The following is a 57,671-nucleotide window of genomic DNA, read 5'->3' as shown; positions in this document are numbered from 1 at the left end:
CGCTGTGCACTCCTGACGGTGGCGTGTACCGTGCGCTGCGGATGCCGCGCTGCATCAACCATGCCCACTGGTGGGCGGGCCTATCGACGACGAACGAACATGACCTCATATGGCGACAGTGGTAGGTCGTAGGAATGAACCCGGCTCTGGATGACGCGCTCAAAGCGGCACGCGACCGCTACGTCGCCGAGCATCCACGCAGCGCGGCGCTGGCCGACCGCGCGCGACGGGTGCTGCCGGGCGGCAACACCCGGTCGGTGCTCCACATCGATCCGTTCGCGTTCCGGGTCGCCGTGGCCGACGGGGCGTACTTGCACGACGTCGACGGCCACCGCTACCTGGACATGCTCGGCGACTATTCGGCGGGTCTGCTCGGGCACGACCCCACGCCGGTCGCGGTCACCGTCCGTGCCCGACTCGACGAGGGCTGGGCCCTCGGCGCGATGGCCGAACCGGAGGTCGCGTTCGCCGAGACGGTCGCGTCACGCTTCGCGTCGATCGAGCAGGTGCGCTTCACGAACTCGGGCACCGAGGCCAACCTGATGGCGATCATGACGGCGCGCCATGCGACCGGACGCGACCGGGTCGTGGTGTTCGACGACGGTTACCACGGAGGCCTGCTCTACTTCGGACCGAGCGGTGCGGGCGTGCGCGTCCCCTTCGACTACGCCATCCTGCCCTACAACGACGCCGATGCGCTCGCGCGTGAGCTGGCGGCCAACGGCGACCGCATCGCCTGTGTGCTGGTCGAGCCGATGCTCGGCGCGAGCGGATGCATCCCGGCCACCCGCGACTTCCTTACGACGGCGCGCACGGTCACCCGGGACGCCGGTGCGGTGCTGGTGTTCGACGAGGTGATGACCTCGCGCCTGTCGCTCGGCGGGGCCCAGGACCTGCTGGGCCTCACGCCCGACATGACCACCCTGGGCAAGTACCTCGCCGGCGGCCTGACATTCGGCGCGTTCGGCGGGTCCCGCGAGCTGATGGCGGCCTTCGACCCGGCTGCCGGGGGCCTGGCGCACGGCGGCACCTTCAACAACAACGCCTTCACGATGGCGGCGGGCGTCGCCGTGCACGAGATCGTGGCCGCCGACGGCTGGCTCGACGCGCTGAACGCCCGCGGCGACCGCTTGCGGGAGCGCCTCACCACGGTCTTCCACGCGTCGGCGCTGCCGTTCTCGGTCACCGGCTGGGGGTCGCTGTGCGCCGTCCACCCCGTCGCGGGGCCGGTCACGGCGCCCGTCGACCTGCACGGCGCCGATGACCGGTGGCGCCAGCTGTTCTTCCACGATCTCCTCCACGCGGGGTTCTACCTGGCGCCGCGGGGCTACCTGGCGCTGAGCGCTGCGGTCACCGATGACGATCTCGACCGGTTCGTCGACGCGGTGGCAGAGTTCTGCGACCGGCGCCGCGCCATCGGGTGAGCCCCGGTCCCGCTACTGCTGATAGCGCTCGACCGTCTCGACGCCCCGCACCTGCGCGGCGTCCGGGTCGCTGTCGAACTCGCGGCGCGCACGCCGCTGGCGGAGTAGGTCCCAGCACTGGTCGAGCGCGATCTCGATCTGCTCGACCCGCGCACGGTCCGCCTCCTCGAGTGGTTCGTCGGCATGGCGATGGCGCAGTGCGTCCTCCTCCTCAACCAGTGCGGTGATCTGCGACAGGATCTTCTGGTCGTCCACGTCGAGTGCTCCCGGGAGGCGATTGCGGTCACCATAGCGCCGCCCGTACGCTGCGGAGCCTTGTTCACGAACGTGTTCGGACGGATGCCTCCGCTGCTGCTGCTGTGTCTGCCCGCCGTTCTCGTCGCCGCCTGCTCGGCATTTGACCGGTGACGGTGGTCGTGCAGCAGGCGGCGCGTCAGAGGGCGTGGTCGGCGTCGGGGCGCAGGTCCGCGTCGACCGGCTGGTGTCCGGACTGGAGGGCCCGACGCAGATGATCGTCGGTCCCGACGACCGCCTGTGGGTCGCGCAGCTCGTCGGCGGCGAGAACGCCGGCACCGGCCAGGTGGTGGCCGTCGACCGGGACTCGGGTGAGCTGGACGTCCTCGTCGACGGGCTCGACAAGCCGACCGGCATCGCCTGGCTCGACGGCGGTCTGTGGATCGCGACGCCCACGAGCGTGCTGCGTGCCGAAGACGACGACCGTCGCACTCGTCGACCGCCGTCGAGGGCCTACCGAACAACGGCCGTTCGCAGGGAACCCTGACCGCACCCCCGACGGCCGGCTGCTGTACGAGACCAGTGGTCGCGAGCGCGACGCGGCGCGGTCGAGGGTTCCGGCGCGCTGTGGATCCTCGACCCCGCCGACCCGGCCGCGCCCGAGCGGTTGGCATCGGGCCTGAAGAACGCCTACGCCCCACACCTTCACCGCGGGCGGGCAGCGGTGGACGACCGAGGTCGCCGAGCCCACCGGCGGATCGTCCGCGCCCGACGAGATCAACCGCGTGACCGCCGGCGCCGACTACGGCTGGCCAGCGTGCGTCGGCGATCGGGAACCGGTCGCGGCGTTCGGCGGTGACGAGGCACGCTGTCACGACACCTCGAGCCACCGCACGTCATGTTCGAACCCATCGGTGCGACGCCGACGTCGATCGTCGTCAACCCGTTCGATGCCGACCAGCTCGTGGTCGCGCTGTGGCACGTCGGCCGTGTCGTGACCGCGCCGATCTCCGGCGAGGGCGAGGTCGTCGACCTGTTGACGGGTATCGAGCGGCCGCAGCATCTGCTGGTCGACGGCGCTGCGCTGCTGGTGTCCGACCACGCCGCTGGGACGATCTGGCGGCGTGCGCGCCGACGACTGAACACCGAGCGGCCAGGCGCGGCCCGTGCGCACGGCCGACTGCGCGAGATCCGCGCCTGAGGGGATCCGGGCCTGCTCCCGTCCGGGCGCGTGCGTTCGTGTGCCCGTTCAGTCGTACGCGATGGGACGCCCCTGACTGACGGCCCCCGGCAGCCACCGTGCGAGGTGCCCCACGACGGGGCCGAGGTCGGCGCCCGCGCTCCGGTAGGCGACGTGGCCGTCCGGCCGGACCAGGTACTGCGCACTCGGGCGCGCGCCCAGCTGGTGCAGCAGCTCACCGCTCGGGTCGTGTAGCGCGTCGACGCCGGCCTCGGCGCCGATCTCGTGGACGTCCACGACGCCGTCGAACCGCTGGCGCATCGCGGAGATCTGCGAGCGGCTCCAGCACTTCGGTGGCCCGCACAGCAGCAGGTGGAATCGCGGCGTCGCCAACGCATCGTGCAGTCGGCAGGGCGTGCGACCACGGATCAACCGCGCGTCGGGCATCCGGGACCCGGCGCGCGGACCGTCACGCGGCCTCGGCCGCCCTTCGATCGCCAGCGCGCCGCGGGGGTACCGGACGCGGAGTTGGCCGATCGTGTGCAATGCGTACCGCCGCGGCCACGACAGCCGGACCGCCGCGGGAACGATGAGTGGTGCGAGCGCGGCGCGGGCGCGCTCGAGGACGGGATGGTCGGCTGCCTCCCCGAAGAAGATCAGATGGGTCAGGAGCATCGACATGCGTGCCGCGGGGCGGCGTTCGGCGTCGTACGTGTCGAGCAGAGCCTCGTCGCCTCGGCCACCGATGACCAGCCCGAGCTTCCAGCCGAGGTTGCACGCGTCCTGGATCCCCGTGTTCATGCCCCGCGCGCCCGCCGGGCTGTGCACGTGGGCGGCGTCGCCGGCGAGGACGACCCGTCCCGACCGGAAGGTGCTGGCCAGCCGGTGCTGCTGCGGGATGTCGGTGATCCATGCGACGTCCCGCACCACCACTCGGCCCGCGGTGACCGTCGCGACCTGTGAGCGCAGACCGTCGGCGTCGAGCGCGCCGGCCTCGCGCGATCGTCGGCCGCGGATCAGGACGACCCGCCACGGTGCGTGCTCCCCGCCGGCGAACAGCACGAGTCCGCCATGGGGACTGACGAATGCGTGCACTGGTTCGGCCGAGAGCTTGGCATCGATCACCACGTCCGCGAGCACCACCGACTGGCGGTACGCCGCGCCCACGAAGTCGATGCCGACGCCGCGCCGCACGGCGCTGTCCGCGCCGTCGCAACCTGCGACGAAGCCGACGTCCACGTGCTCCTCGACGCCGTCGCTGTGGCGCAGCACGGCCTCGACGCCCGAGTGTTCCATCCGGCTGGACAGGTACTCCGTCCCCCAGTCGACGATGAGTGCGCGGTCTCGCAGGTGGTCGCGCAGGACGGCCTCCGTCTCGGCCTGGCGCAGGATGAGCAGGAACGGGTACGGCGTGTCGCGCAGACCTGCGTCGTGCATGGCGACCGTCACCTCGCGGCCGCCGAGGTGCAGGCGCGCGGCTGCCGTCGTCTCTCCCCGCGCGACGAGTGCGGGGGTGACGCCGATGGGACGGAGCATCTCCAGCGTGCGCGGCTGTACGACGAGTGCCCGTGAGGGCCGGGACGGTGTCGGACGGCGGTCGACGATCCGCACGGTCGCGCCGAACGCGACGAGCTGGGCGGCCAGTGCGAGACCTGTGGGGCCTGCGCCCACGATCAGCACGTCGGCTGAGCCGCCCATCATGCGCTCTGCGCCTGCGTCGGCTCGGGAGGGATCAGGCGCGACCACGCGGGGCCATCAGTGACCAGCGTCGGGTCACGTAGCAGCGCATCGCGCCGGACGCCGGCCACGACGTGGTGGCTGACCGACCGCTGCACGGATACGACTCGGAGCAGTTGTGCAAGCGTCTCGGCGTAGTCGGAGGCCAGGTCGGCCCTGTTCCACTCGTACAGCCCGCGGTACACGCCGGTCTGCAGGTCCGTCAGCCACAGCTTCGACCGGAACCCGGGAAAGCCGGCGAACAACGGCGTGTGCAGCACGCACTCCCGCCGGAACGCCGCGTGCAACCACGGGCTGGTGCCGACCATGCGGAGGCTGAACCGCACGACGAGCACGGCTGGATCGGCCGTGGCGACGCCGTCGGCAGCGGTCTCCCGGAACACGTACGACATCGTGCCGTCGGCGAAGCGGAGTGGACGCGCGAGGTGGGTGGTCGGCTGGGACAGCTGGCCGGCGGCCACCAACTGCGCCGTTGTCACCGCCGATCTGACGAAGTGGCCGACGGTGGTCGTCGGTTGCCGATCGCCGAGCATCGTCGCCTCCTCGATGCCGAGGTGTCACCACCGGACAGGCTCCCCAGTGTGGTTCGTGTGGCGGATGGTCAAGTGCGTCGCAGGGCCCCGCGGTGCCGGGTCCTCTGTCCCGTTGCGTCCCATCCCGCCATGGCCGTGCGCTCGCGCTCCGGAGTGTCGAACGGCTCATCCACAGGGCGCGGAGGCGTGGGCAGCTGTCCGGTCCGAACCGGGCCGTTCGCCCTTGGAGACACACCACGCCTGCCCCCACACTTGCGACACCGCGAGACGAAAGGTGCACCGGTGCGTACACGCGTCGCCAAGGTCGCGCCGGATGTGTACTGCGCTGGACCGTGGGGGCGCACCCAGACCAACGTGTACCTCGTGCGCTCGGGCGCCCTGGGCATGACGATCGCGGCTACGTCGGACCCGTCGTGTTCGACAACACGGTTGGCCATCGGACCTGCCGAGGTCGGGGAGCACGTCATCCTCCTCGGCGGAGTCGCACCTTCGCACTACTCGATCATGGGATTCCTGCTGCAGGCTGCCGAGCTGGTCGAGGCGACCGCGCCGGCGATCGCACGGTCGATGGTTGCGGAGGGCGTCGACGTCGCCGTCCTCGTCCCCGTGTGACCGTTCTGCTGCCGGTCCGTGGGGCTGGCCGCGCTGGTGATCGAAGCGGCGGGGATCGCCACCGTGTCATTGTCGATGGTGCCGGACTTCACGGCCGCGGCCGGTGCGCCACGCGTCGCGGCGATCGAGTACCCGTGTGGCGTTCCGCTCGGTATGCCCGGCGACCGTGCCGGACAGATGGCCGTGCTCCGGGCCGCGCTCGATGTCCTCCGTACCGCCACGCGTCCTGGCCAGGTCGTCGATCTGCCGTTCGTGTGGCCCGACCCGCCACGTGCGTCCCGGTTCGAGCCGCCCGAACCCCCGCCCATCGCCCAGCTGCTCAAGCGCCAGCCTTGGCTGCTGCGCAGGCTGCTGTCGGGCGACATCCCATCCCACGACGCTGCGTGACCGGCGGCGTCGACGGTCTCGCCAACCTGCCGGCCTCACGATCGGTCAGATCCCGACCACCGACGGTCGGCGGTGGCGGATCAGGAGGTTCAGCCGTCGCGCGACGTGTCGATCACGGTCGCGGTCACCCCGCGATCGCCGTCACCGCGGTACCAGGCGCCGAGCACGTGGTTCCGCTCGCTGAGCGGATAGGGGATGTGCATCACGGCCGACCGGCCGTCGTCGGCAACCGTCGGGTGGAAGTGGAAGCCGTCGACGACCAGCTCGACGTCGCGCGCCTTCGGCGTGATGATCGTGATCTGGCGCCGCCGCGCGACGCTGATGCGCATCTGCGAGGGCACGGGAGGCGACAGCTCGACGGTTGCGTCGTCACCGCAGCGGACGACCTCGACGGCAATCGGCTCCTGGGTTTCGGCGTCGCCGAGCACGACCAGGTGCGTGGCGCTGTCAGGCGTCTGGGCAACGATCACGTCGTCGAACGGCGTGTCCTCGGTGGTCAGCGGGGTCAGCAGGGCGTCGAGGTCGGCCAGACCGTCGTGCGATCCGATCGCCGCTCGGGTCCGCGGACCGAGCAGCGCCCAGGCGGCGTCACGATCATCGGTGGCGATAGCCCGTGCGAGCGCACGGACGGTGGTGATGCCGACGTCGGGCGTCTCGATGGTCACCTGCGCCGACGACGTGCTCGGCGTCTGCCGGTCCGTCGCATCTGCCGTCGTCGTCGTGGCCAACGCGGTCGGTGCGGGTGCAGCCCGCTCGGCGGTCGAGCAGGCCAGCCCCGTCACCGCGATGACGAGGACGAGCGTGAGGGTCCGTGGGATTCCCACGCGCGGCAGTCTACGCCCGCCGCTCAGCCGGTGTTCTGCAACCCCGCCGCGACGCCGTTGACGGTCAGCTGGACCAGCCTGGACCAGCGCTCGGCGTCATCGCCGTCGCCTCGCGCGCCGCGCAGGGCACGCTGCTGCAGGAACGACAGCGCGTCGACATAGGGGTTGCGCAGGTCGACGGCCAGGCGCAGCACCGGGCGGTCTTCGAGCAGGCGGCGCTGGCCCAGCAGCTCGCGGACCAGCTCCTCTGTGCGCTCGTACTCGCGGGTGATCCGTGACGCGAGGTCCGGGCGGTCGGCCAGGTCGAGGTAGCCCTGGGCGATCAGCATGTCGGCCTTGACGAGGCTGAGCGCGGCGTTGTCGATCGCGGTGCGCAGGAACGGCCACCGCGCCATCAGGTCGCGCAGTGGCTGCATGCCACCCACGTAGGCTCGCCCCGCGGCGAGCCCTGCGCCCAGCCCGTACCAGCCCGGCAGGTTGATGCGCGCCTGCGCCCACGCGAAGCTCCACGGGATCGCTCGCAGCGACGCGAGCCCACCGCCGTTTCCGCCGCGCCGGGCGGGTCGTGAGCCGAGCTGTAGGGCGCCGAGCTCCTCGCTTGGTGTGACCGCCGCGAAGAACTCGGCGAAGCCGTCGCTCTCGACCAGCTCCCGGTAGACCGCCTCACTGGCCCGGGCCATCGTCCGGATGAGGTCCCAGTCGAGGGCAGCGGGATCCGGCTGATCGTGCGCGTGCAGCGACGCGCGGATGGTCGCGTTGGTGATCTGCTCCAGGTGGCGCTGCGCGAGCGGCAGCGTGCGGTACCGCGAGAACACCACCTCGCCCTGCTCTGTGATCTTGAACCGGCCGTTGACCGAACCGGGAGCCTGCCCGAGGATCGCGCGGTTCGCCGGTCCACCGCCACGGCCGACGGCGCCGCCGCGGCCGTGGAACAGTGTCAGCGCCACGTCGTTGCGGCCCGCCCACTCCGTCAGCGCGGCCTGCGCCTCGAACAGCGCGATGTTGGCCGCGAGGAACCCGGCGTCCTTGGTCGAGTCCGAGTAGCCGAGCATGACCTCGAACTGCCGCCCTTTCGCGTCGAGCCGTGCCTGCTCGCTGGGTAGCGACAGCAGGGTGTCGAGCTCCTTGGGTGCCCTGCGGAGGTCCTCGCGGCTCTCGAACAGCGGGACGACGTCGATCGTCAACGATCCGTCGGGGACCGCGAGCCGGGCCAGCGCCCGCACCGTCATCACATCGACCGCCTCGCGGCTCCAGCTGACGGCGTAGCGCCGGCACGCCTCGACGCCGTAGGTCGCCTGCAGCTCGGCCATCGTCTGGATGGTCCCGATGACCTCGCGTGCCAGGTCCGACGACGGTTCGACCCCCTCGGGCCAGCCGTCGGTGGCCAGCCGGTCCAGGGCGTGCAGGTCGCGCTCCGCTTCGGGTGTCAGCTCGCGGATGACCGCGTCGTGGGTGCCCGAGTCCTGTCGGATCTCCAACGACGCGAAGTGGAAACCGAACGTCTCCGCCTGCCAGCGCAGGTGCTGCAGCTCGCCGTAGGCGAGCCGCCGCGCGCCGCCGCTGTCGAGTGACCGCTGGACGAGCGCGATGTCGTCGATGAAGGCCTCCGCCGACGGGTAGCCGTGCGGTGTGCGCTCCCGCGTCGCCTCGAGGCGGTCGGCCATCGCGATCATGTGCATGCGGTGCGGCTGGTCAGCGGCACGCTTCACGATCGACTCCCACCGGGCCGGCCACCGTTCGGCGTCATCCTCGAGCGCCCGGCGCAGGTGCCTGCTCGGCGGCGTCGACGCGGACGTTGCCGTGAGGGTGCGGCCGATGCGCCGCGTCGCCCGCTCGAGGCCGCGCAGGACGTGCTCGGTCTGGATGGCCACGGTCCGGCTGGTAACCTCGGCGGTGACGTACGGGTTGCCGTCGCGGTCGGCGCCGACCCAGCTGCCCCAGCGCAGGAACGTCGGGAACTCCGGAGGGCGCGCCCCCACCGTCTCGGGCCCGAGCGCGCGGTCGAGCTCGCGGTAGATCCGCGGGAGTACCAGGAACAGGGTGTCGTCGAACACCGCGAGGTTGCGACGGACCTCGTCGAGCGGCGTGGGCTGCTGGTCGCGGATCTGCGCGGTGCGCCACAGGATGGCGATCTCCTCGCGGAGGCTGCGCGCGATGTCCGCCCGGGCGGTGCGGGGCAGGTGCACGACGTCGAAGCGGTCGAGCTGCTCGCCGATGCGGCGCAGGGCCTCCGTCACGACGCGGCGCCGGGCCTCGGTCGGGTGCGCGGTGAACACCGGGTGGATCCGCAGCCGACCGAGCAGTGCGGTCAGCGCCTCCCGTCCGTCACGCGCCACCGCCTCGTTGACGGCCGCCGCGAGCGAGTCGGCGATCGCCTCGCGCTGCTCGCCACGCTGGCGCAGCGTGCGCATGCGCTGGCGCTCCTCGGCGAGGTTGATCAGCTGGAAGTAGCAGGTGAACGCGCGGGCGACCGCCTCGGCGCGGCTCAGGTCCATCGCGTCGATCTGCTCATGGATCTCGTCGAGTGCCGCGGGGGTCGCGTCGCGACGGAATGCGATGGTCGCCATGCGCAACTCCTCGACCGCGCGGAGCAGGTCGGTCCCGCCGGCCTCGGCGATGATCTGCCCGAGCGCGTCCCCGAGGATGCGCACGTCGCGTCGCAGCTCCGACGGCATGCTGATCTGGCGCTCTTGTCGCATGCCACCACGCTACGCGGCGCGCGTGACGGCCACGTTTCGTGTCGGTGCCACCTTCTGGGGACGCGCCCCAACGCAGGCTCGCCGCGGTGTCCCCGGACCTGGGCCGATCGGCGGCGGTGGGGACGCGCCCCAACGCCGGCTCGCCGCGGTGTCCCCAGAAACCGGTGGGCACGGGCCGGCGTCCCCTCACGCGTCGGCGAACGTCCTGCCGTCCATGGCCAGCTCGCGCAGCAGGGGTGCCGGCTCCCAGCGGTGGCCGTGACGCTGGTGGAGCCGGTCCGTGGTGGCGAGCACCTCGTCGAGGCCGACGAGACCGGCGTGGAACATCGGCCCACCGCGGTGTGCGGGGAATCCGTAGCCGTGGACGTAGATGACGTCGATGTCGCTCGCCCGCTGGGCGATGCCCTCCTCAAGGATGCGTGCGCCCTCGTTGATCAGCTGGCCGAGCAGGCGGTCGCGGATCTCCTGGTCGTCGATGTCACGCCGCTCGATGTCGTGCTCCTTGGCGTGCGCGACGATCAGCTCCTCGATCTCCGGATCGGGCACGGGGGTGCGGCTGCCCTCGTCGTAGCGGTAGAAGCCCGCGCCGGTCTTCTGGCCCAGCCGGTCGCGTTCGACGATCGTGTCGGCGATCGTGCGCTCGCGCGCGTCAGGGTTGATGCCACGGGCGACGGCCTGCTGGTTGCGGATCCGGTAGCCCACGTCGAGCCCGGCCAGGTCCTGCACTGCGAACGGGCCCATCTTGAAGCCGAAGTCCGTCATGACCCGGTCGACGTCTTGCGGCAGGGCGCCCTCCTCGATGAGGGCCGTCGCCTCGTCGACGTACACGTGGAACATGCGGTTGCCGACGAAGCCGTCGCACACGCCCACGACCACCGGCACCTTGCCCATCTTCTTCCCGAGCGTCACCGCCGTCAGCAGCGCCTCGTCGGACGTGGCCTCGCCCCGCACGACCTCGAGCAGCCGCATCACGTTCGCCGGGCTGAAGAAGTGCATGCCGACGACGGATGCCGGGCGGTTCGTCGCCCGGGCGATCTCGTTGACGTCCAGCGTCGAGGTGTTGGTCGCCAGCACCGCGTGGTCCGCGGCGGTGCCGTCGAGGCGTCCGAACACCTCGCGCTTGAGGTCCATGTCCTCGAACACCGCCTCGATGACCACGTCGGCGTCGGCCACCCCTTCGAAGTCCGTCGTGCCGGCGATGCGGTCCAGCCGGCGCCGCTTCTCGTCGGGCTCCAGCCGCCCCTTGTCGACCGTGCGCTGGTAGTTGCCCTCGACCCTGGCCAGGCCCCGGTCGAGGCTGTCCCGGTCCACCTCGACGACCGTGACGGGGATGCCGGCGTTCGCGAAGTTCATCGCGATGCCGCCACCCATGGTCCCAGCACCGATCACGGCGCCCTGCCGTATCGTGCGTGGTTCGACGTCGTCGCCGATGTCGTCGATCTTGGCTGCGCGACGCTCGGCGAAGAAGACGTGGCGCAGGCTCCTGGACTGGTCCGACTCCATCAGCTCTTCGAACAGCTCACGCTCGCGCCGGACGCCCTCGCCGAACGGCAGCTCGACGGCGGCCGCAACCGCGTCGATGCAGCGCTGCGGTGCGATCAGCCCTGGTGCGCGCCGCTCGGCCTCGGCGCGGGCGCCGTCGACAATCTCTCTGGCATCGCCGTCGACCGCCACCTCGAGCTCGTGGGTGCGCCGCAGCGGGTCGTCCTCGCTCGTCATGCGCTGGGTGAAGGCGACGGCGGTGGCGACCACGTCGTCCTCGGCGAGCGCGTCGACCAGGCCGAGCTCGTGGGCGCGACGGCCGTCGACGGGGGAGCCGGTCGTGATCATGCGCAACGCGGTGGTCAGACCGACCAGCCGTGGCAGGCGCTGGGTCCCGCCCGCACCGGGCAACAGGCCGAGCTTGACCTCGGGGAGGCCCAGGTTGGCGTCGGGCGTGGCGATGCGCCAGTGGCATGCCATCGCCATCTCGAGCCCGCCACCGAACGCGGTGCCGCGGATCGCCGCGACGACCGGCTTGGATGCCTCGGCGAGCGTGTGGATCAGCCCGGGCAGGTCGGGGGCCTCATCGCGGGGCATGCCGAAGGTCGTGATGTCCGCGCCGGCGACGAAGTGGCTTCCGGCACCGGTGATCACGATGGCGCGGACCCCGTCGTCGGCCTCGGCATCGCGTACGTGCGCCGCGATCCCCTCGGGGACGCTGGGGCTGAACACGTTGAGCGGTGGGTTGTCGATGGTGATCACGGCGACGGCGCCGTGACGGTCTGCAGTGACGCGATCAGTCATGCCGTGCATCCTGCCCGCCCGCGCCGGTGGCAGACATCGACGTGGCGGATCACCGGGGATGTCCGCGCCTCCGGGCGCGGCCTCCCGGTCAGAGGTGGGCCTGGTCGTTCCAGGTCGTCAGCACCCAGCCGGACAGGTCGAGGCCATCCATCACGCGGCGGTCGTGGCGTTCGAACACCGTGATGCCGGTGTTGGCATGCCCCATGCGGTACAGCGCGGGCAGGTGAGCGGGCACGAAGTCCTCGCCGAACAGCGTGACCCCGAGGAACCAGTGCAGGAAGCCGAAGTGGCTGACGGCCACGACACGCCCGTGGTCGGCGTCACCGTGCAGGCGCTGCTGGACCCTGTGGACCCGAGCGACGACGTCGGCGAAGGACTCAGCGCCCGGCTCGGCGTAGGTCGGGTCGGCAGCGGGCATCCATGCCAGCGTCGCGTACCGGTGCTGCTGATCGGGGCGGGCGGCGTAGAACGCGTCGCACTGCCGGACCTCGAACAGGTCCGGATCGGTCGACAGCGGCAGGTCGAGGGTCTCGGCAATGCCTGCGGCAGTCTCCTGCGCACGCCTCATCGGGCTGGCGACGATCGCCTCGAGCCCTTTGTCGCGCAGGCGACGTCCCAGCTCCCGGGCCTGCGCCCACCCGCGATCAGACAGCCGGTCGCTGTCGTCCGGACGGTCGCGACGGGCTCGGTCGGCAACGTTGGCGACCGACTCGCCATGGCGCACGAAGTGGATCGCTGGGCGGGTCCCGTGGTTCACCTGTGCTTGCGCAGCTCGAGTCTGGCGACGGCCTCGGCGTGGACCTCGTCAGGCCCGTCCGCAAGCCGCAGGGTCCGTGCGTTTGCCCACGCCTCCGCCAGGAACGTGTCACCCGACACGCCCGCGCCACCGTGCACCTGGATGGCCCGGTCGATGACCCGCTGCGCCATCGCGGGTGCGACCACCTTGATCATGGCGATCTCGGCACGGGCTGCTTTGTTGCCCACCGTGTCCATCTTGTGGGCGGCGTCGAGCACGAGCAGCCGTGCCTGGTCGATCTCGATGCGGGACCGTGCGATGTCGGCGCGGACGGTCCCGTGCTCGGCGAGCGGGCGGCCGAAGGCCTCCCGGTCCAGCGCACGGCGGCACATCGCATCGAGCGCGCGCTCGGCCTGGCCGATCAGGCGCATGCAGTGGTGGATCCGTCCGGGCCCCAGCCGGCCCTGGGCGATCTCGAACCCGCGCCCTTCGCCGAGCAGCATGTTGGCCGCCGGCACGCGCACGTCGTCGAAGGTGATCTCGGCATGACCGTGGGGTGCCTCGTCGTAGCCGAACACCGTCAGCGTCCGCTCGACCGTCACGCCCGCAGTGTCCATCGGCACCAGCATCATCGACTGCTGCCGGTAGGTCTCGGCGTCGGGGTCGGTCCTGCCCATCACGATCGCGATCTCGCACCGCGGGTTGCCGGCACCGGTCGTCCACCACTTGCGGCCGTTGATCAAGCAGTCGTCACGGTCACGCACGATGCTGGCGCTAATGTTGGTGGCGTCCGACGACGCGACGTCGGGTTCGGTCATCGCGAAGCACGACCGGATCTCACCGTCGAGCAGCGGTCGCAGCCAGCGGTCCTGTTGCTCGGCCGTGCCGTAGCGGGTCAGGACCTCCATGTTGCCGGTGTCGGGAGCGTTGCAGTTGAAGACCTCCGGCGCCCACAGGACCCGTCCCATCACCTCGCACAGCGGTGCGTACTCGAGGTTGCTCAGGCCCGCACCGAGGTCGCTGTCGGGCAGGAAGAGGTTCCACAGCCCTGCGGCGCGGGCGCGGCTCTTGAGCTCGTCGATGATCGCCGGCGACTTCCAGCGGTCGCCCTCGGCGACCTGCTGCGCGTAGGTCTCCTCGTTGGGATGGATGCGGTCGTCAATGAACGCCACGAGGCGCTCGTGGAGGTCGCGTGCGCGGTCTGACATCTCGAGCTGCATCTGGGCCCCAGGCACGGTCGACGGCATCGGCTCGCCGACAGCATTCCGCCGCCATCCATCACGCACACCAGGCATCACTGGGCGGGGCTGCCGAAGCACCGGATGCGCGACGCTCCGACGACCACGTCGCGTTCGTGGCCGCGAACGCGACGTGGGGGCCAGTGGGCTACTCGAACAGGTTGCCGAGTTGGCCGAGCATCGAGCTCTCGCCGTCGTTGCGACGCACCGTGACGTTGGCGGCAACGCGGGCGGCCAGGCGGGCGAACGGCAGCGACTGGATCCACACGCGGCCCCTGCCGCGGATCGTCGCCAGGAAGATCCCCTCGCCACCGAAGACCATGGTCTTGAGGCTGCCGGCACGCTCGATCGAGTACTCCAGGGTCGGTTCGAGCGCGACTAGGCACCCGGTGTCGAGCCGCAGCGTCTCGTTCTGCAGCTCGCGAACGACCACGGTGCCGCCGGCGTGCAGGAAGCACTTCCCGTCGCCCTGCAGGTCCTGCAGGATGAACCCATCGCCGCCGAACAGACCCGCCCCGAGCTTGCGGTTGAACGCCACGCCGACCCGGGTCCCCATGGCGGCGCACAGGAACGCATCCTTCTGTGCGATCAGCCTGTTGCCGACGTCGTCGAGGTCGATCGGGACGATCTTGCCGGGGTACGGCGCGGCGAAGCTGACCTTCGCCGCGCCCGAGCCCTGGTTGGTGAAGTGGGTCAGAAACAGCGACTCTCCGGTGATCGCGCGGCGTCCCGCGCCCAGCAGCTTGCTGACCACCCCCCGGCCTGGTTCGGTCCCGTCACCCATGCGCGTCTCGAATGCCACGCCCTCGGACATGGCCAGCATCGTGCCGGCCTCACCAATGATCGTCTCGCCCGGGTCCAGCTCGACCTCGACGAACTGCAGATCGTCGCCGAAGATCTCGTAGTCGATCTCGTGGCTGTCCACCGCTGCCCTCGGCGCACCACCGGGGCCGAACTGGCCGGTGGGTTCGGGTGCGACCGGAGGCGGCGCTGTCACCGAGCGGGTCTGGGTCGTCCACGCCTGGCCGTCCCAGTAGCGCTCGATGTCGGGTGGATCGCCCTGCGCGGGGTACCAGCCCGCGGGTGGCAGTGCGTCGCTCACAGTCCGTCCTCTCGCCCCTGTGTGGTCCGTCCGGGGCGTGGACCCCATCATCTCACACCGCGGTGATGCCGCCGTCGACCGCGATCGTCTGGCCCGTGATGTAGGCCGAGGCGTCCGAGGCCAGCAGCACCGCGACGCCCTTGAGGTCCTCGGGTCCACCAGTCCGCCCCAGCGGTGTGGCGTCCTCGATGATCTCCTGCGCGTACTCGAGGGTTCCGCGCGTCATCTTCGTCGGGAAGTAGCCCGGGGCGATCGCGTTGACGGTGATGCCGTGCCGCGCCCACTCGGCGGCCAGCGCCCGGGTCATCGCGATGACCCCACCCTTGGATGTGTTGTACGCGACGGTCCCCACCATCCGGGGGTTGTTGCCCTGCAGGCCCGCGATCGAGGCGATGTTGACGATGCGCCCAGCGCCGCGCGGGATCATCGAGGCGGCCGCGACCCGCTGGGTGAGCAGGAACGTGGCGGTCAGGTTCAGGTCGACGACCTTGTGCCACGCGTCACGTGGGTGTTGCTCGGCGGGGGCGCCCCAACGTCGCGCCGGCGTTGTTGACCAGGATGTCGATCGCGTCCTGGCGCTCGAGCACCCCGTCGACGAAGGCGTCGACGGCGTCGGGCTGCGACAGGTCGCTGGCCGTCGCGGTCACGGTCACGCCCTGCCCGCGCAGTCTGGCCGCGGCCTGGTCGAGCTGCTCCTGCCGTCGGGCGGTCAGCACGAGCCGCGCGCCCTGCTCGCCGAGCGCCTCCGCGATCTGCAGGCCGAGCCCGCGGGACCCGCCCGTGATCACCGCGGTGCGGCCCGACAGGTCGAACAGCTGCGCGACGCCCACATGTGCTCCGTTCAGGCTCGTCCGTCGCGGGCACGCTACCGGGTCGGCGCACGGCTGACACGTCGCCCTCGTGGTGCGTCGGCAGACCATTGTCAAGCGGCGCGACCACGGTGAGACTCGTTTGGTCACCAGGGCAGCCGAAAGGTTCGGAGCCGATGATCCACCGCAGCCCGTTCCCCGATGTCGAGGTGCCGGACGTGTCGCTGCCGGCCTACGTGCTGCGCGACGTCGAGGCGCACGCGGACAAGGTCGCGCTGATCGATGGCCCGTCGGGACGCACGCTGCGCTACGGCCAGCTCGGGGGCGCCGTCGCCCGCGTCGCGTCGGGGCTGGCGGCACGCGGCCTCGGCAAGGGCGATGTGCTCGCGATCGTGAGCCCGAACCTGCCGGAGTACGCGGTGGTGTTCCTCGCCGTGACCAGCCTCGGCGGCGTCGTCACGACGGCCAACCCGCTGTCCACACCCGACGAGCTGCACCATCAGCTGGTCGATTCCGGCGCGACGATGCTGGTGACCGTCCCCCCGCTGGTCGGGCCGGCGCGGCAGGCGATCGAGCGCACCGTCGTCCGCGAGCTCATCGTGCTCGGCGAGGCCGAGCAGACGACGTCGTTGGCGGCGCTGCTCGACGACGGCGTTACCGTTGACCCGGCGCCGATCGACCCGGGCACCGATCTCGCGGTGCTTCCGTACTCCAGCGGCACGACCGGGACGTCGAAGGGCGTGATGCTGACCCATGGCAACATCGTCGCCAACCTCGTCCAGATCGATGCGATGGCGCCCCACGTCGCGGTGCCGATCAGCGGCCACGACGTGGTGCTGGGCCTGCTGCCGTTCTTCCACATCTATGGCATGACCGTGATCATGTGCTACGGGCTGTTCAAAGGCGCCACGATCGTGACGATGCCGCGGTTCGACCTCGAGCGGTTCCTCGACCTGATCCAGACACACGACGTGTCCTACGTCAACGTCGTGCCACCGATCGTCCACGCGCTCGCCAAGCACCCCGTCGTCGACAGCTTCGACCTCCGCTCGGTGCGCGGCCTGATGTCGGGCGCGGCGCCTCTCGGCGGTGACGTGGCCCGCATGACCGCCGAGCGCATCGGCTGCACCGTCATGCAGGGCTACGGCATGACCGAGCTGAGCCCTGTCAGCCACAGCAACCCCGACGACGCCGGGACCATCGATCCCTCCCTGGTCGGTCCGCCGATCCCGGGCACCGAGTGCCGGCTGGTCGACGTCGACACAGGCGAGGACGTCGGCGTGGGCGAGCCCGGCGAGCTGCTGGTGCGCGGACCGCAGGTCATGCGCGGCTACCTCAACAACCCGGAGGCGACGGCAGCAGCCATCGACGAGGACGGCTGGCTGCGGACGGGCGACATCGCCACCGTCGACGACGCCGGCTACTTCGCGATCGTCGATCGCGTCAAGGAGTTGATCAAGTACAAGGGCTTCCAGGTCGCGCCCGCCGAGCTCGAGGCGCTGCTGCTGACCCACGCCGAGGTCGCCGACGCCGCGGTGGTCGCCAGCCCCGACGAGGAGGCCGGCGAGGTGCCAAAGGCCTACGTCGTGTCCCGGGGCGAGCTGGACCCCGACGACCTGATCGGGTTCGTGGCCGAGCGGGTCGCACCGCACAAGCGGGTGCGACGCGTCGAGTTCGTCGAGCAGATCCCGAAGTCGGCGTCGGGCAAGATCCTTCGTCGTGAGCTGATCGAACGCGAGTGCGCCGCCGCCGGGTAGCGGCCTGCCGAAACCGCACCCGGGTGCGGTCAGGGTCACGGGCGCCATCTGACGCGGGTGCTGGCCCGGCGAGCCCTCCGCATCAGATCAGGCCGCTCGCCGCAACCGCGATCCCGATTGCCGCGCCACCCAGGACCAGCCAGGCCGAGTTCAGGCTGGTCCGCCACAGCAGCAGAGCCGTCACCAGCGCGAGAACGACGGTCAGAGGATCAACGAGGGCGTCGCCGGTCAGTTCGAGCAGCACGCCTGCCATCAGACCGACGGCGGCCGCGTTGACGCCGTCGAGCAGCGCGGCCGTCCACGTGCGCAGGCGCAGGCGTTCGACGTACGGCCCGATCGCCGCGACGAAGCAGAACGCGGGCAGGAAGATCCCGACCGTGGCGACCACCGCGCCCGGCACTCCCGCGATCAGGTAGCCGATGAACGTCGCGGTGGTGAACAACGGCCCCGGCGTGAACTGGCCGATGGCGACGGCGTCGAGCAGTTGCTGGTTGGTCAGCACGTCCAGGCGGACGACAAGGTCGCTCCGCAGGAAGGCGAGCAGGACGTAGCCGGAGCCGTAGAGCACAGCGCCGATCTTGAGGAACACGGCCAGGACGCGACCGAGCCCGAGCGATCCCGACTGCTCGGTCGCCAGCAGCAGCGCGACCACGCCTGTCGGTCCCGTGGCTGGCCCGACCGTGCGCCACGCCAGCACGACCAACGCCCCGACGAGCAGGATGGCGATCTCGTTGCCGCGGAGCACATAGGCGACGACCGCCGCGACGCCCACCACCCACTGCAGCCGGCCGGCCAGCGCCGTGCGTCCCAGCTTGACAAGCGCCTGGCCGATGATCGCCAGTACGACTGGCTTGACACCGTAGAGCAGCGCCTGGCCGTTGGGCGTCTGGCCGTAGCGGACATAGGCCACGGCGCAGGCCAGGACGATCGCGGCTGCCGGCAGTATGAAGCTGGCACCCGCGACGATCAGGCCCCGCCAGCCGGCGCGCACCCGGCCGACGTGCATCGTCATCTCGGTCGAGTTCGGTCCGGGGATCAGGTTCGTCACGCCGATGAGGTCGACGAACGCGCCGTCGGACAGCCATCGGCGCCGCGTCACGACCTCGTCGTGCATCATCGCGATGTGTGCCGCCGGCCCGCCGAACCCGACGACGCCGAGACGGCCGAACAACCGTGCGAGCTCGCCGAGTCGACCGCGCCTCTCTGCTTCGGGCGCGGTCACCGCCGACCCCACCGGTGGCGGCGAACCCGAAGCCGTCGCGTACGCGGAGCGCCCTGCGGTCGATGGTGTCGCGTGGGGGACCACTGCACCGGGCTGTGAGGGCTCGAAGCCACTGTGAACGCTCGTTGTGTCATCGGCATCGGTTGTGACGACCACGGCGACCAGATCGCCGGACTCCTGGTCGCGGTGCCCGCCGGCGTCTGATCCCGCACGCTCACCCCTGCCGACGCAGCTGAGCCCGCAGGTGGTGACCGTCGACGACCCCGCCGTAGCTCATCCACAGATCGACGACCAGGTCGTCGCCGCGCAGCTCCCAGCGCCGTCGTACCGTGTCGACCCGCAGTGCCGAAGCGGTGCGTCCGAACGCCGTCAGCCCGAGCTCGTAGACGCCGCCGGCGCTGGGGCCGTGGTGGATCTCCGTGAAGCCGGTCGGCTGCGCGATGACCAGCTCGACCCGGTCGCGGTCGACCCGGACGTAGCCGCACTCCGCATGCAGTGGTGTGTCCGTGCCGGCACGCAAGGTCTGCTGGGTGTAGCTCAGGATCGGCTTGTCGCCGAGCCGCGAGAACGTCAGCTGCTCGCGGTAGGCGAACGGCTCCATGGTGGGATAGTGGCCTTCGCCGGGCCCCTCCCACACGCCCTCCAGCGCATCAAGAAGCCCCCTCACCACGTTGATCCCCGCCCGCCGGGCTCGCTGCGCTCGCCCCTCACCCGTGAGAGTCCCCGCCCGCCGGGCTCGCTGCGCTCGCCCCTCACCCGAGCCGCCAGGCATATGAGGGGATGGCGACGATGACGATGACCAGACTCACGGTTACAGCGATAAGGCCGGTCATCGCACTGCGGGTCCGTCGCGCCCGGGCGACTCCAGCCGAAGCGACGCCGGTCGCAAGCAGCATCATCACCGGGTGGATGAACGACAGGAACACGTTCGCGCCGCTCCAGCGCCCCTGGAGCACCCACGGCACGACGCCGAGCAACAGCTGGATCCCGATCACCGCGGCGTACAGCGAGCCGAGCCGCTCCGTGAGGGCGTCAAAGCCGTTGCGGCCGCGCGCGCGTCCATAGCCCACGATGGCGGCGATCGCCGCCAGCAGGACCAGCCAGCGCATGAGGCTGTGCAACAGCACCATCGAGCAGCGTCCTCCTGTGACGGGGTCGGGTCGCCAGTCTGACAGCTCGGCGGACCGTTTCGATCGACCGGTGCCCCCTGTGCGGTCCGCGACCGCAGCCGCGTCTCAGTCGGCGCTGCGGCTGCGGGGCAGCTGCGCGATCGGTGTGATCCGCCCGCTGTCGGTGTTCTGGATGCCGACCTCGACGATGTCGGCGTCGATGGGCCGCAGCCGCTTGACGGCGTGCACCGCCGTCGTGACCTGGTCGTGGGTCAGGCCTTGTGCCAGCGTGCAATGGGGGACCCACGCGTCGGGCAGGTAGTGCCGACCCGACTCGACGCCCACGGCCGCCAGGCGGGCATGCAGCTCGTGGTGGAGGCTCAGCAACCGCCGGGTCGGCGTGACGCCGAGGTAGACCACACCGGCGCGGCCCGGAAACACAGCGATGGATCCGAGGCGCAGGATCACGTCAGTCGCCTCGGTCAGGGGCTCAACTGCCGCACGGGCCTGGTCGAACGTGAGACGCTCGGCGACGAGCAGCGACACGTGGGGACGGTGCTGGCAGTGGCCGGCAGTGGCCATGCTTCGCAGGCCGCGGGCCTCCAGGTTCGCCCACATCGTGCGAACCGCGGACTCGGCGTGCGGATCGAAGAAGAGCTCGAGTGCGTATGCCACAGCGCCCGAGTATGCGGGCGCGAAGCGCGGAGCGCGCAAGATTTCTGTCCGGCGGAGCCGGTCGTCCAGTCGTTTGCGGAACGAGGCCCTGCGGTTCTGTTTGGCGGAGCCGGTCGTCCAGTCGCTTGCGGAACCAGGCCCCGCACTATCCGGGTTGGCCGCGGCCGGCATCGCCGATGGCTGCACGCCGTGCAGCTTCTGTCCGGCCGACGCGGTCACCCGGGGGCAGATCGCGACGTTCCTCGACCGGACGACGGCCCTACCTGACGGCACGGCGACGTCCGTCGGTGTCGTCGCCTACTGGGCGAGCCCGCCGATGCGCTCGGTGAGCTGGTCGGGCGTGGTCTCACCGCTCCAGCGCTGCACGACCTTGCCGTCGCCGTCGACGAGCACCCAGTAGGGATAGTTCGTCAGGCCGTAGGCACGTGCCGCGCTGTTGTCGCCGTCGACGAGAGTCTCGGCCGGGAACTCCTCGCGCTCGAGCCAGTCCTGCGGCGGGTAGTTCGGGCGGTTGCGGTCGATGCCCGTGGTCACACCCACCAGCTCGACCCCCTCGGGCAGGTTGCCTTCCTCGACCCACTGGGTGACAGTCGGCACCTCCCGCTGGCAGTGGGGGCACCAGTGCGCGAGGAACACGATCGCCTTGGACGTGCCGTCACCCGGCTCGATCGTCATCGGCTCACCGGTGACCGACGTGCCCGAGAGCTCAGGCGCCTGGCGGCCGACCGCCCCGTCGAGCCCGGTGTTGTACGGTGCAAGCGCGTCGCCCGAAACGCTGGCGTCGGTGATCTCGGCGGCCGGCCCCGTGGAGCGGGACACGAACGCGAGCACGCCGAAGAGCACGACGAGCCCGCCCAGGAACACCCACACGAAGGTGTTGCTGCGCCGCGCGGACCGGCGCCCGCGTGACCGGTTGCGCGACTTCGCCGACGGGCGGTTCTTCTTCGAGCGGCTGGACGTCGTCGTCATCTCAGATCACCTGTCGCTGTCATGGCCTGCATCGATCCTGTCACGCCACGCCGGCCTGAGCCGGCTCGCGGTCATCGTTGTCGATCGCTGTCGCGATTGTCGCCGCCCACAGCATGGCACTGATCGCCAGGAAGCCCGACAGGGCCATGAACGGGATCGACACGAACCCGAACTCGCGGACGAAGACCGCGGTGCACGGGTTGTCGACCGCGCACGCGGTCGCGTCGAGGTCGGGTACCCACTGGATCACGTAGTGGTACAGCGAAATCACCGCGCCGCTGCCGGCCAGGACCCACGCGTACACGCGGATCCCGAGATCGCGGCGCACCGCAGCGATCCCGAGGATCGGAGCGAGCGGGTACATCGCGATCCGCTGGTACCAGCACAGCGTGCACGGCGGGTAGCCCAGCACCTCCGAGAAGACCAGGCTGCCCACCATGGAGGTGGTGGCCACCACCGCTGCCAGGGGCAGCGCCGCAGGCGCCAGGTCCGCGAGCAGGCCGGCGGCGGGACCGTCGGGATCCCGCCGAGCTGCGATCGTCGTTACCACGATCGCAGCCGCACCGACCAGTGCGGTCAGCGCGAGCGACGAGAAGAAGAACGCTGCCATTCGGTATGCTCTCGACTGCGTCGTGACGGGCGCCAGCGTCGTCGTACGACCGCAGATGGTACGTCGAGGCGGCCGACGGCACCGGAGTGGTGGGTCGCCACAGCGTACGGGACGTGATCGCGGATCGCCGCCCGCCGTCTGCCGATGGCCGCCAGCCGCTACACTCCGCGGTCACCACACCGCGCACCACGACGTCACAGCAGCGGAGGAGCACATGACTGCGCACGACATGGACACGGCGCCGTCGCGCCCTTTGCGGCGGCTGCTCGCGCTCGTGCTCGTGGTGCTCGCCGTGGCCGCCGTGTCCGCTCCCGCGGCGCGGGCGACCGAGGAGGCCTCAGCGCCGGCCGACGAGGAGGGCCTGACCTACGAGCAGCTGCAGCAGGGGTCGTCCCAGCAGGCGCAGGAGTTCTTCCCGGAGGCCTACGAGGAACCGTCGTTCTTCCAGTGGATCTCGGTGCCGGTGATGCTCGGCGGACTCGTGATCGCAGTGGCGCTGCTCTTCGCCTACCTGTGGTGGCAGCCGAAGTTCGCCGCGGAGCGTCGCGAGAAGCAACGACGGTAGGGGCGTTCATGGATGTCGCAGCGGGGCAGGCATGACGCAGCTGCCTTCGCGCCTGTCAGGTGGTCCGGCGGGGCCGCTGGCCGACTGGGCGCTGGCGGAGCGTGTCGCGAAGCTGATCGCGCTGCGCGTCCAGCCCGACGTCACCCGCGGCGAGGTCGACCGGCTGCGCGCCGAGCTGCGCGACACCGCCGTGCGCGCCGACGGGTTGGCGCGCGAGGTCACGGGCCTTGGAGGCGACCTGCCGCCGGCCTCGGTCCGCGTCGTGGGACGGATCGCCTGGCTGCGCAGCAACCTGGCCAGCATCGCGTGGCTGGTCGACCCGCTGGCCGAGCAGCTGATGGACCGCAGCGACGTCAACCGTGCGATCGCCAGGAAGGCGCTCGGCGCCCAACTCGGGATCGTGTTCGGGTTCCTCTCCACCAAGGTGCTGGGGCAGTATGAGGTGCTGTTGCCCAACGACGAGCGGCCCGGCCGCCTGACGCTGATCGGACCCAACCTCGTTGAGCTCGAGCGCGGGTTCCTGCCCAGCGCCAACGTCACGCCGGCGGCGTTCCGCATGGGCGTAGTGCTGCACGAGCTGGCCCACAGGCTGCAGTTCGAGGCCGTCGAGTGGATGCGGCCGACGCTGCGGGACATCGTCGACGCGTACCTGTCGGAGACCCGGCTGGATGCCGACCGGCTGCGCACCGTCGTCGACCGGCTCGGCGACCTGCTGCGGTCGGCCCGCGAGGGACTCAACATGCAGCAGTTCCTCGAGGCGGTCCTCACGCCGGCGCAGCGCCAGCTGATGGATCGCGCGCAGGGTATGATGTCGCTGCTCGAGGGCCACGGCAACGTCGTCATGGACTGGGGTGCGCAGGTCCTGGAGGAGCGCGATCCCACCGGCATCAGCGTGGCGGGCGTCCGGCAGGCCCTCAACGAGCGTCGCAGGCGTGGGGCGGACCGGATGCTGTTCCGGCTGCTGGGCCTGTCGATGAAGGCCAAGCAGTATTCGCGGGGCGAGGAGTTCATCCTGCAGATCGAGCGTGACCACGGTCGCGATGTGTTCAACCGTGTGTGGCAGGACCCGGGCAACCTGCCGACGCACGCTGAGCTCGACCATCCCGACCAGTGGGTCCAGCGCGTGTCCGGCTAGCACATGAGCGCCGCCCCGGAATCCGGTCGTAGGGCGCTGGCGAGCGCCAGCGAGCCGGAGGGTGGGGATCGAGCGGCGCTGGTCGCAGCGAAGCGTCCCACGGCGTCCAGCGCGGCGTCACGGCAGCAGGCTGCCCGCCGGGTCGGCGCGCTGCCGGCCGGGCTGTCGCGCGACGCGATGGTCGACGAGGTCGTAAGGGCCTGCGCGCCGGTGCCGAAGGGCGCGACCGCGCTAATGGCCGTGTCCGGCGGCCCCGACTCGACCGCGATGGCGCACCTGGTCAGCATCGGACGTCCAGACCTCGATCTCGAGCTGGTCCACGTGCGCCACGGGCTGCGCGACGACGCGTCCGACGCGGCGACCGCGGCCGCGCACGCCGCCGCGCTCGAGGCGAGGTACCACGAGGACCGGGTGGAGGTCCTCGCAGGCCGCCTCGGCCCGGAGGCAGCAGCGCGGGAGGCCCGCTACGACGCGCTGTTCACTCGTGCGGCGGCGGCCTCCGTGCGCTGGGTCATGATCGGCCACACGGCCGACGACCAGGCCGAGACCGTGCTGATGAACCTCGTGCGTGGCGCCGGCCTGCGCGGCATCGGCGGCATGCGCCCGCTGCGCTCCCAGCACGGTGTGCGCCTGCTGCGGCCGCTTCTGCGCATCCGCCGGGACGACGTGGCGTCGTTCATCGTCGGCGAGGGTCTGCCGGCGGTCGCCGATCCGACGAACCGGGACCCCGACCAGAGGCGTGCGCGCGCTCGCCACGACGTGCTGCCGGTCCTCGAGCGCCTCGCCGGTGGCCCCGGTGACGTCGTCGGAGCGTTGAACCGCATGGCGGAGCTGGCCCGCATCGACACCGACGCGCTCGATGCGCTGGCGGCGCAGCACACCGCGCAGCTGACCGTGGCGTGGGGGGTCACCCGCGCGGTCCGCCTCGACCTCATGCGGCGGCTGCCGCGTGCCCTGTCGACCCGCGTGCTCCGGACGACCGCCGCCGCCGTGGGTGCCGGTGACCTGCCGGCAGACGCGGTCGCGCGCATCATCGCGCTGCGGCCCGGCGAGGCGCTGCACCTGACGACCGGCGCCCTGGTGTCGTGCGGTGGCGGTTGGCTGGGCTTCGCACCAGGAGCAGTGCAGCCGCTGCGGCCGGAGGTGCTGACCGTGCCCGGGACCACGACACTGCCCCAGCTCGGGCTCGACGTCCACGTCGAGTGGCCGTGGCCGCTCGCGCCGTCGGCCGATCCGGCACAGCTCGACCTGGGTCCGCCCGCGCCCGCCACGGTCGACGAGGTCGAGGACGAGGAGCCACCCGGCGTGCTCGCCCAGGCGCCACCCGGGCCCGGCCCGCGCGCCCGCATGTGGGCAGTGTTCCCAGACGACGTCAGCGGTGCGCTCGCCCACGGGGTCGACGTCTCGGTGCGCGCCCGGCGGGACGGCGACAGGCTGCGGTGCGGGGGCGGGGTGCGCAAGCTGCAGGACCTGCTGGTCGACGCACACGTCCCCCGCGCCTGTCGTGACCTGGTGCCGATCGTCGTCGACGAGCGCGACGAGCCGCTGTGGGTGCCTGGCGTCGCGCAGCGCGCGTGCGACGGTGAGGCCGCAGCGGGCATGAGAATGTGGGTGGCTCCGACGACGACGGGACTGACATGACCTCGGGTAGCGCAGCGATGGGCGAAGCGTGGGCCGCTCCCAGCGCAGTGGCGGGCCGCGTCGGATGAGCTCGGGCCGCGACGTCGCACGGTCCGTGTTCGCCGGTGACATCGAGGACGTCCTTATCGAAGGTGCGCGCCTCCAGGAGCGGCTGCGAGAGCTCGCGGCCGAGATCGGGCGGGACTACGCCGGCCAGCGCCTGCTGCTGGTCGGGGTGCTCAAGGGCGCGTTCATGGTGATGGCGGACCTCGCGCGCTACCTCGATCTGCCGGTCGAGGTCGACTTCATGGCAGTCTCCAGCTACGGGTCGGCGACCAAGACGTCCGGCGTCGTGCGGATCCTGAAGGACCTCGAGCGCGACATCGCCGACTACCACGTGCTCGTGGTCGAAGACATCGTCGACTCGGGACTCACCCTGAAGTACCTGCTGCGCAACCTCGCGGCCCGCAACCCGCGGTCGCTCGAGGTCCTCGCACTGCTCGCAAAGCCCGATTCGACGCAGCCCGAGCTGCGCGTGCGCTACCTCGGCTTCGAGGTGCCTGACGTGTTCGTGGTCGGCTACGGGCTCGACTACTCCGAGCGGTACCGCAACCTCGACTGCATCGCCACGCTCGCACCGCGGGTCTACTCGAGCTGATCCGCGCGCATCGCCGAACCGGCGCAGAGGCGGCGGACCACCGCCTGAGGCCACCTTCGAAGGCCGACGGGCAGGCACATTGCTACGATGAAGCGATAGCCATGGCTGCGCCACCTGTTCGGTGGGCCGCGACGGCAGGACAGCGAACGTGCGGCGGTCGCGCAGGAGGGCCACGGCGGACGAGGCCGGTGAAGGGGACGATGAACGTTCAGAAGTTCGCGCGAGCACCGTTCGTCTGGATCCCGGTGCTGTTCATCGCGGCCTACGCGCTGGTCGCGGTGTTCGGTCGCCCCGGTGCGCCGGAGCCCATCGCCTACAACGAGTTCCTGGAACAGGCTGAGGCCGGCAATGTCGCGAACTACACGGACTACGTCCGCGACGGCCGCCTCGAGGGCGAGCTGGCCAACGGCGAACGCTACACGACCGCCTACAACCCCGAGCTGAACCGCGAGGAGCTCGCGGACGTCCTCGCCGACGTGCGGGGCAGGGAGTCCTTCGAGACCGCCGAGGTCGACAACCAGAGCGGCAGCGTGCTCGTCTCGATCCTCATCAACCTGCTGCCGCTGGTGTTGATCTTCGGGCTGTTCTTCTTCCTGATGAACCAGATGCAGGGCGGGAGCCGGCTGACGAGCTTCGGCAAGTCCAAGGCCAAGCTGGTCAACAAGGACGCGCCGAAGGTCACGTTCGACGACGTCGCCGGTGCCGGTGAGGCAGTCGAGGAGCTGCGTGAGATCAAGGAGTTCCTCGAGGATCCGTCGAAGTTCCAGCAGATGGGCGCGCGCATCCCCAAGGGCGTCCTGCTGTTCGGTCCCCCCGGGACCGGCAAGACACTGCTGGCGCGTGCGGTCGCCGGCGAGGCCGGCGTGCCCTTCTTCTCGATCTCCGGCTCGGACTTCGTCGAGATGTTCGTAGGCGTCGGAGCCAGCCGCGTGCGCGACCTGTTCGAGCAGGCGAAGGCGAACGCGCCCGCCATCATCTTCATGGACGAGATCGACGCCGTCGGCCGTCACCGCGGCGCCGGCATGGGCGGCGGGCACGACGAGCGCGAGCAGACGCTCAACCAGTTGCTCGTCGAGATGGACGGGTTCGACCTCAAGACCGGTGTCATCCTGATCGCGGCGACCAACCGCCCCGACATCCTCGACCCGGCGCTGCTTCGCCCCGGCCGCTTCGACCGCCAGATCGTCGTTGACAGGCCCGACCTGGTCGGGCGCACGGCGATATTGGAGGTGCACGCCCGCGGCAAGCCGCTGTCCGGCGACGCCGACCTCGGGATCATCGCCCGCCGTACCCCTGGCTTCACGGGTGCCGACCTGTCGAACCTGATCAACGAGGCGGCCCTGCTGTCCGCGCGCAGCGGCAGCAAGGAGATCTCGATGGCCTCACTCGAGGACGCGATCGATCGCGTGATCGGCGGGCCCGAGCGCAAGACCCGCCTGATGGGCGACGAGGAGAAGCGTACGATCGCCTACCACGAGGGCGGCCACACGATCGTGGGCCACGCGCTCCCGCACGCCGACCCGGTGCACAAGGTCTCGATCATCCCGCGTGGGCAGGCCCTCGGGTGGACGCTGTCGCTACCGACCGAGGACAAGTACCTGGTCAGCCGCGGCGAGCTGATTGACCAGCTGGCGATGATGCTGGGCGGTCGCGTCGCCGAGGAGCTGACGATCGGCGACTTCACCACGGGTGCGTCCAACGACATCGCCAAGGCCACCGCGACGGCGCGCGACATGGTCACGCAGTACGGCATGAGCCCAACGCTCGGCCCGATCAAGCTCGGACAGCACGACGGGCAGCCGTTCCTGGGACGCGACTTCGGGCACCAGCCGGACTACTCGACCGAGATCGCCGTCGAGATCGACCGTGAGATCCGGGCGTTGATCGATGAGGCTCACGACGAGGCGCTCGAGATCCTCGTGCACAACCGCGACGTACTCGAGGAGCTCGCGGACGCCCTGATCGAGCAGGAGACCGTCGAGAAGGACGAGCTGGTCGCGATCCTCGACAAGGTGCGCGCACGACCGTCCCGTGCGATCAAGCCGCTGATGAACGGCGACTCCGGGACCGTGCCGCAGTCGACGGTCGTGACCCGCCTGAGCAGGATGGAGCGTTCCGCGGTCACCGACACCCAGGCCACGCGTGACTGAGGTCCGTGTGCACAACGACGGACGGCCGTCGCCGGTCGCACAGGACGGTCAGGCGGTGACCACCGCCGACCGGTACCCTTTCGACCACGACAAGATCACCGCCGGCGTCCGGCTGCTGCTCGAGGGGCTGGGCGTCGACCCCTCCGACCCGCGTGTGGCCGACACGCCCGACCGGGTCGCCCGGATGTACGATGAGATCTTCTCGGGCCTGCTGGTCGAGCCGGCAACCGTCATCGACAAGGTCTTCGACGCCGGGCATGGCGAGCTCGTCCTTGTGCGCGACATCGCGCTCGCCAGCGTCTGCGAGCACCACCTGGTGCCGTTCATCGGCAGGGCGCACGTCGGTTACATCCCGAACCAGCAGGGCCAGGTCACCGGGCTGTCCAAGGTCGCGCGGCTCGTCGACGTGGTCGCGCGCCGACCCAACATGCAGGAGCGGCTGACCAGCACCATCGCCGACACCCTCGTCGCGGCGCTCGAGCCGCGCGGTGTCGTCGTGGTGGTCGAGGCCGAGCACCTGTGCATGACGATGCGCGGCGTCCGCAAGCCCGGCGCCACCACCGTCACGAGCGCCGTCCGTGGCATCATCCGTGACAACCCGGCCACCCGTGCCGAGGCGATGGCACTGGCGTTCGGGTCACGACCGAGGTCCGTGTAGGTCCACGCCGTCGAGCCTAGTCCGCCTGCACACGCGGGTGCGTCGCTGACGGTCGTGTCGAGAGGGGTGGTTCGTGACGCCGTTGGTGCGCATCGTGGACGCATCGCTGGGACGCGATGCGCAGGTCCGCCTGGTCGTGTCCGGGCTCGAGGATCCCGACCGCCTGCGGACCACGTGGGCGTCGTCGGGGGCCACCGTCGAACGCATCGGTGACCGCCTGCACGCCACGTCGACGGTCGTCGCACTGGTGCGTGCCGCGGGCCGCAGCATGGACCGACCGCGTGCCGAGCGCCTGCGCGATCGTGCGATCCAGGCGGTCAACGCGTGGCTCGACCCCGAGCCGACGGTCGTGATGGGCGCCGAGGTCGTCCGCTACGGACCCCGGTGCCAGATCATGGGGATCATCAACGTCACGCCCGACTCGTTCTCCGACGGAGGCCTGCTGTACCCGGACGACCACCCGAGGCGCGCGATCGCGATGGCGCGGCGGCTGCACGAGGAGGGCGCAGCGATCATCGACGTGGGGGGCGAGTCCAGCCGTCCGGGTGCGGCGCCCGTGGCGGTCGACGACGAGCTGGCACGCGCGGTCCCGGTCGTGGCGGCCTGCGTCGAGCAGGGCATGACGGTCAGCATCGACACGGTCAAGGCCGAGGTCGCTGAGGCTGCGATCGGCGTCGGCGCGAGAATCGTCAACGACGTGTCCGGTGCCCGATACCCCGAGCTCCTCGACGTCGTCGCAGGGACGGACGTCGCATACGTGCTGATGCACACGCGGTCGACGCCGGCGGAGATGCAGCGCCACACCCACTACGACGACGTGGTCGCCGAGACCTACGAGTTCCTGGCCGAAGGCCTCGACCGCCTCCAAGCGGCAGGCATCCTGCGGGAACGCGTGGTCGTCGACCCGGGGATCGGGTTCGCCAAGGAGCTCGACCACAACCTCGCGCTGCTGCGCGAGCTGCGCCAGTTCCGTAGCCTGGCCCGCCCGGTGCTCATGGGTGCGTCACGCAAGTCGTTCATCGGGGTGCTCAACGACGCCGAACCGGACGACCGCCTCGAGGGCAGCCTCGCGACGGCGGTCCTGGCAGCCACGGCTGGTGCGGGCATCGTGCGCGTCCATGACGTCGCCGAGACCCGCCGTGCCCTGGACGTCGCGACCGCGATCGCCCACCCACGTGTGCCAGGCTGACCCGGCTGCAGCGGACCGGCGATCGGCGGTACGTTTGCACGGTGAGCGACATCGGACGGTCCCAGCGGAGGCTGGTCGACGACCGGCGGAGGTCGCGACCCCATGACCAGATCGAGATCCGCGGCCTGCGGGTGCACGGGCACCACGGTGTCCACGAGCACGAGGCCCGGGACGGCCAGCCGTTCGTGCTCGACGTCGTGCTGGACATGGACTCCCAGATCGCCGCGCGCACGGACGATCTGGACGACACGATCGACTACACCGAGCTCGTCGACCACGTCGCCGACATGGTCCGGTCCACGCGGTTCAACCTCATCGAGGCGCTCGGTGCGCACATCGCCGAGGAGCTCCTCTCGGCTCGCCGGGTCGCGGCCGTGAGCGTCACGGTGACCAAGCCGGAGGTCGAGTTCGACGAGGACGTCGACGCCGTCTCGGTGACCGTGTACCGCGCACGTCCCGTGCACGTCAGATGAGTGCGAGGAGCAACGGTCCCATCCGCGGCGTGTGCCCGTATCTTCGACCGACCCACCGCGGACGGGACCGCTGCTGCTCGCATGTCGAGCCAGGCCATGCATAGCGCGTGGGCGCCACCTGGGCGTGAGGTCTTCACCTTCCTTGGCCTGGGCAGCAACATGGGAGACCGCATGGGCCACCTCCAGGGTGGCGTCGATCTGCTGCACGCGACGCGGGGCGTCCGCGTCGACGCGGTCTCCGGCGTGTACGAGACCGCACCGGTTGGCGGTCCCGAGCAGGACCACTACCTGAACCTGGCGGTCCGCGTGGCGACGACACGTTCGCCGCACGGGCTGCTGCGCGTGTGCCATCGGGTCGAGCGGGCACACGACCGGCGGCGGTCGGTCCGCTGGGGGCCACGGACGCTCGACGTCGACATCCTTCTCTACGACGACCGGGTCATCGCGACGCGGCGCCTGCAGGTCCCACACCCCCGACTGGTCGAACGGGCCTTCGCACTGGTCCCGCTGATCGAGGTCGCACCCGGCGCGTCGCTGCCGGACGGCCGCTCGCTGGTCCAGGTCGTCGCTGGGCTCGCGCCGATCCGCGACGTCGTGATGGTGGGTCGCCAGGTGGTCGCGCCGTGACGTCGGACGACGTCGCGTCGCTGTCGGTCGGCGTGATCGGGCCCGGGCGGGTTGGTACCGCGCTGGCGTTGGCCCTCGCGGACGCCGGCCATCCGGTGGTAGCGGTTGCCGGCCGCGCCGGCATCGACGATCCCGCGGCCGCGACCTTCGCCGCGACGGTGCCGGTGAGCAGCGTGACCACGCCGGCGCGGGTCGTCGCCGTGGCGGATCTGGTCCTGCTGACGGTCGGTGACGATGCCCTGCCAGCGCTCGTCCGCGATCTGGCGACCGACGACGCGGTGCACCCCGGCGTGCGGGTCGTTCACACGTCGGGACGGCACGGCGTGGCGGTGCTGCGGCCCGTGGCGCTGGCCGGCGCGCGCGTCGTGGCATGCCACCCCGCGCAGACGTTCCCGACGCCCGCCGCCGGCCGGCGGGACCTGCCGGGCACCGCCTGGGCCGTGACCGCGGCGTCCGGTGACCGCGAATGGGCGCACGCGCTGGTCACGAGGCTCGGCGGCGACCCTGTCGACGTCCGCGAGGAGGATCGCGTGCGGTACCACGCAGCGCTGTCGGTGGGCGCCAACGGCACGAGCGCGGTCGTCGCCCTGGCCCGGGACTTGCTGTTCGCGGCCGGCATCGATGCACCCGGACGCTTCCTGACGCCGTTGGCCACCAGTTCGGCGGGCAACGCCGCCGAGCATGGCGCCGCGGCCTTGACCGGTCCGGTCCGGCGGGGGGACCGGGCCACGATCGACGCCCACCTCGCGGACCTGCGAATGGTTCTGCCCGAGGCCGTCCCGGCGTACCGTGCGCTCGCACGGCTGGCGCTGTCCTACGCTCGCCGCGCAGGGCTCGACGAGGAGCGGGCCGCCGCGATCCGCACGATCCTCGACGCGGAGTGAGGGCGATGCTGGTCACCGACGACTTCCGGACCCTGCGGGCGTGGCGGCGGGACGCCGACGGGCCCGTCGCGCTTGTGCCGACGATGGGCGCGCTGCACGCCGGCCACCTGTCGCTCGTGGCCGCCGCACGGTCACGCTGTCCGACCGTCGTCGCCAGCGTGTTCGTCAATCCGCTGCAGTTCGGCCCGGATGAGGACCTCGACAGCTATCCGCGCGACCTGCCGGGCGACCTCGACAAGCTGCGGGCGGCGGGGGTCGACGCTGTGTTCGCCCCACAGGTCGAGCAGTTCGTCGGCGACCTGGTGACGACGGTGACCGTCGATGACGTGACGAGGCGCTTCGAGGGCACGTCGCGGCCCGGCCACTTCGCCGGGGTGGCCACGATCGTGACCAAGCTGTTCAACGTGGTCGGGCCAGACGTCGCGTGCTTCGGCGAGAAGGACTACCAGCAGCTGATCACGATCGGCCGCATGGTCGCCGACCTCGACGTCCCCGTCGAGATCGTCGGGCTGCCCATCGTCCGCGACGACGACGGCCTTGCGCTGTCGAGCCGCAACGTGCGCCTGTCCGCCGACGAGCGCGTCACGGCGCTGCGGCTGTCGACCGCGCTGCGCGTCGCGGACGCGACGTGGGGCGGTGACGCCGACCGGGCTCGGGATGCGATGTGGCGGACGCTGCGGGACGGCGACGGCATCGACGTCGACTACGCTGACGTCGTCGACGAGACGACCCTCGTGCCACTGACCGGCGCGGGGCACACGTCGGGGCGGGCGCTCGTGGCCGCCCGTGTCGGCACCACCCGCCTGATCGACAACTTGCTCCTCGCGCTCCGACAGGAGCGCAGACTCGACCCACCTGCCGACGCTGACCGCGCGAGTCGCAACGGCCCAGGGGGCTCCGGGGAGCGCAGAGTTGACCGGCCTGCCGACGCTGACCGCGCGAGTCGCTACGGCCCAGGGAACCTGCGGCCAGTGGACGAGGGACTGGAGGCCCACTGATGCTGCTGGTGATGGACATCGGCAACTCACAGACGGTTGTCGGCGTGTACGACGACGAACGCCTCATGCGGCACTGGCGCGTGTCAACCGAGGCGCGGCGCACATCCGACGAGCTCGCGCTCCAGCTGGAGGGCCTGCTGACGCTGATGGACCTGTCGCTGTCGCGTCATGTCACGGGCGTGGCCATCTCGTCGGTCGTGCCACAGCTGACCGAGGCGTTTCGCCAGATGGCGGACCGGTACCTCGAGGTCGCGCCGATCGTAGTCGGTCCCGGCATCAGGACAGGCATGGCGATCCGAACCGACAACCCGCGCGAGGTCGGCGCCGACCGCCTGGTCAACGCGCTCGCCGCCTTCAACAAGTACGGCGGGCCGGGCATCGTGGTCGACTTCGGCACGGCGACCAGCTTCGACGTCTACGACGCATCGGGCGCGTTCCTTGGCGGCGCGATCGCGCCTGGCGTTCAGACGTCGATGGCGGCCCTGTCGGCCCGTGGCGCCCAGCTCGGTGCGGTCGAGCTCATCCGGCCCGTCCACGCCATCGGCCGCAGCACGGTCGAGTCGATGCAGTCCGGCGCCATCTACGGCTTCGCCGGCCAGGTCGACCGGCTGATCGAGACGATCACCGATGAGCTGCCGACGGCGCCGGTCGTCGTCGTCGCGACCGGTGGGCTTGCGCCGGCGATCACCGACGCGTGTCGCCAGATCGATCACCACGACCAGTGGCTCACGCTGCGGGGGCTACGCCTCGTATGGGAGCGCAACCGCTGAACCTGGCCCACCACCCTTCCTGTCGCGCCACGTGGTGCGGCATGCTGGGCACCCTTCGAAACGTCGTCGACCGCGAGGAGCGTGCATGCCACGGTCAGCCGTGATCGCGATCACGGTGCTGGGCGTGGCCGCTCTGCTGCTGTCCACGACGTTCGCCCTGGTGCGATCGGCGCAGCTCGCCAGCAGCCGCACGCAGATCGCCGCGTTGCGCTCCGAGCTGGCCGAGGCGCGCGAGGACACGCCGGGTGGCGACGCGGGAACGGACGCGACGGAGCCAGCGAACCCGCGCGAGGGCGGAGGGGATGGTGGGCTCGCTGATCTGTTCTCCGAGGATGGCGGGCTCGGGGGCCTGCTCGGCGGTGACGTCGAACAGCTCGCGCGCTGCATCCAGCAGGCCGGCCCGCCGGGCAGCGACGACGTCCCTGATGGCACCGCCACCGAGCAGATCGCCCAGATCTCCGACGCTGTCGAGGTGCTGCGGTCGCTGTCGTTCGACGAGGAGCCGTCGCCAGACTTCCTCGATGACGCCCGCATCACCGAGCGCCTGGCCGCGGAGGTGCGTGAGGAGTACAACGAGGCCGACGCCGACGCGGACCAGCGCATACTGACAGCCCTCGGAGCCGTGCCGCCCGGCCTTGACCTGATCGAGCTGCAGACCGACCTGCTCACCTCGCAGGTCGCCGGGTTCTACGACTCCGACACCGGTGAGCTCGTGGTGCGCGGGGACGCGTCCAGGGGCGGTCTGGATCCCGCGGCGCAGTCCACCCTTGCCCACGAGCTGGAGCACGCACTCGCCGACCAGGCCTTCGACCTACCCGTCGACATCACCGAGGACGTGACCGACAGCGATGCCGCGCTCGCCGCGCTGTCGGTTGTCGAGGGCGACGCCACGTTGACCCAGCAGCAGTTCACCGTCGTGGGCATGACCGTCGCGGAGCAGCTCGGGCTGAACGCCGACCCCGATGCCCTCGCCGCGCAGCGCCAGTTGGCCGACGTCCCCCACTACGTCGCCCAGAGCCTGCAGTTTCCCTACCTGACCGGGCTGCGGTTCACGTGCGCGCGGTACCTCGATGGCGGCTGGGAGGCGGTCGACGCAGTCTATGACGCCATCCCCACGACCAGCGCCGAGATCCTCGACCCGCAGCGGTATGGCACCCCGGCGATCGACCCGCGTGATCCCGGCCGACTGGGAGGCGACTGGGAGCGCCAGCGGACAACGACCTTTGGTGCAGCCGACCTGCTCTGGCTGTTCGAGGCGCCCGCCGGCGACACGTCACGGGCCCTCGACGAGCCGCGCCAGCGGGCGCTGGCGTGGACGGGCGGCGAGTTGGCGTTGTGGACAGACGGCGACGCCACCGCGCTGGGCGTGGCGCTGACCCAGGAGGATGACGGGGTGCTGTGTGATGCCGTGACCAGCTGGTACGAGCGCGCCTTCCCCGACGCAACCGACGCGCCCACCAGGCGCGACGAACGGATGGTGCGGGAGGGGCCTGCCCAGACCGCCGTGCTCACCTGCGCAGACACCGACGTGCGGCTCGGCATCGGACCGGATCTGAGGACGGCCCGCGCGCTGGCCCGCTGATGTTGCGGTAGGTGGGCTCGGGCTGGAGGACCGCTTCGAGGAGCTCGCCGAGGTCTACGGGCGCTGCAACGGAATGCTCGGCGGCGTCGGGCCTGCGGGACCTGCGGCGTGCGCGACCAATCGATCGAGGCTGACGGCGACCTGCAGGACGAGCGGGCGCCGGCGCGAAGATTCACTCGATCGAGGCTCCGCACGCGGGCACCGTGCGCCGCGCCGTGACGGCCAGCGGACGGCTGTCGAACCGGGCGACCTGCTGCTGGTGCTCCACCCGACCTGACCACGGCGGGCGCACGCACCTGGGTGTCTGCTGAGCCAGGCTCGCCCGGCTGCTGGCCGCACGCACCTGGGCGTCTTCTGAGCACGCCCCGTCCAGCGCGGCTCCGCGGACGCTCAGCACGTCCCGGGGGCCACGCCGAGGCTCAGATCCAGCCGAACAGCCATCCGACCGACAGGAAGGCGATCCACAAGGTCAGCGCCAACAGGAGCTTGATCCAGAACGCGCGCACGACCGTCCTCAGCCGCCGAGGAGCTGGCCGAACTGGTCGATGATCGTCACCACCGAGAAGTAGCCGAAGAACAGCACCGCCAGACCCATGACCACCAGGCGGTAGCTGCGCAACTTGATCTCGGCCGGCAGCTTGCCCCAGTTGAGCTGGATCAGCAGCCCGGAGTAGATGAACATCACCACGCCGTTGATCGACGACGAGATCACCAGGAGCACCAGCGGCGCGTCGACCACGGTCAGCAGCACGATGGCGCCGAACGCGATCTCCGCCCAGATCACCACGAAGTAGATGCGGCTCTCGGACCAGTTGTCGTTGTCGCGCAGGAAATCGACCTTCAGCACGTCGGCGGTGATGCGGCCCATGTGGTCGAGCACCCCGAGATTGGTCGACAGTAGGACGACGATGCCCGTGATCCAGAAGAACTGGCCGAACCACGGTGCGATGGCCTCCTGCAGCGCCTCACCCTCGAACCTGACGAAGTCGAAGTCCTCAGCTTCGCTGCCGGTGCCGATGGTCGCGAACGTCAACGCCGACAGCAGCAGGATCGACAGGCCACCGACCACGAGGAACAACCAGAACTGCTCTTGGTTGGCGAGCTTCCACCAGCCACGCCAGCGGCGCATGTTCTGCTCGTCGCGGTGGAAGAAGTAGCCGGTCGAGACCATCGCCTCCTCTTCGCCGGTGAACGGTGAGACGATCCTGGGGATCCGCGCGCCCATCGCCAGTCCCTTGTCGCGGATCCAGTTCGACTGGACGAGGTTGACGGTCCCGCCGGCGCCGGCGAACGCCAGCGCGCCGAGCAGGGTCGCCGTGCCGACGCCCTCGGGGATCTGCCCGAAGCTGACGACGCCCTTGCCCAGCTCGACGTAGGTCTGGCCGTCGATGGCGACGAACACCGCCGCAATGATGAACAGGACGATGACTGCGACCAGGACCATCTGGATCTTCTCGACGGCCTGGTAGACCACGGGCGAGACCGTGAGCGCGATGCCGATCGCGACCAGTGCTGCGATGGTGATGTACGGCACCGCGTCGGTGCTGGTGCCCAACACGAAGGTGAGCGCCGTCGACGCCCCGGTCGCCCATCCCGGCCATCCCCACGAGATCAAGGCCAGCAGCGCCATGACCACGCCCCACGGCCGCCACAGTCGCGTGAAGCCCGTGACCGCCGTCTCGCCGGTGGCGAGGGTGTAGCGCTCGATCTCCATGTTGATGAAGTACTGCAGCGTGATGCCGACGACCGCCATCCACATGACGACCAGGCCCACCTGCGAAGTGATGAACGGCCAGAGCACGTACTCGCCCGACCCGATCGAGGTCGCGAGGAGGATGACGCTCGGTCCGACGACCTTGCGGAACGTGGTCGGTTCCGGGAGATCTTCGTACGGGATGCCCGGCAGGTACTTCGACGGGATCTCGATCGCGAGCTCGGTGCCCACCGACCCCTGCGGCGACGTCTCCGATGCCACGGCGTCCCCCTTGTGCGACGTACCCTCTCGTATGATTGTGAAGCTACGCCGTCAGCGGCGGTCTGGCAAGGCGTCCGCCTCCTATGACGGCGGTTCCGACCATGCACGACCGGTCGCACACTGCGACCCGGTGCCCGGTGTCACTGCGACGTCGGGACGCCCACACCTCACACCGCACGAGCGATCTGGAGGAGACGACGACATGGGGATCGACCGCGTGGGCTTCATCGGGCTCGGGATCATGGGCCGCGGGATGAGCCGGAACCTGCTCGCGGCCGGGTTCGACGTGACGGTGTGGAACCGCACCCGCGAGCGCGCCGCCGAGGTCGTCGACGCGGGCGCGACGCTGGCGGGCTCGCCGGCCGAGGTCGCGGAGGCCTGCGACATCGTCGTGATCTGTGTGAGCGACACGCCCGACGTCGAGCACGTGCTCACCGGCGATGACGGCGTCATCATCGGCGCGTCGCCCGGTGACCTGGTCGTCGACTGCTCGACCATCAGCCCTCACGCGACCCGCTCCTTGGCCGGCACGCTGGCCGAGCGCGGCGTCGCGATGCTCGACGCGCCTGTCAGCGGCGGCAGCGAGGGCGCGGCGCAGGGCACGCTCAGCATCATGGTCGGGGGGCCGGCGGCGCAGTTCGAGCGTGCCCGTCGGGTGCTCGAGGCGATGGGCTCGTCGATCACGCACGTCGGCGAGGAGCACGGTGCGGGTCAGGCGGTCAAGCTCGTCAACCAGATCCTGGTGGTGCACAACATGCTCGGGATCAGCGAGGCGCTGCTGCTCGCGGCCGCCGAGGGCCTGGACCTGCAGCGCACGCTCGACGCCGTGAGCAGCGGCGCCGCCGGCAGCTGGATGCTGAGCAACCGCGGCCCGCAGGTCATCGCGCGCGACTGGTCCCCGGGCTTCACGATCGACCTGCAGCAGAAGGACCTGCGCCTCGTGCTCGAGGCCTTCGAACGGCTGCAGCTGCCGGCCCTCGGGACCGGGCTGATCAGCCAGCTCTACGCGACCCTGCAGCGCCGCGGCCTGGGTGGCGATGGCAACCATGCGCTCGTGCGGGCGCTGGAGCAGCTGGCCGGGGTCGAGGTCGGCGGCTGACGACGGCGCCGTCGGGGATCGGACCTTGACAGGGGTGAGCCGGCTCCTATCGTCTGTGTTCACCGGCGACGGCCGCGGGGACGCTCGTCCATGCGCCGACGGCCGAGGCCGGCGGACGCTGGGACGAGGGAGTCGGCCGGTGACCATCGCGCAGATCCGCGACGAGATGCTCGACCTGCTCGGTCCCGACGGCGTCATCACCGCCGGCCCCCAGCTGCGGACCTACGAGTGCGACGGGCTGACCGGCTACCGTGTGCGTCCCGCACTGGTGGTGCTGCCAACGACGACCGAGCACGTCGCGGCAGTCATCCGTGCGTGCCGGCGCACGGGCGTGCCGTTCGTGGCGCGGGGCTCGGGTACGGGCCTGTCCGGCGGTGCCTTGCCGCACGCGGACGGGGTCCTGGTGGTCCTGGCCCGGATGCGGTCGATCCTGCACGTCGACGTCGAGAACCGCTACCTGGTCGCCGAGCCGGGCGTGACCAACGCAAAGATCTCCGCGGCCGTCGCTGACCACGGCCTGTACTACGCCCCGGACCCGTCCAGCCAGATCGTGTGTTCCATCGGCGGCAACGTCGCGGAGAACTCCGGTGGCGTGCACTGCCTGAAGTACGGGTTCACGACCAACCACGTCCAGGGGCTCGAGTTCGTGACCACCGACGGCGAGGTCGTCGACCTGGGGGGACCGGTCGTCGACACCCCCGGTTACGACCTGCGCGGCGTGGTGGTCGGCTCGGAAGGCACCCTGGGCATCGCGACCAAGGTCGTGGTGCGGCTGCTGCGTCGGCCGGAGGCGGTCGAGACGCTCCTGGCCGACTTCGACACACCGCGCGAGGCCGGCGATGCGGTCACCGCGATCACGACCGCGGGGATCATGCCGGCGGGCATGGAGATGATGGATGAGCTGGCGATCCAGGCGTGCGAGGAGGACGCTCGGGTCGGGCTCAACCTGCAGGCCGGCGCGGTGCTGGTCGTCGAGCTCGACGGCCCGCGGGCCGAGGTGGCCGCGCTGTTCGGCGAGGTGCAGCGCCACTGCGAGGATGCGGGGGCCACCAACATCCGGATCGCGGAGGACGCCGCCGAGCGCGCGCTGATCTGGAAGGGACGCAAGGCCGCGTTCGCAGCGATGGGCCGGCTGTCGCGCGACTACTTCGTCCAGGACGGCGTGATTCCGCGTACCAAGCTCGGTGAGGTGCTCGAACGCATCGACGAGATGAGCACCGAGACCGGCTACCGCGTGGCCAACGTCTTCCACGCCGGCGACGGCAACCTGCACCCACTCGTGCTCTACGACGGCCGCAACGAGGGCGAGGCCGACGAGGCCGAGGAGCTGGCGATCCGCATCGTCGAGCTGTGCGTCGAGTCGGGTGGCTCGATCACGGGCGAGCACGGCGTGGGCACCGACAAGGCGTGCTCGATGCCCAAGATGTTCGGCGAGGAGGACCTCGCGCTGATGCAGCGGGTGCGAGCGGCGTTTGACCCCGACGGGATCTGCAACCCCGGCAAGCTGTTCCCGACGCCGCGGCTGTGTGGCGAGCGGCCGGGTCCGTACCGCCCGCACGCGCTCGAGCAGGCCGGCCTGGCGGAGCGGCTGTGAGCACTGGCACCGTGTCCACTGCGCGCCCAGGGAGCCTTGCGGAGACGCGCGAGGCGATCCTGGACACCGCCGGTCCACTGCTGTTCACCGGGGGTGGCACGAAGCTGGGCTGGGGCGTCGAGCCGGACGGCGTCGAGGTGATCGTCGGGACGTCCGCCATGACCGACGTGCTCGCCTACGACGCGGCCGACGCCACGGTCGCGGTGCAGGCCGGCATCACCGTGGCCGAGCTGCAGCGCACGCTGGCCGAGCACGACCAGTGGCTGGCGATCGACCCTCCGCACGTCGACGATGGTGCGACGGTCGGCGGCGTCCTGGCGAGCAACGACGCGGGGCCCCGCCGGGTCGCCCACGGCACGATGCGCGACCTCGTGATCGGCGCGACCTACGTCCTGTCCGACGGCTCGGTGGGCCGCACCGGCGGGTTCGTGATCAAGAACGTCGCCGGCTACGATATGGCCAAGCTGCTGTGCGGATCGCTCGGCACGCTGGCACTCGTGGCCGAGGTGGTCCTGCGGGTCCACCCCCGACCGCAGACCTCCGCGACGCTGCGGCTGCCGGCAGGTGCGGCGAAGGCCGCCCGCGCCGCGGTCGCAGTGGGCGCCGCGCCCATCGAGCCCGCCGCATTCGAGTGGTCGGACGCCACGCTGTGGATCCGGTTCGCGGGACACGGCGACGCGGTACGTGACCAGATCGAGCGGACTGCCGCGCTGCTGGGTGACGGCCGCGGGGACACCGACGTGCTGGCCGGCGAGGACGAGGCCACCGCGTGGGACCGGCTGACGGCGGACCTTGCCGGCCACCAGGGCGAGACGGTCGTGCGCGGCGCGTGCCTGCCGAGCCGCCTGCCCGAGGCCGCCAGGTCGTGCGCGGCGGCCGCCGACGAGGCCGGCGTCGACGTCGCGCTGCAGGCGACGGTGCCACTGGGCGTCCTGACCGCGCGCGTCGCCGGTGGCGACGCCGCAGCGCACGCCGGCTTCGTCGAGACGTGGCGCGGTTGGCTGGCCGCCGACGGCGGCCACGCCGTCGTGCGCCGCACGGCCGACGGCGTGGCTGACGTCGTCGACGTCTGGGGTCCGCTACCGTCGGCCATCGGCCTCATGCGCCGCGTCAAGCAGCAGCTCGACCCCGATGGGCGGTGTGCCCCGGGGCGCTTCGTGGGAGGGATCTGAGCCATGGCCGACGCCCGGGCGGTGCCCGATGAGCACGAGGCCGGGGGTCCGGTCGAGACCGAGGTGGCCCGGCACGGCCGCAGCTCGTTCGACGCGCTGCGGCCTCCGTCCGACGAGCTGCTCGCCGACTGTGTCCACTGCGGCTTCTGCCTGCCGACGTGCCCCACATACGCCTTGTGGGGCGAGGAGATGGACTCGCCGCGCGGGCGAATCTACCTGATGGAGCTGGCGTCGTCAGGCGACATCGCGATCGACGACGTGTTCGTCACGCACATGGACCGCTGCCTGGGGTGCATGGCGTGCGTGACAGCCTGTCCGTCCGGCGTGCAGTACGACAAGCTCATCGAGGCGACGCGACCGCAGATCGAGCGCAACCATCCACGGACCGCCGCCGACCGGTGGTTCCGGCGCCTGGTGTTCGCGCTGTTCCCTTATCCCCGCCGGCTGCGGCTGGCCGCGTTGCTGGGGCTGGCGTACCAGCGGCTGCGGATCGGTGACCTCCTGCGCCGCAGCGGGCTGATGGCGCGTGTGCCGGTACGCCTGCAGGCGCTGGAGGGCCTGCTGCCCGAGGTGTCGATGCGCGACCTGCAGCGGCACATGCCGACCCACGTCGCGCCGCGCGGGCTGCCCGGCGACGTGCGCGCGCCTGCGCCGGTGCGCCGGGTCGGCCTGGTCACCGGGTGCGTGCAGTCGGTGTACTTCGGCGACGTCAACGTGGCGACCGCACGCGTGCTCGCCATGGAGGGCTGCGAGGTCGTCATTCCGTCCGACCAGGGCTGCTGCGGCGCGCTGATGGAACACGCCGGCGAGGAGGAGATGGCGCTGGCCCACGCGCGGCGCATGATCGCGACGATGGAGGGGGCCGACGTCGACACGATCGTGATCAACGCGGCAGGCTGCGGCTCGACGCTCAAGGAGTACGGGCATCTGCTGCGCGACGATCCCGCGTGGGCCGACCGCGCGACAGCGTTCGCGGGGAAGGTGCGCGACATCTCCGAGGTCATCGATGAGCTCGAGCCGCGGGCACCCCGTTACCCGATCCCGGCCAGGGTCGCCTACCACGACGCCTGCCACCTGGCGCACGCGCAGGGCGTGCGGCACCAGCCCCGTTCCGTGCTCGGTGAGATCCCCGAGCTCGAGGTGGTCGAGCTGTCCGAGCCGGACATCTGCTGCGGATCGGCGGGCATCTACAACCTGCTCCAGCCCGAGGCGGCGTCGGACCTGGGCGTGCGCAAGGCGGCGACGGTCGCCGCGGTCGCCCCCGATGCGCTGGTGACCTCGAACCCGGGGTGCCTGCTCCAACTCAAGCGCCACCTCGCGGTCGACCTGCCCCTGCTGCACCCTGTGCAGGTGGTGGACGCGTCCCTGCGCGGCGTCAACCCCATCTCGTCGTAGGGTCAGGCACCGCTCCCGTCCACGGCGTGTCCCCGGGGGGCCTCCACGCCCATCCGCGGCGTGTGCCCGGATCTTCGACACGACCCACCGCGGACGGGGGTGGACGCCCTAAGGTGAGGGCGTCGGAGCGTTGTCGAGGAGGCGGCTTCGTGACGCTGCAACCGTTCCAGAGTGTCGGAAGGGTCCAGGCGCGGCCGGTCCGCTTGCGTCGCTCGGTGCTGGCCGTGCCCGGCTCGGACGCGAAGATGCTCGCCCGAGCGGGCGAGCGCGGCGCCGACGAGATCTTCCTGGACCTCGAGGACGCGGTCGCGCCCGACGCCAAGGAGCGTGCGCGCCACACGGTCGTCGAGGCGCTGTGCACGCACGACTACGGCGATGCCGTGGTCGCCGTCCGGGTCAACGACGCCACCACTCCCCACCAGTACCGCGACATCGTGACCCTGTTCCAGGGCGCCTCGGGGCGCTTCGACTGCCTCATCGTCCCGAAGGTCGACCACCCGGGTCAGCTCTGGTTCGTCGAGCACCTGCTGACCCAGCTCGAGGTGGAGGCGGGCGTCGACGTGCGGCACGGGTGCGAGGTGCAGATCGAGTCGGGGACCGGCGTGGTGCACATGGCCGAGACGGCGCGTGTGACCGACCGCATCGAGAGCCTGACGTTCGGACCGGGGGACTACGCCGCGAGTATCGGCGTGCCACAGCTCGAGATCGGCGCGCCTGAGCCCGGCTACCCCGGGTACCAGTGGGCGGCCGTCGCGTCACAGATCGTGACGGTCGCGCAGTCGGTCGGCGCCGACGCGATCGACGGCCCCTACAGCGACTTTCGCGATGCCGACGGGTTCAGGCAGATGGCGACCCTGGCCAGGCTGTCGGGCATGGACGGCAAGTGGTGCATCCACCCGTCCCAGGTGGAGCTGGCCAACGAGCTGTTCACGCCCACGCCCGAGCAGTTCGCCGACGCCACAGAGCTGCTCGCCGCCTACCACGAGCACTCGGCCGCCGGTCGCGGGGCCGGCCTGCACCACGGTCGGATGATAGACGAGGCCAGCCGCAAGATGGCGGAGAAGCTCGTGGCGCGGGGACGCGCGGCCGGTCTCGAAGCCTGACGACGGAGCGTTATCACACGATCACCAGATCGATCTTGACCGTTTGGTCAGGCATGCCTAGCGTCGGTGGCACCGCTCACCACGCCACCCCACCGAAAGGCATGCCCGTGAAGACCAGAGCCGCCGTCCTGCGCGAACTCAACAGCCCGTGGAGCGTCGAGGAGATCGAGCTCGACCCGCCGAAGGACTACGAGGTCCTCGTCAAGCTCAGCGCCTCGGGCCTGTGCCACTCCGACGAGCACGTGGTGACGGGCGACCTCGCCGGCCTCTGTGCGCCACCACCGATGGTCGGTGGCCACGAGGGCGCCGGCGTGGTGCAGGAGGTCGGAGAGGCGGTCGACTGGCTGGCGCCGGGCGACCACGTCGTGTTCGGATTCGTACCCGCGTGTGGACGGTGTCCCTCATGCGCGGTCGGCCGGTCGAACCTGTGTGACAACCTCGCGAACTACCCGATGGGGACGCAGGTCGCCGACGCCACCTACCGCCACCACACAAGCGACGGGCTGGACCTGGGCCTCATGTGCCTGCTGGGCACCTTCGCCGAGCACACCGTGGTCCACGAGTCGAGCTGCATCAAGATCGATCCCGACTGGCCGCTGGACAAGATCTGCCTGCTGGGTTGCGGCGTCGTGACCGGCTGGGGCTCGGCCGTCTACACCGGGCGCGTGCAGCCGGGCGACTACGTCGCGGTCGTCGGCGTGGGCGGCATCGGCTCCAACGCTGTCCAGGGCGCCCGCATGGCCGGGGCACGCGCGATCGCCGCGATCGACCCGGTGGCGTTCAAGCGCGACAAGGCCAAGGTGTTCGGTGCGACCCACACGTTCGCGTCGCTGGACGACGCCGCGGAGGCGCTCGACGACGTCACCTGGGGGCGGGGCTACGACGCGGTCGTCATGACGATGGGTGTCGGTGACGGCGCGTCGCTCGGCAAGGCGTTCGGGCTCGGCGGCAAGCGGGCGCGGATCGTGGTGACGAACCTGCACCCCACGACCGAAGCGTCGGTCGACATCCCCGCGATCATGCTGACGATGTACGAGAAGCAGGTGCTGGGCAGCCTCTTCGGCTCCGCGAACATCCGCAAGGACATCCCCAGGTTGTTCGAGCTGTACCTGCAGGGCCAGCTGAACTTGGACGACCTGGTGACCCGCACCTACACGCTCGACCAGATCAACGAGGGGTACGACGCGATGCGCCGCGGCGAGAACCTCCGCGGGATCATCCTCTTCGACTGATCCAGGCCGGGCGGCGCGCTGGATCGCGAGATTCGGCGATCCGGCGAACCGCCGGAAACGCGGCCCGGCGGAGCATACGGCGGGGCGCGGGTCTTGCGCGCCGCCCCGCATGTCTGGTCAGGTATGGCACGCCCGATCCGGCGACGAGCGATCCGCCGCGCCGGCCACGCCGACCGAACATGCTGAGCCGAAAGGACACCCCATGGAGGAGCGCACGCAGGAGGTCACCGAGCGCACAGACGACGTCGCGGTGGACGACATCGCCGAGGACCTGCTCGTCGAGGAGGTGTCGATCGACGGGATGTGCGGCGTCTACTAGATGCTCGCCGACCAGGCCTGGCGCCTGAGCGGGTCGGTGTCGCTGCGACCCGAGCAGTTCGGAGCGCTCGCCTACGACTTCGCCACCAGGAAACTCAGCTTCCTCAAGAGCCCGCAGTTGGTTGACGTCGTCCGCCGCCTCGAGTCGTCGCCGACCGTCGGGCAGGCGCTGACGGACGCCGGCGTCGAAGGGTCCCGGCGGGCGGCCTTCCTCCGCGCACTCGAGTCGCTGGCGGCAAGCGGCATGCTGTGCCGCCCGGAGGGGACGGGTGACGACACGGACGGTCCAGCGGGAGGGCGGGAGACATGACCGCGATCGCACCACACGCGTGCACGGGCCCGCTCGTCGACCACTTCGAGCACGGCCTCGACGCGCCGATCTGCCTGACGTGGGAGCTGACCTATGCGTGCAACCTGGCGTGCGTCCACTGCCTGAGCTCGTCCGGTCGCCGCGATCCCGACGAGCTGTCGACCGCCGAGTGCATGCGTCTGATCGACGAGTTCCAACGCATGCAGATCTTCTACGTCAACATCGGAGGTGGCGAGCCGACGGTGCGCGGCGACTTCTGGGAGCTGCTCGACCACGCGGTCGAGCGCCACGTCGGTGTGAAGTTCTCGACGAACGGGTTCACGATGGACGCCGAGCGGGCGCACCGGCTGGCGACGACCGACTACGTCGACGTGCAGGTCTCCCTGGACGGGGCGACCGCCGAGGTCAACGACCCGATCCGTGGTGCAGGGACCTACGACGCCGCGCTGCGCGCGATGGCGAACCTGCAGGCCGCGGGGATGCGCGACTTCAAGATGTCAGTCGTGTGCACTCGCCACAACATCGGCCAGCTCGACGACTTCAAGGCGATCGCCGACCGCTACGGGGCCCAGCTGCGGCTGACCCGCCTGCGGCCGTCTGGCCGGGGCGCGGGCGTGTGGGACGAGCTGCACCCGCTGCCCGAGCAGCAGCGTGAGCTGTACGACTGGCTCCTCGCGCACCGCGACGACGTGCTCACGGGTGACTCGTTCTTCCACCTGTCGGCCTACGGCGAGGCGCTCCCCGGGCTCAACCTGTGCGGTGCGGGGCGGGTCGTGTGCCTGGTCGATCCGGTCGGTGACGTTTACGCCTGCCCGTTCGCGATCCACGACCGCTTCCGCGCCGGCAACGTCCGCGATGACGGCGGTTTCGACTCCGTGTGGAAGACCTCGCCGCTCTTCCTCGACCTGCGACGGCCACAGACCGGCGGGGCGTGCACGCGCTGCTCCGCCTACGACGCCTGCCGCGGTGGGTGCATGGCAGCCAAGTTCTTCACGGGCCTGACGCTGGACGGACCCGATCCTGAGTGCGTCAAGGGCAACGGCGAGCGGGGGCTGTCCGCGGTCGACCGCGCGACGCTGCCGACGGCGTCGCAGGATCACTCCCACCACGGGCCGGTGCGCAACCAGCCAGTCATGGTGCCGCTCACGCGCCGCCCCGCCAACAGGGCGTGCGACGAGAGCCCGCTCGGCGGGCTGTGGCGCTAGGCGGCAACGAGGTGCCGACCGTGCCGGCCGCCACGTCCGGCGACCTGGGCGTGCGGCACTGGCCGCAGCTCGACGCCGCCCGCCCGCTCCTGCTGGTCCCGGTGGGCGCCACCGAGCAGCACGGACCCCACCTGCCGCTGGCGACCGACACGATGGTCGCCGAGGCGGTGGCGCGGGCGACGTGTGACCGCCTCCGTGGCGCCGGTGTGGCGGTGACGGTCGCACCGGCCGTCGCGTACGGGGCCAGCGGTGAGCACGAGGCGTTTCCCGGCACCGTGTCGGTCGGACACGACGCCCTGCGGGTGCTGCTGGTCGAGTACGGCCGCTCGGCGTGCCGCTGGGCCGGCGGTGTCGTGTTCGTCAGCGGGCACGGTGGCAACGTCGCGAGCCTGATCGAGGCGGTCGAGCGGTTGCGGTACGAGGAGCGCCCCGTCGCGTGGACCGCGTGCGCGCCGACGGACGGTGACGCCCACGCCGGGCGCACCGAGACCTCGCTGCTGCTCCACCTGGCGCCCGAGACCGTCGCCCTCGACCGTTCGGAGCCCGGGTCGACCGCGCCATTCGCCGACCTGCTGCCCGCGCTGCGCCGGGACGGAGTGCGGGCGGTGTCGGCCAATGGCGTGCTCGGGGATCCCGCCGGCGCGTCGACCGCGGAGGGCGCGCGCCTGTTCGACGCGCTGGTCGACGGCGTGAGCGCCGCCGTCGACCGGCTTGTTGCCGACTGGGGCCTGGGTCCGACGGGTGCCGGGGACGGCGACCTTCCGTGACGTCGCTGCCGGACGACCGGCTGCCGACGGGCTTCGTCGTCCGGCTGGGGCCCACGGTCCGCGTGCGCGACGGCGGCCGCACCCTGATCGGCGGTGACATGGGTGGCGTGCTGTACCTCACGCCGCTGGCGGCCGGGCTCGTTGGCGACGACGGTATGGTCACGGTGCGCGACGGCGCGACGGCCGCGCTGTGCCGGTTGCTGCTCGACCGCGGGTTCGGCGCGCCGTGGTGGCCCGGCGACGCCGGCCGGGACGACGGCGTCGACGACGTGACCGTCGTGGTCCCCGTGCGCGATCGACCGCGGCAGCTCGCACGCCTGCTGTCCCACCTGCTCTCCGACGTGCGGGTGGTCGTCGTCGACGACGGGTCGCGCGACCGGGCAGCGTGCGCCCGCGTCGCCAGCCGCGCGGGCGCCACCGTGATGACGCATGCGGTGAGCCGGGGCCCGGCGGCCGCGCGCAACACCGGGCTGGCGGCGGCCGCCACCCCACTGGTCGCGTTCGTCGACTCCGACGTCGTGCCGATGGCCGGCTGGCTGGCGGGCCTGCGCCGCCACTTCGCCGACCCCGCGGTCGCGCTGGTCGGGCCGCGGGTCCTCGGGCTGCCGCCCGGCGACGGCGACAGCTGGATCGTCCGGTACGAGGCGGTCGGGTCCTCCCTGGACCTCGGCCGCGCACCCGCGGGGGTGCGGCCCCATGCGCTCGTGAGCTACCTGCCCGCCGCGTGCCTGATGGCGAGGACGACGGCGCTGGGCGACGGCTTCGATCCCGGCATGCGGGTCGCCGAGGACGTTGATCTGGTCTGGCGACTCGTCGACGACGGGTGGCGGGTGCGGTACGCGCCGGACGTGGTGGTCCGCCACGAGCACCGCACGACGGCGACGGCGTGGCTGGAGCGCAAGGCGTTCTACGGCACGGGCGCCAGCCTGCTCGCGCAGCGGCACGGCACCGCTGTCGCGCCGATGGTCCTGACATCGTGGACTGCGCTGTTCTGTGCCGCCCTGGTGGCGCAGCGGCGCTGGTCGGTGCCGATGGCCGCAGCCGTGTTCGGCGTCCTCGTCGGACGGATCCGCGCGCGCCTGGGTCACAGCGGCGACCCGCTGCGCACGGCCGTGCTGCTCGCCGCGCTCGGCGTCAACGCCGCCCTGCGCCAGACCGCTGCTGCACTGGTCCGCCACTACTGGCCCGCCGCGGCGCTGGCCGCGCTGCGCTGGCCACGGGCGCGGCGGGCGCTGGTGGTCGCGGCGGCGGCGGACGCGATCCTGGACCACCGCGCGAGGGCCCCCGACCTCGACCCGCTGCGCTACCTGCTCGCCCGCCGCCTCGACGACCTGGCCTACGGTGCGGGCCTGTGGGCGGGGGCGGCACGCGCGGGCTCGATCCGCGCGTTGCTGCCCGCCGTCCGCGGTCTCGGGCCTGCGCGGCGCGTCGGTGCCGCCCGCGCCGCGTCGCCTGCCCGCTGAGGACCCCGCGCAAGGGGTTGTGCGCTGTGCGCTCCCAGCGTGACAATGAACCCGACCTGCGAGAGGCGAGCAATGTTGGAGCGGTTCACGGACGAGGCCCGCCGGGTGGTCGTGATCGCGCAGGAGGAGGCCCGCGGGCTCGATCACGCGCAGATCGGCACCGAGCACCTCCTGCTCGGCCTGGTGCACGAGGAGGGGTCGGAGGTAACCCGCGTCCTTGTCGAGCTCGGCGTGGACGTGCGTGCCCTGGAGCACGCCGTCCACGCCGTCGTCGGGCGGGGCGTCGACCCGTCCCCGTCCCACCTGCCGTTCACGCGGCAGGCCAAGGAGTCGCTCGAGCTCGCGCTGCGCGAGTCGCTGCAGCTCGGGGACAAGGAGATCCGGCCGACCCACATCCTGTGCGGGCTGCTGCGTGAGGGCGATGGCGTCGCCGTCACCGTGCTCACCCGTCAGGGCGTCGACCTCGACGAGGTGCGCACGATCGTCAAGCGACCGCCCGAGCGCGCCATGTCGTCGCCCCGGCCACGGCGCGGGCTCCGTCGCTGGTTCCGCTGGGAGGACGACGAGCCGCCCGCACAGGTGCCGCTGCTCGTCGAACGGCTCGACGACCCCGCATGGGACGCAGTCATCGCCGCACGGCGCGTCGCGCGGGTGCATGGCGTGGCGGCCGTCGACGCGCACCAGTTGCTGATCGGCATCGCGGCGACCAAGGGGCCGGGTGCCGACGCGCTGCGAGCCCTCGGCCAGGACGCACGCTCGCTGTCCGACGTCGACGTCGTCGGGGAGGCGCGCCCGGACGACAGCAGCCCTGCCGCCCTGCCGTTCAGCGAGGCCGTCCGCACCGCGCTCCGCTGGGCGGGCGACGAGGCCGAGCGGCGCGGCGACGACGCGGCCGGCACCGCGCACCTCCTGCTCGGGCTGCTGATCCGCATCGACGGCGTGGACGAGCAGGCGGCGTACGTGCTCGACGCCGTCGGCGTCTCGCACGACGATCTGCGCGACGAGACCGCACGCCAGCTCGACCGGACCGGTCCTCGACCGTCGACCACGGACGGTCCGTAGGCTGCTGCTACGCGTCGAGCTGGATGTCCATCTCCGCCCCGCGCTGCAGCGTGTTCGACACCGCGCAGCCGTTGCGGGCGATGTCGATGAGCTTGCGCTTGGTGTGCTCGTCACCGTCGATGTCGAGGGAGACCGACATGGTCACGCGCTCGAAGCGGTGGGGCGTGTCGGCGGTCTCGCCGGAGATCGTGAGTTCGAGGCCGCGAACGTCGATGCCGCGCGCTTCGGCCGCGGCGATCAGCGTGCTCTTGAAGCACCCGCCCCAGCCCAGCAGCATCAGGTGGCCGCCGTTGAAGCCGAGCCCCGTGCCGCCGGTCGCTTCCGGACGGTCCAGAGGCAGTACCTGCCCCTGCTCCTGCCGTCCGATCGAGACGTGCCCGTCAAGCGATCGCACCCACACGTTCATCGTCGCCATCCGCCGTGCCCCCAGTCCTTCTGTCGTTGCCGTGGTGTCCGCACCCTACCGGGCACCGTATGTCGCCGATCGGCCTACGATGCCAAGACAGCATCACCATCTCCGTTGGATGTGGGACGTATCGGTAGTTATCCACAGACAATGACATTGGCTGACTACCGCATGTATCGAAATGATGTTCGACGTATCCAGTCACACCCCACACCATGAGAGGCTCGGTCGTGGACTCAGCGTCACCTGATGCGGTGGTGGGCCAGGCCGTGAGCGCTTCCGGGATCAGGGCATAGACGTCGACGGTGGCCCTGGAGGTCAATCGGGTGGTCATGAACCGCACGCACTTGTCGGCGACCCTGACCGACGCCGCGTTGTCGGGCCGCCCCGCTGATCAGCCGTCGACGCCGAGCTCGGCGACGGCCGTCGGGGCGACGGTATGTGCCGCCTCGGGCGCATAGCCGCGGCCCACATGTCGCGGGCGATCAGCCAGCCGATCTCCGGTCCCGGCCATCCCTCGGGGGTGCCACGGTCCGACCCGGCCGACGAACGCACGGCTGGCGCGCTCCTCGACGGCGTACTGCCCGTGGCCGCGCAGGGTCCAGTGGCCCAGGAACGGCGCCATCAACCGCCGGAGCGTCGCGGTCGGTCGGCTCACCGTCGCCAACGTGCCGCGCCAGGGGATCGGCCTGGATCGTGGCGAACGCATCCAGATCGTCGTGGCGGAACTGGCGTAGCACAGCCGATCGGTCCCGAGCTCGAACGACATCGTCGCCATCGTGGCGCCCTCCGTCGTGCCGACGGTCGGACCGGCCGCCGCCCATCCAGGCGACGTCGCTGGGTACCCTTGGACGACCGCGCGGCGTGTGCCGTGTCGGACGACGATCATGCACGCGACCGACCCCCACCTCCACCGGCGTCGGTCTGGCGGGCACCGGAGCAGTGATGACCAGCAACGACGACGGTGGCAGCCGGCTCGACGCGCTGAGAGACGAGCGGCGCGCCAAGCTGCGCGCGCTGCGCGACGCGGGTCAGGACCCTTATCCGGTCGCCGTCGACACCGACATGGGTCTCGCCGATGTCATGGAGCGGTGGGACGGCCAGATCGCGGCGGGGGAGGGGTCCGGCCAGCACGTCGCCGTCGCCGGTCGTCTGATCGCCCGCCGTGGTCACGGCCGGCTCGTGTTCCTGGTCCTCGCCGAGGACGACGCGGAGCTGCAGGTGATGTGCCAGCTGGCGGTCCTGGGCGACGAGGCGATGGCGCGCGTGGGCGACCTCGACGTCGGCGACTGGGTCGCGGCCCACGGTGAGGTCGTGCGGTCTCGACGGGGTGAGCTGTCAGTCATGGCCGACCGGGTGCGGTTGATCAGCAAGTCGCTGCGCCCGATGCCTGACAAGTGGCACGGCCTGCGCGACGTCGAGACCCGGTACCGTCAGCGCCACGTCGACCTGGCGGTCAACGCCGACGCCCGGCGGGTCTTCGCAATCCGCAGCAAGACGATCGCGGCCCTGCGCAACGAACTGCTCGATCGCGGCTACGTCGAGGTCGAGACGCCGATGCTGCACACCCTGCCCGGCGGTGCCGCCGCCAGGCCGTTCGTGACCCACCACAACGCACTCGACATCGACCTGTACCTGCGCATCGCGCCCGAGCTCTACCTCAAGCGCCTCGTCGCCGGGGGCCTGCCCCGCGTGTTCGAGATCGGCCGCGTGTTCCGGAACGAGGGGCTGTCCACACGCCACAACCCCGAGTTCACGATGCTCGAGAGCTACGAGGCCTACGCCGACTACCACGACATCATGGAGCTGACCCAGGCGCTGCTCCAGCGGGCGGCGCTCGACGTGCTCGGCACCACGACCCTGAGCTACGACGGCCGCAAGCTCGAGCTCGGCGGGCCGTGGCCACGCCGCACGGTGCTCGACCTCGTGCGTGACGTGACAGGACGACCCGACCTCGACTACGACCTGCCCCTCGACGACGTCCGCGCCGTCGCCGAGGCGCACGGCGTCGGCGTCGACGAGTCGTGGGGCACCGGCCGGGTCATCGAGGAGCTGCGCGACCGCCTCGCCGAGCCGGCCATCTGGGAGCCGACCTTCGTCATCGACTACCCCGTCGAGGTGTCGCCGCTCGCCCGTCGCCACCGCGACGACCCACGCGTGGCCGAGCGGTTCGAGCTGATCATCGCCGGTAGCGAGGCTGCCAACGCGTTCAGCGAGCTCGTCGACCCCGACGAGCAGCGCGCCCGGTTCGAGGCACAGGCAAGGGCGCGTGCGGCCGGTGACGAGGAGGCGATGCCGGTCGACGAGGACTACCTGCGCGCGATGGAGTTCGGGATGCCGCCGATGGGCGGGCTCGGCATCGGCGTCGACCGCCTGGTCATGCTGCTGGCCGATGTGTCGAAGATCCGTGACGTGATCCTGTTCCCGACACTGCGGCCGGAGTTCCACACCGGGACGGCGCACGTGGTCGAGGAGAACGACACAGCGTCCGGCACCGGCCTGGTCGATCCGGAGTGACCCTGGCCTGACCGGCGCACACCGTCAGGCCGGAACCCCACCGCGCCGGGCGATGTGCGCGGCAATGCCGTCGAGCATGCGCGCGAGCCCGTACTCGAACGCGTCGAGCGCGACCACGACCAGGTAGGGGATCGGGTCGTCGGTGTCGCGGTCGGCGTGGTCGAACGCCTGGGCGCGCTGCAGCTTCGTGGCGGTGGGGTGCCGTTCGGGCCAGTCGGGGTCCATGACCTCCTCGAGCAACGGCGCGTGCGCGTTCCACCAGTCGTCGTCGGACAGGCCGGTCGCTTGCTGCGCAGTGCGGGCCTCGTGGATGGCCTGCGCGGCACCGCGGATGAAGCTCGTCACGGCTGCGACGGCGCGGGTCATCTCGACGCCGTCGAGGCCCAGCCCGTCGAACACCGCCAGCTGCGCCTCGTAGGCGTCGAGCGTGTGCGGGCCCAGGGGTGTGCGTCCGCCTGCGACGTCGAGCGACCACGGATGGCGCTCCAGGAGGTGCCACTGGTCCCGCGCGAACGCCTCCGCGGCCTGGCGCCACCCGCCGGAGCGGTCGTAGGCGGTGGGCAGCTCTGCGTGGATCGCGTCGAGCATCAGGTCGAGCAGCTCGGGCTTGCCGGGGACGTAGGTGTACAGCGACATGGTGCTGCGGCCGAGGCGTTCCGCGATCCGCCGCATCGTCAGGCGCGCCAGGCCCTCCTCGTCGGCGACCGCGATCGCGGCGCGGACCACGTCGGCCGGTGTCAGCTCGGCGGCGGGCCCCCGCGCGGCGGGTGGCGTGCGCCCCCACAGCAGCTCCATCGTCCGGCGCGGGTCGCCGCGTCCGGCAAACTCTGGCATTGGTCGTGGGCTCCCGTCGGCGCGCAATCGCGCTCGGCAACAACTTCGTATAGTGTACGGTGTTTCTCAGCGGCGGAGGTGAGCAGATGACCATGACCGTGCCCGACGTGGGGGCGCCCATGCGTGAGCACATCGAGGTGCGTGGTGCCCGCGAGCACAACCTGCGCGGGATCGACCTCGACATCCCCCGGAGCCGAAGTACACCTGGTTGACGAAGCGGCGGCTGACCGTGTTCACCGGCGTGTCCGGGTCCGGCAAGTCGTCGCTGGTCTTCGACACGATCGCCGCAGAGTCCCAGCGCTGATCAACGAGACCTGCACCACGTTCCTGCAGTCGTTCATGGCGACGCCGGCCCGGCCCGACGTCGACGAGCTGCGCAACCTGACCGCTGCGATCGTCGTCGACCAGGAGCCGATGGGCGCCAACGCGCTGTCGACCGTGGGCACCGCGACCGACGCCTATGCCATGTGACGCCTGCTCCACAGGATCGGGACGCCGCAGGTGGGTGGCCCGGGCATGTTCTCGTTCAACGAGGCCCAGGGCGTGTGCCCGGACGCGAGAGGTCGACGTCGGGCCGGGCGGCCGCGATCGAGGTCGACGCGCTGTCGACCGCGACCGGACCCTGTGCGAGGGGCCGATCGACTTCCCCAACTTCCAGCCCGACGGCTGGTACTGGCGGATCGTCTGCAACGATGCGGCCGTGCTCGTGCTCGAGAGCTGACCGGCGGGCTGCACATGGCCGACGTGGCCGCGCTCGTCGCGCTGCTCGACCGGCTTTTCGACGACGGCCGCACGGTCATCGTGATCGAGCACGACCTCGATGTGATCGCCCGCGCCGACTGGGTCATCGTCCTCGGTCCCGGTGCGGGCCACGACGGCGGCCGCGTCGTGTTCACCGGGCCGCCCGCCCAGCTGGTGGGCGCCGCGGAGTCGTGACGGGACGCCACCTGGGGCGCCCACGTCAGGGTGGTGACGCGCTGAACGCTACGACCACCGACCCGTACGACGGGCACGCGTAGGGCCACCCGCTCGTGACTTTCAGATGACGCTCGGCACACCGGCGGCTAGCGTTGGCCTGCGTCCGTGCGACCCGGTGATCCGGTTGCCGCACGCCGGACGAAAGCGCGTGTGATCCACGCCGACAGGAGCACCCCGTGCCAGCCACAGCCCGTCCCACGGTGTCGTTACGACAGCCGACCCCGCGCGCGTCAAGAGGGCCGGTGCTACGATTCGACGAGAGCACCCGGCCAGGGGGCAAGCATGTTTGAACGGTTCACAGACCGGGCTCGGAGGGTTGTCGTCCTCGCGCAGGAAGAGGCGAGGATGCTCAACCACAACTACATCGGTACCGAGCACATCCTGCTGGGGCTCATCCACGAGGGCGAGGGCGTCGCCGCCAAGGCGCTCGAGTCGCTGGGCATCTCGCTCGAGGGCGTTCGCGACCAGGTCGAGGAGATCATCGGCCAGGGCCAGACGGCTCCTGCCGGTCACATCCCGTTCACTCCGCGCGCCAAGAAGGTGCTCGAGCTGTCGCTGCGCGAGGCGCTGCAGCTCGGCCACAACTACATCGGCACCGAGCACATCCTGCTCGGGCTGATCCGCGAGGGCGAGGGCGTCGCCGCCCAGGTCCTGCAGAAGCTCGGCGCGGATCTCAATCGCGTCCGCCAGCAGGTCATCCAGCTGCTGAGCGGCTACGCCGGCGGCGAGTCGGGCTCCGGCCAGACCAAGGCCGGCGTGTCGGGCGGCTCCGAGGAGGCCAAGGGCTCGGCGGTGCTCGACCAGTTCGGCCGTAACCTCACGCAGCTGGCCCGCGAGGGCAAGCTCGACCCCGTGATCGGTCGCACACGCGAGATCGAGCGGGTCATGCAGGTGCTGTCGCGCCGGACCAAGAACAACCCGGTGCTGATCGGCGAGCCCGGCGTCGGCAAGACGGCCATCGTCGAGGGCCTCGCCCAGATGATCTGCTCCGGCAACATCCCCGAGACCCTCCGCGACAAGCAGCTGTACACCCTTGACCTGGGCGCGCTGGTGGCGGGCAGCCGCTACCGCGGGGACTTCGAAGAGCGCCTCAAGAAAGTGCTCAAGGAGATCACGACCCGCGGCGACATCATCCTGTTCATCGACGAGCTGCACACCCTGGTGGGGGCCGGCGCCGCTGAGGGCGCGATCGACGCGGCGAGCATCCTCAAGCCGATGCTCGCCCGCGGCGAGCTGCAGACCATCGGTGCGACCACCATCGAGGAGTACCGCAAGCACCTCGAGAAGGACGCCGCGCTCGAGCGGCGCTTCCAGCCGATCCGCGTCGAGGAGCCGTCGGTCGCGCACACGATCGAGATCCTCAAGGGCCTGCGCGACCGCTACGAGGCGCACCACCGCGTCACGATCACCGACAACGCGCTGGTCGCCGCGGGCAACCTGGCGGACCGCTACATCTCCGACCGGTTCCTGCCCGACAAGGCGATCGACCTGATCGACGAGGCGGGCTCGCGCCTGCGGATCCGCCGCCTGACGGCGCCACCGGACCTGCAGGACCTCGAGGACGAGGCCGCGGCCGTCCGCAAGCTCAAGGAGTCGGCGATCGACGAGCAGGACTTCGAGAAGGCCGCGCAGCTGCGCGACCAGGAGAAGAAGCTGCTGGACCGTCGTGCCGCGCGCGAGCGCGAGTGGAAGTCCGACGGCATGGACACCGTGCTCACCCTCGACGAGGAGGACATTGCCGAGGTCCTCAGCAACTGGACGGGCATCCCGGTCTTCAAGCTGACCGAGGAGGAGACGCAGAAGCTGCTGCGGATGGAGACGGAGCTCCACAAGCGGGTCATCGGCCAGGACGAGGCGATCCAGGCCGTGTCGAAGTCGATCCGCCGGACGCGCTCGGGCCTGAAGGACCCGAAGCGGCCGAGTGGTTCGTTCATCTTCCTGGGACCCTCGGGCGTCGGCAAGACGGAGCTGGCCAAGACGCTGGCAGAGTTCCTGTTCGGCGACGAGGACGCGCTGATCCACCTCGACATGTCGGAGTACATGGAGAAGCACACGGTCAGCCGCCTGATCGGCTCGCCGCCCGGCTACGTCGGCTACGACGAGGGCGGGCAGCTCACCGAGCAGGTGCGCCGCAAGCCGTTCTCGGTCGTGCTGTTCGACGAGGTGGAGAAGGCCCACCCGGACGTGTTCAACACCCTGCTGCAGATCCTCGAGGACGGCCGCCTCACCGACGCGCAGGGCCGGACGGTCGACTTCAAGAACACGATCCTGATCATGACGTCCAACCTCGGCACCCGGAACCTGACCGCGCCCAGCGTCGGGTTCGTGCAGGCCGACGACGACTCGATGTACGAGAAGATGAAGCGGCAGGTCGACGACGAGCTGAAGAAGCACTTCCGCCCGGAGTTCCTCAACCGCATCGACGACGTCATCGTCTTCCACCCCCTCACGCGGGAGGAGGTGAAGGAGATCGTGGACCTGATGATCCAGCGCGTGAAGCGCCAGCTGGCCGCCAAGGGCCTCGACCTCGAGCTCACCGACTCCCTCAAGGGGTGGCTGGCCGAGAAGGGCTACGACCCGCAGCTCGGTGCCCGGCCGCTGCGCCGGACCATCCAGCGCGAGCTGGAGGACAAGCTGTCCGAGCGGATCCTGTTCGGCGACTTCGACACCGGCCAGCTCATCGTGGCGGACGTGGACGAGGAGGCCGACGAGGTCACCTTCCGCGCCGTCGAGGCCGTCTCGGCCCCCGACGCCCCGCCGATGGAGCTCGCCGGCGGAGACACCGGCGA

57 protein-coding genes are annotated in these 57,671 nt (G+C 71.1%); 36 read left to right on the top strand and 21 right to left on the bottom strand.

The genetic code is table 11. The annotated features are described in order from the left end of the window. Positions 1-134 precede the first annotated feature (134 nt). The gene (locus VK923_15085; GenBank protein HSJ45998.1) at positions 135-1,424 is read left to right on the top strand and encodes an aminotransferase class III-fold pyridoxal phosphate-dependent enzyme; all 1,290 of its coding nucleotides are present in this window, start codon (positions 135-137) and stop codon (positions 1,422-1,424) included. A gap of 12 nt (positions 1,425-1,436) precedes the next feature. Here the strand turns inward: VK923_15085 and VK923_15080 are convergent, their stop codons facing one another. Continuing rightward, positions 1,437-1,679 (bottom strand): DUF2630 family protein, encoded by a 243-nt coding sequence (locus tag VK923_15080; GenBank protein HSJ45997.1) that lies wholly within the window; start codon positions 1,677-1,679, stop codon positions 1,437-1,439. A gap of 187 nt (positions 1,680-1,866) precedes the next feature. Here VK923_15080 and VK923_15075 point away from each other — a divergent pair, with 187 nt between their 5' ends. Beyond that, positions 1,867-2,205 (top strand): hypothetical protein, encoded by a 339-nt coding sequence (locus VK923_15075; GenBank protein ID HSJ45996.1) that lies wholly within the window; start codon positions 1,867-1,869, stop codon positions 2,203-2,205. A gap of 351 nt (positions 2,206-2,556) precedes the next feature. Further along, positions 2,557-2,859, top strand: a complete 303-nt coding sequence (locus tag VK923_15070) for a hypothetical protein (GenBank protein HSJ45995.1) — start codon at positions 2,557-2,559, stop codon at positions 2,857-2,859. 48 nt (positions 2,860-2,907) lie between these two features. On the opposite strand, the gene VK923_15065 is transcribed toward VK923_15070, so the two are convergent. Both VK923_15065 and VK923_15060 read right to left on the bottom strand, forming a co-directional pair. Beyond that, positions 2,908-4,539 carry an FAD-dependent monooxygenase gene (locus VK923_15065; protein HSJ45994.1) on the bottom strand — a complete coding sequence of 544 codons (1,632 nt, stop codon included), beginning with the start codon at positions 4,537-4,539 and terminating at the stop codon, positions 2,908-2,910. Further along, a complete protein-coding gene (locus VK923_15060) occupies positions 4,536-5,108 on the bottom strand; it encodes a hypothetical protein (GenBank protein HSJ45993.1) in 573 nt (190 codons plus the stop codon). The genes VK923_15065 and VK923_15060 overlap by 4 nt, the downstream gene beginning before the upstream one ends. Before the next feature lie 282 nt (positions 5,109-5,390). Here VK923_15060 and VK923_15055 point away from each other — a divergent pair, with 282 nt between their 5' ends. Continuing rightward, positions 5,391-5,720 carry a hypothetical protein gene (locus VK923_15055; GenBank protein HSJ45992.1) on the top strand — a complete coding sequence of 110 codons (330 nt, stop codon included), beginning with the start codon at positions 5,391-5,393 and terminating at the stop codon, positions 5,718-5,720. A gap of 18 nt (positions 5,721-5,738) precedes the next feature. Beyond that, on the top strand, positions 5,739-6,107 hold the full coding sequence (locus VK923_15050) for a hypothetical protein (GenBank protein HSJ45991.1): 369 nt from the start codon (positions 5,739-5,741) through the stop codon (positions 6,105-6,107). Positions 6,108-6,196: 89 nt separating this feature from the next. Here VK923_15050 and VK923_15045 read toward each other — a convergent pair whose 3' ends face one another. From VK923_15045 to VK923_15010, 8 genes are all read right to left on the bottom strand, one after another. After that, positions 6,197-6,931: a hypothetical protein gene (locus VK923_15045; protein ID HSJ45990.1), complete on the bottom strand. Its 735-nt coding sequence runs from the start codon at positions 6,929-6,931 to the stop codon at positions 6,197-6,199. Between the two features lie 23 nt (positions 6,932-6,954). Beyond that, entirely contained in the window at positions 6,955-9,630 is a 2,676-nt protein-coding gene (locus VK923_15040) for a phosphoenolpyruvate carboxylase (GenBank protein HSJ45989.1), read from the bottom strand. Positions 9,631-9,816: 186 nt separating this feature from the next. Then, a complete protein-coding gene (locus tag VK923_15035; protein HSJ45988.1) occupies positions 9,817-11,916 on the bottom strand; it encodes a 3-hydroxyacyl-CoA dehydrogenase NAD-binding domain-containing protein in 2,100 nt (699 codons plus the stop codon). Between the two features lie 88 nt (positions 11,917-12,004). Then, the gene (locus VK923_15030) at positions 12,005-12,673 is read right to left on the bottom strand and encodes a histidine phosphatase family protein (protein HSJ45987.1); all 669 of its coding nucleotides are present in this window, start codon (positions 12,671-12,673) and stop codon (positions 12,005-12,007) included. Further along, the gene (locus VK923_15025; GenBank protein HSJ45986.1) at positions 12,670-13,860 is read right to left on the bottom strand and encodes an acyl-CoA dehydrogenase family protein; all 1,191 of its coding nucleotides are present in this window, start codon (positions 13,858-13,860) and stop codon (positions 12,670-12,672) included. The genes VK923_15030 and VK923_15025 overlap by 4 nt, the downstream gene beginning before the upstream one ends. A gap of 178 nt (positions 13,861-14,038) precedes the next feature. After that, positions 14,039-14,992 (bottom strand): TIGR00266 family protein, encoded by a 954-nt coding sequence (locus VK923_15020; protein HSJ45985.1) that lies wholly within the window; start codon positions 14,990-14,992, stop codon positions 14,039-14,041. A gap of 52 nt (positions 14,993-15,044) precedes the next feature. Continuing rightward, the gene (locus VK923_15015; protein HSJ45984.1) at positions 15,045-15,464 is read right to left on the bottom strand and encodes an SDR family oxidoreductase; all 420 of its coding nucleotides are present in this window, start codon (positions 15,462-15,464) and stop codon (positions 15,045-15,047) included. Positions 15,465-15,492: 28 nt separating this feature from the next. Beyond that, on the bottom strand, positions 15,493-15,822 hold the full coding sequence (locus VK923_15010; GenBank protein ID HSJ45983.1) for an SDR family NAD(P)-dependent oxidoreductase: 330 nt from the start codon (positions 15,820-15,822) through the stop codon (positions 15,493-15,495). 155 nt (positions 15,823-15,977) lie between these two features. Between VK923_15010 and VK923_15005 the strand changes: the two genes are divergently transcribed. Beyond that, positions 15,978-17,558, top strand: coding sequence for an AMP-binding protein (locus VK923_15005; GenBank protein HSJ45982.1), 1,581 nt, complete (start codon positions 15,978-15,980; stop codon positions 17,556-17,558). 82 nt (positions 17,559-17,640) lie between these two features. On the opposite strand, the gene chrA is transcribed toward VK923_15005, so the two are convergent. The 6 genes from chrA to VK923_14975 all read right to left on the bottom strand — a co-directional run bounded on the left by chrA (position 17,641) and on the right by VK923_14975 (position 22,143). Further along, on the bottom strand, positions 17,641-18,780 hold the full coding sequence (gene chrA, locus VK923_15000; GenBank protein ID HSJ45981.1) for a chromate efflux transporter: 1,140 nt from the start codon (positions 18,778-18,780) through the stop codon (positions 17,641-17,643). A 214-nt stretch (positions 18,781-18,994) separates the two neighbouring features. Next, positions 18,995-19,447 (bottom strand): FABP family protein, encoded by a 453-nt coding sequence (locus VK923_14995; protein ID HSJ45980.1) that lies wholly within the window; start codon positions 19,445-19,447, stop codon positions 18,995-18,997. Between the two features lie 85 nt (positions 19,448-19,532). Further along, positions 19,533-19,910, bottom strand: a complete 378-nt coding sequence (locus tag VK923_14990) for a hypothetical protein (protein ID HSJ45979.1) — start codon at positions 19,908-19,910, stop codon at positions 19,533-19,535. A gap of 105 nt (positions 19,911-20,015) precedes the next feature. Then, the gene (locus tag VK923_14985) at positions 20,016-20,603 is read right to left on the bottom strand and encodes a 2'-5' RNA ligase family protein (GenBank protein HSJ45978.1); all 588 of its coding nucleotides are present in this window, start codon (positions 20,601-20,603) and stop codon (positions 20,016-20,018) included. A gap of 258 nt (positions 20,604-20,861) precedes the next feature. Further along, positions 20,862-21,533 (bottom strand): TlpA disulfide reductase family protein, encoded by a 672-nt coding sequence (locus VK923_14980; protein ID HSJ45977.1) that lies wholly within the window; start codon positions 21,531-21,533, stop codon positions 20,862-20,864. 40 nt (positions 21,534-21,573) lie between these two features. After that, complete coding sequence (locus VK923_14975; protein HSJ45976.1) at positions 21,574-22,143, bottom strand: disulfide oxidoreductase; 570 nt, start codon at positions 22,141-22,143, stop codon at positions 21,574-21,576. A 214-nt stretch (positions 22,144-22,357) separates the two neighbouring features. Between VK923_14975 and VK923_14970 the strand changes: the two genes are divergently transcribed. From VK923_14970 to VK923_14910, 13 genes are all read left to right on the top strand, one after another. After that, a complete protein-coding gene (locus tag VK923_14970) occupies positions 22,358-22,708 on the top strand; it encodes a hypothetical protein (GenBank protein HSJ45975.1) in 351 nt (116 codons plus the stop codon). A 31-nt stretch (positions 22,709-22,739) separates the two neighbouring features. Continuing rightward, positions 22,740-23,843, top strand: a complete 1,104-nt coding sequence (locus tag VK923_14965) for a zinc-dependent metalloprotease (GenBank protein HSJ45974.1) — start codon at positions 22,740-22,742, stop codon at positions 23,841-23,843. Between the two features lie 3 nt (positions 23,844-23,846). Further along, positions 23,847-25,484 carry a tRNA lysidine(34) synthetase TilS gene (gene tilS, locus VK923_14960; GenBank protein ID HSJ45973.1) on the top strand — a complete coding sequence of 546 codons (1,638 nt, stop codon included), beginning with the start codon at positions 23,847-23,849 and terminating at the stop codon, positions 25,482-25,484. Positions 25,485-25,548: 64 nt separating this feature from the next. After that, positions 25,549-26,121 carry a hypoxanthine phosphoribosyltransferase gene (gene hpt, locus VK923_14955; GenBank protein HSJ45972.1) on the top strand — a complete coding sequence of 191 codons (573 nt, stop codon included), beginning with the start codon at positions 25,549-25,551 and terminating at the stop codon, positions 26,119-26,121. A gap of 200 nt (positions 26,122-26,321) precedes the next feature. Then, positions 26,322-28,271 (top strand): ATP-dependent zinc metalloprotease FtsH, encoded by a 1,950-nt coding sequence (ftsH, locus tag VK923_14950; protein ID HSJ45971.1) that lies wholly within the window; start codon positions 26,322-26,324, stop codon positions 28,269-28,271. Further along, positions 28,264-28,929 carry a GTP cyclohydrolase I FolE gene (gene folE / locus VK923_14945; protein HSJ45970.1) on the top strand — a complete coding sequence of 222 codons (666 nt, stop codon included), beginning with the start codon at positions 28,264-28,266 and terminating at the stop codon, positions 28,927-28,929. The genes ftsH and folE overlap by 8 nt, the downstream gene beginning before the upstream one ends. A 94-nt stretch (positions 28,930-29,023) precedes the next feature. Continuing rightward, positions 29,024-30,118 (top strand): dihydropteroate synthase, encoded by a 1,095-nt coding sequence (gene folP, locus VK923_14940; protein HSJ45969.1) that lies wholly within the window; start codon positions 29,024-29,026, stop codon positions 30,116-30,118. A gap of 41 nt (positions 30,119-30,159) precedes the next feature. Then, positions 30,160-30,591: a dihydroneopterin aldolase gene (folB, locus tag VK923_14935; GenBank protein ID HSJ45968.1), complete on the top strand. Its 432-nt coding sequence runs from the start codon at positions 30,160-30,162 to the stop codon at positions 30,589-30,591. Between the two features lie 96 nt (positions 30,592-30,687). Further along, entirely contained in the window at positions 30,688-31,218 is a 531-nt protein-coding gene (folK, locus tag VK923_14930) for a 2-amino-4-hydroxy-6-hydroxymethyldihydropteridine diphosphokinase (protein HSJ45967.1), read from the top strand. After that, positions 31,215-32,102 carry a Rossmann-like and DUF2520 domain-containing protein gene (locus tag VK923_14925; GenBank protein ID HSJ45966.1) on the top strand — a complete coding sequence of 296 codons (888 nt, stop codon included), beginning with the start codon at positions 31,215-31,217 and terminating at the stop codon, positions 32,100-32,102. The genes folK and VK923_14925 overlap by 4 nt, the downstream gene beginning before the upstream one ends. Before the next feature lie 5 nt (positions 32,103-32,107). Beyond that, positions 32,108-33,100, top strand: coding sequence for a pantoate--beta-alanine ligase (panC, locus tag VK923_14920; protein HSJ45965.1), 993 nt, complete (start codon positions 32,108-32,110; stop codon positions 33,098-33,100). Further along, entirely contained in the window at positions 33,100-33,870 is a 771-nt protein-coding gene (locus VK923_14915; protein ID HSJ45964.1) for a type III pantothenate kinase, read from the top strand. The genes panC and VK923_14915 overlap by 1 nt, the downstream gene beginning before the upstream one ends. An 85-nt stretch (positions 33,871-33,955) precedes the next feature. Next, positions 33,956-35,452, top strand: a complete 1,497-nt coding sequence (locus tag VK923_14910) for a hypothetical protein (GenBank protein ID HSJ45963.1) — start codon at positions 33,956-33,958, stop codon at positions 35,450-35,452. A gap of 514 nt (positions 35,453-35,966) precedes the next feature. Here the strand turns inward: VK923_14910 and VK923_14905 are convergent. Further along, positions 35,967-37,427: an Nramp family divalent metal transporter gene (locus VK923_14905; protein HSJ45962.1), complete on the bottom strand. Its 1,461-nt coding sequence runs from the start codon at positions 37,425-37,427 to the stop codon at positions 35,967-35,969. Between the two features lie 202 nt (positions 37,428-37,629). Here VK923_14905 and VK923_14900 point away from each other — a divergent pair, with 202 nt between their 5' ends. The 12 genes from VK923_14900 to VK923_14845 all read left to right on the top strand — a co-directional run bounded on the left by VK923_14900 (position 37,630) and on the right by VK923_14845 (position 50,147). Then, on the top strand, positions 37,630-38,526 hold the full coding sequence (locus VK923_14900; protein HSJ45961.1) for an NAD(P)-dependent oxidoreductase: 897 nt from the start codon (positions 37,630-37,632) through the stop codon (positions 38,524-38,526). A gap of 139 nt (positions 38,527-38,665) precedes the next feature. After that, a complete protein-coding gene (locus VK923_14895) occupies positions 38,666-40,120 on the top strand; it encodes an FAD-linked oxidase C-terminal domain-containing protein (protein ID HSJ45960.1) in 1,455 nt (484 codons plus the stop codon). Further along, positions 40,117-41,292 carry an FAD-binding protein gene (locus VK923_14890; protein HSJ45959.1) on the top strand — a complete coding sequence of 392 codons (1,176 nt, stop codon included), beginning with the start codon at positions 40,117-40,119 and terminating at the stop codon, positions 41,290-41,292. Before VK923_14895 ends, VK923_14890 begins: the two co-directional genes overlap by 4 nt. A 3-nt stretch (positions 41,293-41,295) precedes the next feature. Further along, positions 41,296-42,687 (top strand): heterodisulfide reductase-related iron-sulfur binding cluster, encoded by a 1,392-nt coding sequence (locus VK923_14885; GenBank protein ID HSJ45958.1) that lies wholly within the window; start codon positions 41,296-41,298, stop codon positions 42,685-42,687. Positions 42,688-42,836: 149 nt separating this feature from the next. Then, positions 42,837-43,790 (top strand): CoA ester lyase, encoded by a 954-nt coding sequence (locus VK923_14880; GenBank protein HSJ45957.1) that lies wholly within the window; start codon positions 42,837-42,839, stop codon positions 43,788-43,790. A 107-nt stretch (positions 43,791-43,897) separates the two neighbouring features. Beyond that, positions 43,898-45,022, top strand: coding sequence for an NDMA-dependent alcohol dehydrogenase (locus VK923_14875; GenBank protein HSJ45956.1), 1,125 nt, complete (start codon positions 43,898-43,900; stop codon positions 45,020-45,022). Positions 45,023-45,224: 202 nt separating this feature from the next. Next, complete coding sequence (gene mftA / locus VK923_14870; GenBank protein HSJ45955.1) at positions 45,225-45,341, top strand: mycofactocin precursor MftA; 117 nt, start codon at positions 45,225-45,227, stop codon at positions 45,339-45,341. Continuing rightward, complete coding sequence (gene mftB / locus VK923_14865) at positions 45,342-45,650, top strand: mycofactocin biosynthesis chaperone MftB (protein ID HSJ45954.1); 309 nt, start codon at positions 45,342-45,344, stop codon at positions 45,648-45,650. Continuing rightward, on the top strand, positions 45,647-46,855 hold the full coding sequence (gene mftC / locus VK923_14860; GenBank protein ID HSJ45953.1) for a mycofactocin radical SAM maturase: 1,209 nt from the start codon (positions 45,647-45,649) through the stop codon (positions 46,853-46,855). The genes mftB and mftC overlap by 4 nt, the downstream gene beginning before the upstream one ends. A 20-nt stretch (positions 46,856-46,875) precedes the next feature. Beyond that, positions 46,876-47,622, top strand: coding sequence for a mycofactocin biosynthesis peptidyl-dipeptidase MftE (gene mftE / locus VK923_14855; GenBank protein HSJ45952.1), 747 nt, complete (start codon positions 46,876-46,878; stop codon positions 47,620-47,622). After that, a complete protein-coding gene (gene mftF, locus VK923_14850; protein ID HSJ45951.1) occupies positions 47,619-49,085 on the top strand; it encodes a mycofactocin biosynthesis glycosyltransferase MftF in 1,467 nt (488 codons plus the stop codon). The genes mftE and mftF overlap by 4 nt, the downstream gene beginning before the upstream one ends. Before the next feature lie 72 nt (positions 49,086-49,157). Then, on the top strand, positions 49,158-50,147 hold the full coding sequence (locus VK923_14845) for a Clp protease N-terminal domain-containing protein (GenBank protein ID HSJ45950.1): 990 nt from the start codon (positions 49,158-49,160) through the stop codon (positions 50,145-50,147). Positions 50,148-50,154: 7 nt separating this feature from the next. Here the strand turns inward: VK923_14845 and VK923_14840 are convergent, their stop codons facing one another. Together VK923_14840 and VK923_14835 are read right to left on the bottom strand one after the other, a co-directional pair. Then, the gene (locus VK923_14840; GenBank protein HSJ45949.1) at positions 50,155-50,553 is read right to left on the bottom strand and encodes an OsmC family protein; all 399 of its coding nucleotides are present in this window, start codon (positions 50,551-50,553) and stop codon (positions 50,155-50,157) included. Positions 50,554-50,947: 394 nt separating this feature from the next. After that, positions 50,948-51,331: a GNAT family protein gene (locus tag VK923_14835; protein HSJ45948.1), complete on the bottom strand. Its 384-nt coding sequence runs from the start codon at positions 51,329-51,331 to the stop codon at positions 50,948-50,950. A 167-nt stretch (positions 51,332-51,498) separates the two neighbouring features. On the opposite strand from VK923_14835, the gene lysS reads away from it, so the two are divergent. Next, entirely contained in the window at positions 51,499-53,070 is a 1,572-nt protein-coding gene (lysS, locus tag VK923_14830) for a lysine--tRNA ligase (protein ID HSJ45947.1), read from the top strand. Positions 53,071-53,094: 24 nt separating this feature from the next. On the opposite strand, the gene VK923_14825 is transcribed toward lysS, so the two are convergent. After that, on the bottom strand, positions 53,095-53,904 hold the full coding sequence (locus tag VK923_14825) for a TetR/AcrR family transcriptional regulator (GenBank protein ID HSJ45946.1): 810 nt from the start codon (positions 53,902-53,904) through the stop codon (positions 53,095-53,097). A gap of 86 nt (positions 53,905-53,990) precedes the next feature. On the opposite strand from VK923_14825, the gene VK923_14820 reads away from it, so the two are divergent. The 4 genes from VK923_14820 to VK923_14805 form a co-directional block, all read left to right on the top strand. Further along, a complete protein-coding gene (locus tag VK923_14820) occupies positions 53,991-54,116 on the top strand; it encodes a hypothetical protein (protein ID HSJ45945.1) in 126 nt (41 codons plus the stop codon). 127 nt (positions 54,117-54,243) lie between these two features. Further along, complete coding sequence (locus VK923_14815; protein ID HSJ45944.1) at positions 54,244-54,375, top strand: hypothetical protein; 132 nt, start codon at positions 54,244-54,246, stop codon at positions 54,373-54,375. A 264-nt stretch (positions 54,376-54,639) separates the two neighbouring features. Beyond that, positions 54,640-54,840: a hypothetical protein gene (locus VK923_14810; GenBank protein HSJ45943.1), complete on the top strand. Its 201-nt coding sequence runs from the start codon at positions 54,640-54,642 to the stop codon at positions 54,838-54,840. 387 nt (positions 54,841-55,227) lie between these two features. Beyond that, the coding region (locus VK923_14805) for an ATP-dependent Clp protease ATP-binding subunit (protein HSJ45942.1) at positions 55,228-57,671 on the top strand (2,444 nt) is incomplete at its 3' end.

The sequence above is a fragment of the Euzebyales bacterium genome, from assembly GCA_035461305.1.
Classification (GTDB): Bacteria; Actinomycetota; Nitriliruptoria; order Euzebyales; family JAHELV01; genus JAHELV01.
Note: the sequence above shows the minus strand (reverse complement) of the source record. Positions and strands in the feature narration are given on the sequence as shown.

Excerpts from the sequence above, each read along its gene's own strand:
- VK923_14815 (HSJ45944.1), top strand. The coding sequence starts at position 54,244 with ATGGCGACGCCGGCCCGGCCCGACGTCGACGAGCTGCGCAACCTGACC.
- mftB (HSJ45954.1), top strand. The coding sequence starts at position 45,342 with ATGCTCGCCGACCAGGCCTGGCGCCTGAGCGGGTCGGTGTCGCTGCGA.
- VK923_15070 (HSJ45995.1), top strand. The coding sequence starts at position 2,557 with ATGTTCGAACCCATCGGTGCGACGCCGACGTCGATCGTCGTCAACCCG.
- hpt (HSJ45972.1), top strand. The coding sequence starts at position 25,549 with ATGAGCTCGGGCCGCGACGTCGCACGGTCCGTGTTCGCCGGTGACATC.
- panC (HSJ45965.1), top strand. The coding sequence starts at position 32,108 with ATGCTGGTCACCGACGACTTCCGGACCCTGCGGGCGTGGCGGCGGGAC.
- mftC (HSJ45953.1), top strand. The coding sequence starts at position 45,647 with ATGACCGCGATCGCACCACACGCGTGCACGGGCCCGCTCGTCGACCAC.
- VK923_14915 (HSJ45964.1), top strand. The coding sequence starts at position 33,100 with ATGCTGCTGGTGATGGACATCGGCAACTCACAGACGGTTGTCGGCGTG.
- VK923_14990 (HSJ45979.1), bottom strand. The coding sequence starts at position 19,910 with ATGGTGCTGTTGCACAGCCTCATGCGCTGGCTGGTCCTGCTGGCGGCG.
- VK923_14965 (HSJ45974.1), top strand. The coding sequence starts at position 22,740 with ATGACGCAGCTGCCTTCGCGCCTGTCAGGTGGTCCGGCGGGGCCGCTG.
- VK923_14885 (HSJ45958.1), top strand. The coding sequence starts at position 41,296 with ATGGCCGACGCCCGGGCGGTGCCCGATGAGCACGAGGCCGGGGGTCCG.
- VK923_14825 (HSJ45946.1), bottom strand. The coding sequence starts at position 53,904 with ATGCCAGAGTTTGCCGGACGCGGCGACCCGCGCCGGACGATGGAGCTG.
- lysS (HSJ45947.1), top strand. The coding sequence starts at position 51,499 with ATGACCAGCAACGACGACGGTGGCAGCCGGCTCGACGCGCTGAGAGAC.
- VK923_15035 (HSJ45988.1), bottom strand. The coding sequence starts at position 11,916 with ATGACTGATCGCGTCACTGCAGACCGTCACGGCGCCGTCGCCGTGATC.
- VK923_15025 (HSJ45986.1), bottom strand. The coding sequence starts at position 13,860 with ATGTCAGACCGCGCACGCGACCTCCACGAGCGCCTCGTGGCGTTCATT.
- VK923_14840 (HSJ45949.1), bottom strand. The coding sequence starts at position 50,553 with ATGAACGTGTGGGTGCGATCGCTTGACGGGCACGTCTCGATCGGACGG.
- VK923_14900 (HSJ45961.1), top strand. The coding sequence starts at position 37,630 with ATGGGGATCGACCGCGTGGGCTTCATCGGGCTCGGGATCATGGGCCGC.
- VK923_14835 (HSJ45948.1), bottom strand. The coding sequence starts at position 51,331 with ATGGCGACGATGTCGTTCGAGCTCGGGACCGATCGGCTGTGCTACGCC.
- VK923_14910 (HSJ45963.1), top strand. The coding sequence starts at position 33,956 with ATGCCACGGTCAGCCGTGATCGCGATCACGGTGCTGGGCGTGGCCGCT.
- VK923_15085 (HSJ45998.1), top strand. The coding sequence starts at position 135 with ATGAACCCGGCTCTGGATGACGCGCTCAAAGCGGCACGCGACCGCTAC.
- VK923_14975 (HSJ45976.1), bottom strand. The coding sequence starts at position 22,143 with ATGGCAGCGTTCTTCTTCTCGTCGCTCGCGCTGACCGCACTGGTCGGT.
- tilS (HSJ45973.1), top strand. The coding sequence starts at position 23,847 with ATGAGCGCCGCCCCGGAATCCGGTCGTAGGGCGCTGGCGAGCGCCAGC.
- ftsH (HSJ45971.1), top strand. The coding sequence starts at position 26,322 with ATGAACGTTCAGAAGTTCGCGCGAGCACCGTTCGTCTGGATCCCGGTG.
- VK923_14820 (HSJ45945.1), top strand. The coding sequence starts at position 53,991 with ATGACCATGACCGTGCCCGACGTGGGGGCGCCCATGCGTGAGCACATC.
- VK923_15065 (HSJ45994.1), bottom strand. The coding sequence starts at position 4,539 with ATGATGGGCGGCTCAGCCGACGTGCTGATCGTGGGCGCAGGCCCCACA.
- VK923_15060 (HSJ45993.1), bottom strand. The coding sequence starts at position 5,108 with ATGCTCGGCGATCGGCAACCGACGACCACCGTCGGCCACTTCGTCAGA.
- VK923_14980 (HSJ45977.1), bottom strand. The coding sequence starts at position 21,533 with ATGACGACGACGTCCAGCCGCTCGAAGAAGAACCGCCCGTCGGCGAAG.
- VK923_14810 (HSJ45943.1), top strand. The coding sequence starts at position 54,640 with ATGGCCGACGTGGCCGCGCTCGTCGCGCTGCTCGACCGGCTTTTCGAC.
- VK923_14845 (HSJ45950.1), top strand. The coding sequence starts at position 49,158 with ATGTTGGAGCGGTTCACGGACGAGGCCCGCCGGGTGGTCGTGATCGCG.
- folK (HSJ45967.1), top strand. The coding sequence starts at position 30,688 with ATGCATAGCGCGTGGGCGCCACCTGGGCGTGAGGTCTTCACCTTCCTT.
- VK923_15040 (HSJ45989.1), bottom strand. The coding sequence starts at position 9,630 with ATGCGACAAGAGCGCCAGATCAGCATGCCGTCGGAGCTGCGACGCGAC.
- mftA (HSJ45955.1), top strand. The coding sequence starts at position 45,225 with ATGGAGGAGCGCACGCAGGAGGTCACCGAGCGCACAGACGACGTCGCG.
- VK923_14970 (HSJ45975.1), top strand. The coding sequence starts at position 22,358 with ATGACTGCGCACGACATGGACACGGCGCCGTCGCGCCCTTTGCGGCGG.
- VK923_15005 (HSJ45982.1), top strand. The coding sequence starts at position 15,978 with ATGATCCACCGCAGCCCGTTCCCCGATGTCGAGGTGCCGGACGTGTCG.